This window comes from Marinomonas ushuaiensis DSM 15871 (assembly GCF_000521805.1).
Classification (GTDB): Bacteria; Pseudomonadota; Gammaproteobacteria; order Pseudomonadales; family Marinomonadaceae; genus Marinomonas; species Marinomonas ushuaiensis.
Genome location: NZ_JAMB01000001.1, coordinates 115,343 through 173,013, shown reverse-complemented (window position 1 = coordinate 173,013; position 57,671 = coordinate 115,343). Strand labels below are relative to the sequence as shown.

General features: G+C 41.7%; 51 protein-coding genes and 2 pseudogenes (2 of these 53 running past the window's edge). 28 read left to right on the top strand and 25 right to left on the bottom strand.

From position 1 onward, the window contains the following. Window positions 1–384, bottom strand: the start of a protein-coding gene (gene dnaN, locus MUS1_RS00740; protein ID WP_036157719.1) for a DNA polymerase III subunit beta. 714 nt of this gene lie to the left of the window's left edge; the window shows 384 of its 1,098 coding nt (coding positions 1–384); it begins with the start codon at window positions 382–384; its stop codon lies beyond the left edge, outside the window. Between the two features lie 32 nt (window positions 385–416). Continuing rightward, window positions 417–1,979, bottom strand: coding sequence for a chromosomal replication initiator protein DnaA (dnaA, locus tag MUS1_RS00735; protein WP_036159021.1), 1,563 nt, complete (start codon window positions 1,977–1,979; stop codon window positions 417–419). 511 nt (window positions 1,980–2,490) lie between these two features. On the opposite strand from dnaA, the gene rpmH reads away from it, so the two are divergent. From rpmH to mnmE, 4 genes are all read left to right on the top strand, one after another. Continuing rightward, entirely contained in the window at window positions 2,491–2,625 is a 135-nt protein-coding gene (rpmH, locus tag MUS1_RS15780; protein WP_084035504.1) for a 50S ribosomal protein L34, read from the top strand. Window positions 2,626–2,633: 8 nt separating this feature from the next. Further along, complete coding sequence (gene rnpA / locus MUS1_RS00730) at window positions 2,634–3,029, top strand: ribonuclease P protein component (RefSeq protein WP_036157716.1); 396 nt, start codon at window positions 2,634–2,636, stop codon at window positions 3,027–3,029. Between the two features lie 100 nt (window positions 3,030–3,129). Then, on the top strand, window positions 3,130–4,785 hold the full coding sequence (gene yidC / locus MUS1_RS00725; RefSeq protein ID WP_036157713.1) for a membrane protein insertase YidC: 1,656 nt from the start codon (window positions 3,130–3,132) through the stop codon (window positions 4,783–4,785). A 134-nt stretch (window positions 4,786–4,919) separates the two neighbouring features. Further along, a complete protein-coding gene (gene mnmE, locus MUS1_RS00720; RefSeq protein ID WP_036157710.1) occupies window positions 4,920–6,299 on the top strand; it encodes a tRNA uridine-5-carboxymethylaminomethyl(34) synthesis GTPase MnmE in 1,380 nt (459 codons plus the stop codon). A 33-nt stretch (window positions 6,300–6,332) separates the two neighbouring features. Here the strand turns inward: mnmE and MUS1_RS00715 are convergent, their stop codons facing one another. The 3 genes from MUS1_RS00715 to acuR all read right to left on the bottom strand — a co-directional run bounded on the left by MUS1_RS00715 (window position 6,333) and on the right by acuR (window position 9,265). Beyond that, window positions 6,333–7,490, bottom strand: a complete 1,158-nt coding sequence (locus tag MUS1_RS00715) for a glycerate kinase family protein (protein WP_036157707.1) — start codon at window positions 7,488–7,490, stop codon at window positions 6,333–6,335. A 43-nt stretch (window positions 7,491–7,533) separates the two neighbouring features. Then, window positions 7,534–8,520 (bottom strand): acrylyl-CoA reductase (NADPH), encoded by a 987-nt coding sequence (gene acuI, locus MUS1_RS00710; protein WP_036157705.1) that lies wholly within the window; start codon window positions 8,518–8,520, stop codon window positions 7,534–7,536. A 76-nt stretch (window positions 8,521–8,596) separates the two neighbouring features. Then, entirely contained in the window at window positions 8,597–9,265 is a 669-nt protein-coding gene (gene acuR, locus MUS1_RS00705) for an acrylate utilization transcriptional regulator AcuR (RefSeq protein WP_245595701.1), read from the bottom strand. Between the two features lie 138 nt (window positions 9,266–9,403). Here acuR and MUS1_RS00700 point away from each other — a divergent pair. The 14 genes and pseudogenes from MUS1_RS00700 to MUS1_RS00635 form a co-directional block, all read left to right on the top strand. Next, window positions 9,404–9,953: pseudogene (locus tag MUS1_RS00700) on the top strand (zinc-binding dehydrogenase); the annotation flags it as partial. A gap of 819 nt (window positions 9,954–10,772) precedes the next feature. Continuing rightward, window positions 10,773–12,662 (top strand): tRNA uridine-5-carboxymethylaminomethyl(34) synthesis enzyme MnmG, encoded by a 1,890-nt coding sequence (mnmG, locus tag MUS1_RS00695; RefSeq protein ID WP_036157703.1) that lies wholly within the window; start codon window positions 10,773–10,775, stop codon window positions 12,660–12,662. A gap of 53 nt (window positions 12,663–12,715) precedes the next feature. After that, window positions 12,716–13,342, top strand: a complete 627-nt coding sequence (gene rsmG, locus MUS1_RS00690) for a 16S rRNA (guanine(527)-N(7))-methyltransferase RsmG (protein WP_036157701.1) — start codon at window positions 12,716–12,718, stop codon at window positions 13,340–13,342. 3 nt (window positions 13,343–13,345) lie between these two features. Beyond that, window positions 13,346–14,113, top strand: a complete 768-nt coding sequence (locus MUS1_RS00685) for a ParA family protein (RefSeq protein ID WP_036157699.1) — start codon at window positions 13,346–13,348, stop codon at window positions 14,111–14,113. Window positions 14,114–14,155: 42 nt separating this feature from the next. After that, entirely contained in the window at window positions 14,156–15,037 is an 882-nt protein-coding gene (locus tag MUS1_RS00680; protein WP_036157697.1) for a ParB/RepB/Spo0J family partition protein, read from the top strand. 163 nt (window positions 15,038–15,200) lie between these two features. Further along, on the top strand, window positions 15,201–15,608 hold the full coding sequence (locus MUS1_RS00675; protein ID WP_051436020.1) for an ATP synthase subunit I: 408 nt from the start codon (window positions 15,201–15,203) through the stop codon (window positions 15,606–15,608). Between the two features lie 47 nt (window positions 15,609–15,655). After that, window positions 15,656–16,483: a F0F1 ATP synthase subunit A gene (gene atpB, locus MUS1_RS00670; RefSeq protein WP_036157691.1), complete on the top strand. Its 828-nt coding sequence runs from the start codon at window positions 15,656–15,658 to the stop codon at window positions 16,481–16,483. Between the two features lie 62 nt (window positions 16,484–16,545). Beyond that, the gene (gene atpE, locus MUS1_RS00665; protein WP_036157682.1) at window positions 16,546–16,803 is read left to right on the top strand and encodes a F0F1 ATP synthase subunit C; all 258 of its coding nucleotides are present in this window, start codon (window positions 16,546–16,548) and stop codon (window positions 16,801–16,803) included. Window positions 16,804–16,857: 54 nt separating this feature from the next. Then, on the top strand, window positions 16,858–17,328 hold the full coding sequence (locus MUS1_RS00660; RefSeq protein ID WP_036157681.1) for a F0F1 ATP synthase subunit B: 471 nt from the start codon (window positions 16,858–16,860) through the stop codon (window positions 17,326–17,328). An 11-nt stretch (window positions 17,329–17,339) separates the two neighbouring features. Further along, window positions 17,340–17,876, top strand: coding sequence for a F0F1 ATP synthase subunit delta (locus MUS1_RS00655; RefSeq protein ID WP_036157680.1), 537 nt, complete (start codon window positions 17,340–17,342; stop codon window positions 17,874–17,876). Window positions 17,877–17,914: 38 nt separating this feature from the next. Then, the gene (gene atpA / locus MUS1_RS00650) at window positions 17,915–19,459 is read left to right on the top strand and encodes a F0F1 ATP synthase subunit alpha (RefSeq protein WP_036157673.1); all 1,545 of its coding nucleotides are present in this window, start codon (window positions 17,915–17,917) and stop codon (window positions 19,457–19,459) included. Between the two features lie 86 nt (window positions 19,460–19,545). Beyond that, window positions 19,546–20,406, top strand: coding sequence for a F0F1 ATP synthase subunit gamma (atpG, locus tag MUS1_RS00645; protein WP_036157670.1), 861 nt, complete (start codon window positions 19,546–19,548; stop codon window positions 20,404–20,406). A 29-nt stretch (window positions 20,407–20,435) separates the two neighbouring features. Then, window positions 20,436–21,812 (top strand): F0F1 ATP synthase subunit beta, encoded by a 1,377-nt coding sequence (atpD, locus tag MUS1_RS00640; RefSeq protein ID WP_036157667.1) that lies wholly within the window; start codon window positions 20,436–20,438, stop codon window positions 21,810–21,812. Window positions 21,813–21,876: 64 nt separating this feature from the next. Further along, on the top strand, window positions 21,877–22,296 hold the full coding sequence (locus MUS1_RS00635) for a F0F1 ATP synthase subunit epsilon (RefSeq protein ID WP_036157663.1): 420 nt from the start codon (window positions 21,877–21,879) through the stop codon (window positions 22,294–22,296). Between the two features lie 119 nt (window positions 22,297–22,415). On the opposite strand, the gene MUS1_RS00630 is transcribed toward MUS1_RS00635, so the two are convergent. Further along, the gene (locus MUS1_RS00630; protein WP_036157660.1) at window positions 22,416–23,156 is read right to left on the bottom strand and encodes a TrmB family transcriptional regulator; all 741 of its coding nucleotides are present in this window, start codon (window positions 23,154–23,156) and stop codon (window positions 22,416–22,418) included. 114 nt (window positions 23,157–23,270) lie between these two features. Between MUS1_RS00630 and tcdA the strand changes: the two genes are divergently transcribed. After that, a complete protein-coding gene (tcdA, locus tag MUS1_RS00625) occupies window positions 23,271–24,050 on the top strand; it encodes a tRNA cyclic N6-threonylcarbamoyladenosine(37) synthase TcdA (RefSeq protein WP_036157657.1) in 780 nt (259 codons plus the stop codon). Window positions 24,051–24,087: 37 nt separating this feature from the next. On the opposite strand, the gene MUS1_RS00620 is transcribed toward tcdA, so the two are convergent. The 5 genes from MUS1_RS00620 to MUS1_RS00600 all read right to left on the bottom strand — a co-directional run bounded on the left by MUS1_RS00620 (window position 24,088) and on the right by MUS1_RS00600 (window position 31,196). After that, window positions 24,088–25,842 (bottom strand): M14 family metallopeptidase, encoded by a 1,755-nt coding sequence (locus tag MUS1_RS00620; protein ID WP_036157655.1) that lies wholly within the window; start codon window positions 25,840–25,842, stop codon window positions 24,088–24,090. Continuing rightward, window positions 25,839–26,690 carry an ABC transporter permease gene (locus tag MUS1_RS00615; protein ID WP_036157647.1) on the bottom strand — a complete coding sequence of 284 codons (852 nt, stop codon included), beginning with the start codon at window positions 26,688–26,690 and terminating at the stop codon, window positions 25,839–25,841. Before MUS1_RS00615 ends, MUS1_RS00620 begins: the two co-directional genes overlap by 4 nt. Before the next feature lie 4 nt (window positions 26,691–26,694). Continuing rightward, the gene (locus MUS1_RS00610) at window positions 26,695–27,618 is read right to left on the bottom strand and encodes an ABC transporter permease (RefSeq protein WP_036157644.1); all 924 of its coding nucleotides are present in this window, start codon (window positions 27,616–27,618) and stop codon (window positions 26,695–26,697) included. A 168-nt stretch (window positions 27,619–27,786) separates the two neighbouring features. After that, complete coding sequence (locus MUS1_RS00605; RefSeq protein WP_036157641.1) at window positions 27,787–29,316, bottom strand: ABC transporter substrate-binding protein; 1,530 nt, start codon at window positions 29,314–29,316, stop codon at window positions 27,787–27,789. 47 nt (window positions 29,317–29,363) lie between these two features. After that, window positions 29,364–31,196 (bottom strand): ABC transporter ATP-binding protein, encoded by a 1,833-nt coding sequence (locus tag MUS1_RS00600; protein ID WP_036157638.1) that lies wholly within the window; start codon window positions 31,194–31,196, stop codon window positions 29,364–29,366. Between the two features lie 207 nt (window positions 31,197–31,403). Between MUS1_RS00600 and MUS1_RS00595 the strand changes: the two genes are divergently transcribed. After that, window positions 31,404–32,315: a LysR family transcriptional regulator gene (locus tag MUS1_RS00595; RefSeq protein ID WP_036157635.1), complete on the top strand. Its 912-nt coding sequence runs from the start codon at window positions 31,404–31,406 to the stop codon at window positions 32,313–32,315. 21 nt (window positions 32,316–32,336) lie between these two features. Here MUS1_RS00595 and MUS1_RS00590 read toward each other — a convergent pair whose 3' ends face one another. Then, the gene (locus tag MUS1_RS00590; protein WP_036157633.1) at window positions 32,337–32,723 is read right to left on the bottom strand and encodes a SufE family protein; all 387 of its coding nucleotides are present in this window, start codon (window positions 32,721–32,723) and stop codon (window positions 32,337–32,339) included. Window positions 32,724–32,728: 5 nt separating this feature from the next. Then, window positions 32,729–33,946 (bottom strand): aminotransferase class V-fold PLP-dependent enzyme, encoded by a 1,218-nt coding sequence (locus MUS1_RS00585; RefSeq protein ID WP_036157631.1) that lies wholly within the window; start codon window positions 33,944–33,946, stop codon window positions 32,729–32,731. Between the two features lie 152 nt (window positions 33,947–34,098). Between MUS1_RS00585 and MUS1_RS00580 the strand changes: the two genes are divergently transcribed. Then, a complete protein-coding gene (locus MUS1_RS00580; RefSeq protein WP_036157628.1) occupies window positions 34,099–35,595 on the top strand; it encodes a GntR family transcriptional regulator in 1,497 nt (498 codons plus the stop codon). A 32-nt stretch (window positions 35,596–35,627) separates the two neighbouring features. Here the strand turns inward: MUS1_RS00580 and MUS1_RS00575 are convergent, their stop codons facing one another. From MUS1_RS00575 to MUS1_RS00565, 3 genes are all read right to left on the bottom strand, one after another. Continuing rightward, window positions 35,628–36,254: a DsbA family protein gene (locus MUS1_RS00575; protein WP_036157624.1), complete on the bottom strand. Its 627-nt coding sequence runs from the start codon at window positions 36,252–36,254 to the stop codon at window positions 35,628–35,630. Window positions 36,255–36,426: 172 nt separating this feature from the next. Continuing rightward, window positions 36,427–37,623, bottom strand: coding sequence for an amino acid aminotransferase (locus tag MUS1_RS00570; protein ID WP_036157621.1), 1,197 nt, complete (start codon window positions 37,621–37,623; stop codon window positions 36,427–36,429). 295 nt (window positions 37,624–37,918) lie between these two features. Continuing rightward, complete coding sequence (locus MUS1_RS00565) at window positions 37,919–38,113, bottom strand: PA3496 family putative envelope integrity protein (RefSeq protein WP_036157620.1); 195 nt, start codon at window positions 38,111–38,113, stop codon at window positions 37,919–37,921. Between the two features lie 186 nt (window positions 38,114–38,299). On the opposite strand from MUS1_RS00565, the gene uvrD reads away from it, so the two are divergent. After that, on the top strand, window positions 38,300–40,513 hold the full coding sequence (uvrD, locus tag MUS1_RS00560) for a DNA helicase II (protein ID WP_036157619.1): 2,214 nt from the start codon (window positions 38,300–38,302) through the stop codon (window positions 40,511–40,513). 123 nt (window positions 40,514–40,636) lie between these two features. Here the strand turns inward: uvrD and MUS1_RS00555 are convergent, their stop codons facing one another. After that, the gene (locus MUS1_RS00555) at window positions 40,637–40,834 is read right to left on the bottom strand and encodes a hypothetical protein (protein WP_051436018.1); all 198 of its coding nucleotides are present in this window, start codon (window positions 40,832–40,834) and stop codon (window positions 40,637–40,639) included. 118 nt (window positions 40,835–40,952) lie between these two features. Here MUS1_RS00555 and MUS1_RS00550 point away from each other — a divergent pair, with 118 nt between their 5' ends. The 5 genes from MUS1_RS00550 to MUS1_RS00530 all read left to right on the top strand — a co-directional run bounded on the left by MUS1_RS00550 (window position 40,953) and on the right by MUS1_RS00530 (window position 47,464). Further along, the gene (locus MUS1_RS00550) at window positions 40,953–42,029 is read left to right on the top strand and encodes a Gfo/Idh/MocA family oxidoreductase (RefSeq protein ID WP_245595700.1); all 1,077 of its coding nucleotides are present in this window, start codon (window positions 40,953–40,955) and stop codon (window positions 42,027–42,029) included. 212 nt (window positions 42,030–42,241) lie between these two features. After that, window positions 42,242–43,354 carry a TRAP transporter substrate-binding protein gene (locus tag MUS1_RS00545; protein WP_036159012.1) on the top strand — a complete coding sequence of 371 codons (1,113 nt, stop codon included), beginning with the start codon at window positions 42,242–42,244 and terminating at the stop codon, window positions 43,352–43,354. 113 nt (window positions 43,355–43,467) lie between these two features. Then, window positions 43,468–44,577: a TRAP transporter substrate-binding protein gene (locus MUS1_RS00540; RefSeq protein WP_036157618.1), complete on the top strand. Its 1,110-nt coding sequence runs from the start codon at window positions 43,468–43,470 to the stop codon at window positions 44,575–44,577. Between the two features lie 325 nt (window positions 44,578–44,902). Continuing rightward, a complete protein-coding gene (locus tag MUS1_RS00535) occupies window positions 44,903–46,015 on the top strand; it encodes a TRAP transporter substrate-binding protein (RefSeq protein WP_036157605.1) in 1,113 nt (370 codons plus the stop codon). A 336-nt stretch (window positions 46,016–46,351) separates the two neighbouring features. Further along, window positions 46,352–47,464, top strand: coding sequence for a TRAP transporter substrate-binding protein (locus MUS1_RS00530; RefSeq protein ID WP_036157602.1), 1,113 nt, complete (start codon window positions 46,352–46,354; stop codon window positions 47,462–47,464). A gap of 82 nt (window positions 47,465–47,546) precedes the next feature. On the opposite strand, the gene MUS1_RS00525 is transcribed toward MUS1_RS00530, so the two are convergent. Beyond that, a complete protein-coding gene (locus tag MUS1_RS00525) occupies window positions 47,547–48,230 on the bottom strand; it encodes a 1-pyrroline-5-carboxylate dehydrogenase (protein ID WP_036157599.1) in 684 nt (227 codons plus the stop codon). 14 nt (window positions 48,231–48,244) lie between these two features. Then, a complete protein-coding gene (gene putA, locus MUS1_RS00520; protein WP_036157596.1) occupies window positions 48,245–51,367 on the bottom strand; it encodes a bifunctional proline dehydrogenase/L-glutamate gamma-semialdehyde dehydrogenase PutA in 3,123 nt (1,040 codons plus the stop codon). Window positions 51,368–51,751: 384 nt separating this feature from the next. Between putA and MUS1_RS15775 the strand changes: the two are divergent. After that, a pseudogene (locus tag MUS1_RS15775) lies at window positions 51,752–52,520 on the top strand (IS5 family transposase); the annotation flags it as partial. A gap of 206 nt (window positions 52,521–52,726) precedes the next feature. On the opposite strand, the gene MUS1_RS00510 reads toward MUS1_RS15775, so the two are convergent. The 6 genes from MUS1_RS00510 to MUS1_RS00485 form a co-directional block, all read right to left on the bottom strand. Then, on the bottom strand, window positions 52,727–54,004 hold the full coding sequence (locus MUS1_RS00510) for a TRAP transporter large permease (RefSeq protein WP_245595723.1): 1,278 nt from the start codon (window positions 54,002–54,004) through the stop codon (window positions 52,727–52,729). Between the two features lie 20 nt (window positions 54,005–54,024). After that, window positions 54,025–54,573: a TRAP transporter small permease gene (locus tag MUS1_RS00505; protein ID WP_036157590.1), complete on the bottom strand. Its 549-nt coding sequence runs from the start codon at window positions 54,571–54,573 to the stop codon at window positions 54,025–54,027. Beyond that, window positions 54,563–55,585 (bottom strand): TRAP transporter substrate-binding protein, encoded by a 1,023-nt coding sequence (locus MUS1_RS00500; protein ID WP_036157587.1) that lies wholly within the window; start codon window positions 55,583–55,585, stop codon window positions 54,563–54,565. Before MUS1_RS00500 ends, MUS1_RS00505 begins: the two co-directional genes overlap by 11 nt. A gap of 140 nt (window positions 55,586–55,725) precedes the next feature. Then, window positions 55,726–57,054, bottom strand: coding sequence for a fumarylacetoacetase (gene fahA / locus MUS1_RS00495; protein WP_036157584.1), 1,329 nt, complete (start codon window positions 57,052–57,054; stop codon window positions 55,726–55,728). Window positions 57,055–57,120: 66 nt separating this feature from the next. Then, the gene (locus tag MUS1_RS00490) at window positions 57,121–57,456 is read right to left on the bottom strand and encodes a cupin domain-containing protein (RefSeq protein ID WP_211236401.1); all 336 of its coding nucleotides are present in this window, start codon (window positions 57,454–57,456) and stop codon (window positions 57,121–57,123) included. Between the two features lie 21 nt (window positions 57,457–57,477). Beyond that, window positions 57,478–57,671, bottom strand: the 3' portion of a protein-coding gene (locus tag MUS1_RS00485) for a 3-hydroxyacyl-CoA dehydrogenase family protein (protein ID WP_036157580.1). It continues 712 nt past the right edge of the window; 194 of the gene's 906 nt are visible here — the last part of the coding sequence; its start codon lies beyond the right edge, outside the window — the gene reads right to left on this strand; the stop codon is at window positions 57,478–57,480.

The following is a 57,671-nucleotide window of genomic DNA, read 5'->3' as shown; positions in this document are numbered from 1 at the left end:
CGCAACCGTTAAATCACCTTGCATATCTTGGATGTTTGGAAACTCATCCGCTGGCAATGTAGACAAACTGAAACGCGAACGTCCAGATCGAATAACGGCTTTTTGATCATCTAAAGTGAATTCAATCACAGCACTGTCTGGTAAGCTTTTGCAAATGTCCATTAGTTTACGAGCAGGCACGGTAATACGGCCTTCTTCGCATTCATCTAATGGAACATGACCAATTAACTCTACTTCTAGATCAGATCCAGTCAGAGTTAATAGTTGGTCTTTAACTTCTACCAAAACATTGGCTAAGACCGGCATTGTTTGTTTGCGCTCTACAACGCCTGCCACTAGCTGAAGTGGCTTAAGAAGTGTCTCGCGGACGACTGAAAATTTCATTACTTTCCTCGTAAGCTCAAAGTCTTAGACCATCAGGTGGTCAGAATTCGCATCAATTGTTTGTAGTCTTCACGGATATCTGAATCCGTGTCTTGCAGCTCTTTAATCTTGCGAATCGCGTGCAAGGCTGTCGTATGATCACGACCACCAAATGCATCGCCAATTTCAGGCAAGCTATGATTCGTGAGTTCTTTTGCTAACGACATCGCCACTTGGCGAGGACGGGCTACGGATCGGCTACGGCGTTTAGAAAGAAGATCACTGATCTTAATTTTATAATATTCCGCTACAATTCGTTGGATATTATCAATGTTCACTAACTTATCTTGCAAGGCCAAAAGGTCTTTTAACGATTCTCGCACAAAATCAGGCGTAATCGCTCGACCTGTGAAATGAGAGTTAGCAATCACTCGTTTTAATGCACCTTCTAATTCACGAACATTAGAACGAATTTTTTGTGCGATAAAGAAGGCTGAATCATAAGACAACTTCATGCCAATTTCATCTGCTTTACGCATTAAAATAGCCACTCGCGTTTCCAGCTCTGGTGGTTCAACAGCAACGGTTAACCCCCAACCAAAACGAGACTTGAGGCGATCTTCTAAGCCTTGAATTTCTTTTGGATAACGGTCACAAGTCAGAATCATTTGCTGACCACCTTCTAACAGCGCGTTAAAAGTATGAAAAAACTCTTCTTGGGTTCTATCTTTACCCGCAAAAAACTGAATATCATCAATTAATAACGCATCAACCGAACGATAATAACGTTTAAAGTCATTGATCGCATTCAATTGCAGCGCTTTCACCATGTCCGCGACGAAACGCTCTGAGTGCAAATACACCACTTTGGCGTTCGGATTACGACGCATTAACTCTGTACCAACCGCTTGCATTAAGTGAGTTTTACCCAGACCAACGCCACCATATATAAAGAGTGGGTTGTATGCACCGCCTGGATTTTCAGCGACTTGTAAAGCAGCCGCATGAGCAAGTTGATTCGATTTACCTTCGACAAAGTTATCAAACGTAAAAGAGTTATTCAGATTGGCACCGTGGTTAATACCACCTTCTACTTGCACCTTACGTTTAGGCGCCGCTAAAGGCAGCTGCCCTTGTTCATAAGGTTCTAGTTCTCCACTTAACCCTTTACCCGTGGGTGAAAGCGTTAGCGGTGCTTCAAATTCAAGCCCTGCTGGTGGTGTACTTTCCTCACCATCCATTAATCCAAACCCAGGACGATATCCCGACTCTCTTGCCACTTCGTTGTTTAAAGGGCTCTCAATTGGCGCACTAGGAATAGGTGATGGAGGCGGTGGTGAGGTTATTTGATTCGCTTGAGCAAAATTCTGGTTATTCACCACAATCTTTAAAGTAGGGGCAAGATCATCGCCTGCAAATTCAGACAACAATTCTTTTATGCGCGTTTGATATTTGTTACTCACCCAATCCAACACAAATCGGTTTGGTGCGCTTAGGCACAATTCCCCATTAGGCATCATTTCAGCCTGTAACGGACGAATCCAAGTGTTGAACTGAGATGTGGAAAACTCACCCTGCAAACGCTGCAGGCAAAGATCCCAATGCTCCAAAGACACTGTAGGCGTACTCCCTGGTTGAGTGACAGATAAGAAGCGGATTTTACCTTGGCTAACCAAAGTTATCCACATATAAATAGAATAAAAGGAAAAGCAGAGACAATCTAAAAAATGTTAATAACAGGCAAGGTTATACACAGCAGTAGATAAGGTTATTTTTTAATGTATAGAATCATAGGTTATACACAACTTAATTATGAATTATTTTTACCTTATTCACAAAAAAGAGAGTTAACAACACTTTGATTTTTATACATATAAAGTAACAAAAAACAGTCTCTGTGGATAACATATTTTATTGATAATCTTTTTATCCCCGTTTGCAGTAGAAGTCTGTGTGTAAGTGTTTAATTGATTGTGTGGTTATTTTTTTAACAATTAAACGATGTTAGCCATTGAATTTACTGAGGAAAGGCTCTAAAATCCGCGCCCTGATTTAACGATCAAATGTAGAGGCTTGGCGATCGCTAACCCTCAAAACTGAAACACTGCTTCAGTGAGAGATAGAACAATGAAAAGAACTTTCCAACCTAGCGTTTTAAAACGCAAACGTAACCACGGATTCCGTGCTCGTATGGCTACTAAAAGCGGACGTCAAATCGTCGCTCGCCGTCGTGCCCGCGGCCGCAAGGTATTAAGCGCATAAACACGCTTATGACCGATGATTATTGTTTTCCCCGGCATGTCAGACTTCTGAATGCCGGGGATTATCAATCAGTCTTTAACGACACCTCTTCTAAAGTCTTTGCAGGCGAATTCCTTTTATTGGCACAAAAAAGAGATGATAACCAAACACGGTTAGGTCTTATTGTGTCTAAAAAAACGGATAAACGTGCTGTAGGCCGAAATCGTATCAAACGTTTGGTACGTAACTCCTTTCGTCATCACAAAATAACGCTTGCAGGTCTTGATATTGTCTTCTTAGCTCGTCAAGGCATTAAAGAGTTAGATAATGAAATTTTGCACGATCGCATCGAAAAAGCATGGGGTCAATTGGCAAAAAAGGCATTAAAACCTTCTCAAAGTAAAAAACGCGTCACTTCTAAGTAAAAATAGGCTGAAAAAACTGCCAAAGGCTGGTTTAATACCCCGTGATTTTTATAAGGGTTCTCTGAACCTATTGTCCAACCAAACAAATTAGTTGAATACCATGGATTTCAGACGTTACTTTTTATGGGGTGCGCTTTTTATCAGTGGCTACCTGCTGTTTTTACAGTGGAACCAAGATTATGGTTCTCAGTCCACTCAAAGTGTAGCTCAAAGCTCTCAGGAACAATCTGAGACAAGCACTCAACATAGCAATGATTTGCCTTCGGCAACTCAAAGCACAAACGACGCCAATGCCATAATTCCTCAGGATGCGACACAAATCGCACCAGGGAAACTGATTGTAGTAACCACAGATACTTTGCGTGTTGCTATTAATCCAGTAGGCGGTGACCTTGTTGAAGCGGCTCTTCTTCAATACAAAAAAGAATTAGGCAAGCCTGATTCATTTGTGATCTTAGAAGATGGCGCAGAACGAACTTATGTCACTCAAAGTGGCTTGATTGGTCAAAACGGTCCTGATGCTTCTGCTGAAGGTCGTCCTGTTTACCAATCCGAGCAAACGTCATACACCTTAATGGATGGTGAAGACTCGCTTGATGTGAACCTTTATTACACGGATGCGAAAGGGGTGAAATACACCAAAACTTTCCGCTTCACTAAAGGTAAGTATCGTATCCGTCAATTGATTACGGTAGACAACACATCGCCGTCAATTTGGCGCGGTAACTTGTTTGCTCAAATCAAACGCGATAATACAGATGATCCAAGCCAAGCAACTAGCATGGGATTACAGCCTTACTTAGGTGGTGCAATCTCTGATGAAGAAAACAAGTACAACAAGGTTTCTTTCTCCGATATGGAAGATGAGCCTGTTAAAAAATCGACTACTCAAGGTTGGGTAGCGGTTTTACAACATTACTTTGTTTCTGCTTGGATTCCTGAACAAGGCCAAAAAGTTACCTTGCAAGCTCGTACTAACAATGGTTTTAACATCATTGGTTTTACTGGTTCTCCAGTTGAAATTGCACCAGGTAAACAAGGTACTTTAGCGTCGACGTTCTATGTTGGTCCAAAACTGCAAGATCAACTTGAAGAAACTGCTGAAAACCTAGACCTTACTGTCGATTACGGTTGGTTGTGGTGGTTGGCTAAACCTTTATTCTGGTTGCTAACAATCATTCAATCTGTGGTTATCAACTGGGGTGTCGCTATTATCCTGATCGTAGTCTGTGTGAAAGCGATCTTCTTTAAGCTTTCTGCAGCAAGCTACCGTTCTATGGCGAAAATGCGTAAATTCGGACCTGAAATTGCTAAGCTGAAAGAACAATATGGTGATGATCGTCAGAAGATGTCGCAAGAAATGATGTCTTTATATAAGAAAGAAAAAATTAACCCATTGGGTGGTTGTTTGCCAATTTTGGTACAGATGCCAGTTTTCCTTTCTTTGTACTGGGTATTAATGGAATCGGTTGAATTGCGTCATGCGCCATTCTTCTTATGGATTAATGACTTATCATCTATGGACCCTTACTTTGTACTGCCTATTTTGATGGGTGTGAGTATGTTTGGCCAACAGATGCTTAATCCAACACCTCCAGATCCAATGCAAGCTCGAATTATGAAGATCATGCCTATCGCATTTACGTTCTTCTTCTTATGGTTCCCTGCTGGTTTGGTTCTATACTGGGTATGTAACAACACCTTGTCTATTATACAGCAGTACATCATTACCAAACGTATCGAAAGGCAAGCTTAACACGCTAAGTGTGACCTTTAATTTCGATAGAAAAAGGCTTCCCATTGGGAGGCCTTTTTTACGTTTAGATTGCCATGACTTCCTTGCTAACGGACAATAGTAAATATTCTTGTTTCATCGTACAGAGTGTAATTATGACTGATTTCCAATACGCCACAGACCAAGACACAATTGCCGCGCAAGCCACTGCTCCAGGCCGAGGTGGCGTAGGGATAATTCGTTTATCAGGCCCGAAAAGCCTAGAAATCGCGAAACAAATTGTTGGTTTTGAACCCACACCTCGTTATGCCCATTATGTGCCATTTAAAGACGCCGCCAGTGAACAACTTGATATGGGGCTAGCCTTATATTTTCCTGGGCCAAATTCGTTTACCGGTGAAGATGTCTTTGAACTTCAAGGCCATGGCGGTCCGGTCATTATGGATATGCTATTGAGCCATTGTGTTGCTCTTGGCGCTCGATTAGCTCGACCAGGTGAATTCTCAGAAAGGGCTTTCATGAACGACAAAATGGACTTAACTCAAGCAGAAGCCATTGCCGATTTGATTGATAGTACCTCAGAGCAAGCCGCAAAATGTGCGTTACGTTCTTTGCAAGGTGCGTTTTCAAAACGTGTCGACGAATTGGTTGAAGCCTTAATTCATCTACGAATTTACGTAGAAGCCGCTATCGATTTCCCTGAAGAGGAAATCGACTTTATTGGCGATGGTAAAGTCGCCAATGAACTCGCTGGCATTCAGACTAAATTACAAATGGTTTTAAAAGAAGCGAATCAAGGTGCTTTGATTCGTGAAGGAATGAACGTCGTTATCGCTGGTCGTCCAAATGCGGGTAAATCCAGCTTGTTGAATGCTTTGTCAGGTAAAGAGTCTGCCATTGTCACCAACATTGAAGGCACAACTCGCGATGTATTACGTGAACACATTCATCTTGATGGAATGCCTTTACATATAATAGATACCGCCGGTTTACGGGACAGCCCAGATGAAGTGGAGCGTATTGGTATTCAGCGCGCATGGGACGAAATCAGCAAAGCCGATCGCATTTTAATGATGGTCGACAGCCAATCTATTAATAGTAAAGACCCAAGCGAAATCTGGCCTGAATTTATGGAGAAACTCGGTGATACCCGTCATTTAACGCTGGTGCGCAATAAAGTAGATTTGACCAAAGAAAGTACCGGTATAGAGACTATTCAAGGCGTCTCTGTGGTCTCTTTATCAGCAAAAACAGGAGAGGGTGTTTCTGATCTGACGGATCATTTAAAAGCCGTTATGGGCTTCGACAGCACAACAGAAGGTGGGTTTATCGCTCGTCGTCGACACATAGAAGCTCTTAATAAAGCAAAGCGCTTCCTTGATGCTGGTAATGAGCAATTACATGGCTTTGGCGCAGGGGAATTACTGGCTGAAGACCTAAAAGAAGCACAACAAGCGTTAAGTGAAATCACTGGCGCATTCACCAGTGATGACTTACTTGGCCGTATCTTTGGTTCATTCTGTATCGGGAAATAATTTGGAAAACCTCAGTTAATGGTCAAAGGTAAATTAACTGAGGTTTTGGCCTAACATAAGCATTGATGCGATATTTCGTGATGAACTAATCAGATTATTTTCGGCTTGAGCCAACACATTATCTAGACTGTCTAAAGCTGGAATAATGGGGAAAATAGCCAACATACCGTGAGCCAAAATAGCGTCTGCTTCTTTGCCTAAACTACCAGCAATCCCAATGGTCGCAACGCCTTTCATATTGGCCTGTTTTAAAACGCCCATTGGGGTTTTACCAAAAACCGTTTGCCCATCAATTCGCCCTTCACCTGTAATCACTAAATCCGCACCTTCCAATATATCAGCAAATCCAACGGTTTCCATGACGATTTCGATGCCAGGTTTTAATGTGGCATTCAAGAAGGTTTTTACACCTAATCCCATGCCGCCTGCGGCACCAGCACCAGGCTCTAAACGATGATCTTCAAAGCCAGATTGTGCAATGACATCAGCAAAATACGCCAAAGTATTATCTAGCGAAGTAACTATTTCAGGTGTTGCACCTTTTTGAGGGCCAAAAATAGCAGAAGCGCCACGCTCGCCACATAAAGGGTTATCTACATCACAAGCAACATCTATCTGACATAGGGAAAGTAAAGGATGAATTTGAGACGTATCAATGTTCTTAAGTTGCGCGAGAGCCTCACCGCCAAAAGCAAGTTCTTGCCCTTTATCATCTTTAAATTGAATACCGAGTGCTTGCGCCAATCCTGCACCAGCATCATTCGTTGCACTACCACCGAGCCCTAAAACGATGTGTTTAATCCCTCTATCTAAGGCATCTTTGATCAGTTCACCCGTACCAAAACTGGTCGTATAAAGCGGATTTCTTTGCTCTCTTGGTACCAAGTGCAGACCAGAAGCAGAAGCCATTTCAATCACGGCTGAGGTTGCTAATTCTCCTTCTTTGGCTCCCAAAATACCGTATTGCGCCATGACTTTATTACCCAATGGCCCAGTAACTTCAAGATCAACAAAGTGCCCTTGAGTGGCATCAACCATAGATTGAACGGTTCCTTCACCACCATCCGCCATCGGTACTTTAATGTATTCTCCATCCGGGAAAATATAGCGAAAACCGATTTCAATGGCCTTAGCAACTTGTAAAGCGGTTAGGCTTTCTTTAAAAGAGTCTGGCGCAATAATAATTTTCATATTCGTCCTTTTCTCGGCAATTAAAGAGAAGAGACCAAGTGTTTTATTGATTTTTAACCTTCACTAAAACTCGGCCACGTACCTTACCATCAAGCAATTTATAGGCCGTTTCTACGACATCGTCCAATCCGATCTCTGTACTAATAACATCATAATCTTGTGCGGTCAGTAATTCGCTTAATCTTTGCCATGCTTCAATGCGGTCTGCTTTTGGACGCATAACACTGTCGATACCAATTAAACGCACGCCTCGAAGAATAAAAGGCGCAACAGAAGCAGGGAAGTCCATTCCCTGTGCAAGTCCACAAGAGGTAACTACACCACCATATTTGGTGCTCGCACAAGCATTAGCAAGGGTATGACTGCCAACACAATCAATAACGCCAGCCCAGCGCTCTTTTTGTAACGGTTTACCCGGTTCAGATAACGTTGCTCGGTCGATGATTTCATTGGCTCCTAAAGACATCAGATAATCCGTTTGCTCCATTCGACCAGTTGAAGCGACAACGCGGTAACCTAGTGAATGCAATAAGCGAATCGCAAAACTCCCCACGCCGCCATTAGCACCCGTTACCAATATTTCGCCTGAATCAGGTGTAACGCCTTGTTTTTCAAGTGCTAAAACAGAAAGCATAGCAGTATAGCCTGCTGTACCTATTGTCATAGCTTGATTTGGGTCTATACCTTTGGGTAAAGGAATCAACCAATCACTTTTGAGTTTGGCTTTTTCAGCCAATCCGCCCCAATGAACTTCACCGACACCAAACCCATTTAACAAAACCCAATCACCTTGGTTAAAAGCAGTAGAATCGCAGTGATTAACCTGACCAACCAAATCAATACCAGGAACCATAGGAAAAGAGCGTACAACAGGCGCTTTACCTGTGATTGCCAAACCATCTTTATAATTTAATGTGCTGTAATGCACATCGACTAATACATCGCCTTCAGGTAATTGATCTTCATTTATATCAACGACTTGGGCTGATTGTTTTTTGTCTTTTTGAGTTATTAATAAGCCTTTAAACATAAAATCTCCAAATTTAGACCAATCGTCTATTTAATTAACAAAAAAAGCTAAGTGAAAACTTAGCTTCTAAAAAGAATTACTTAGTTAGCTGTACTGTTTGTAAGAAAAAACCTAAGAAAGCGGATAACGGCTGAGTACTTTTCACCAATCGAGCACGATGAACTGCGCCTTCCCAGCCAATCCAGAAAATTTGTGACATGTCTTCTACAGTCTGATCACTGGTTACTTCTTTTTGCTTTTGACCTTCAGCTAAGCAACTCGCTACACGGTTTTGCCAGCTAACATAGGTTTCCTGTAAACGCAGACGAAAAGTGTCCGACAATAAAATAGACTCTTGCTCTAAATTACCGACTAAGCACCCTCGCTTAAAATCATGGCGAATAATCCCAATTTCAGCGTCTTGAGCAAAATTTCGTAGTCGTTGCAAAGGCGTAAAAGCATCATCTAATAAAAACCTGTCTAATTTTTTTTCAAAGTAACGGCAATAACGTTCAAGAACAGCAAGACCGAAGGCTTCTTTACTAGAAAAGTAGTGGTAAAAAGAGCCTTTAGGAACACCAACCGATCTGAGTATCGGGTCAATACTACTACTTACAAAACCGGCTTCTGTGAGGACTTGCATGCCTGCACGCAATAAAGACTCACGAGTATCGAGTGTATCCATTGGTTGCTTTTTGGGGCGGCCACGACGAGGCTTATCCGATAAAGCACTTATTAAATGTTTTTCATCAACGAAATTAGACAAGGTTAATGACCTATTAAAATCAAGTATGAAAAACAATTTAGACCAATCGCCTATTAAAATCAAATTTAGATTAAATATTTATAATAACTGTGTAGGAAAAATTTAATTTTCTCTTTTTATAACAAAGGTTAAGCTAATTATCAGAACGTTAAAGCAGGTGATAAAGTCGGCGTTTTAGGTATGGGCGGTTTAGGCCATATAGGGGTGAAATTCGCTAAAGCATTGGGCGCTGAAGTAACTATTTTTACACGTTCTGAAAGCAAAATAGCAGAGGCAAAAAAACAAGGTGCTGATCATGTCATTGTTTCAACGGATGCAGATCAAATGAAAGCCGCAGCTACGACCTTTGACTATCTATTAGATACAATTCCTGTTCAACATAATTTGAATCCATACCTAAACTGCTTAAAGGTTGATGGAACCCACATTTTAGTCGGGTTAATTGAGCCAATAGAACCTACTATTCATTCTGCAAGCTTAGTATTGAAGCGTCGTGTTCTAACTGGATCTTTAATGGGTGGTATTGCAGAGACACAATAGGTTTTGAACTTCTGTGTTGAACACGATATAAAATCGTGATGCTGAAATGATTAATATCCAAGACATAAACCAAGCTTACCAACGAATGAAACAAGGTGATGTGAAGTATCGCTTCATCATTGATATGAAAAGCTTAAAGAATAGCTAATCTCACCGTTTAGTCGGTTGCTAATAAGCCACCAATGAAACCTTTGATCTTTTGCTTCATTTGCAGAAGGTTAGAGGTTTTTTTATACATTTGATACCTTGCATTCTTTCCCTAACTCGCTAAACCATCAATTCACACCTTTTTTATAGCCATTTTATAAAAAATGGCCTTACAAAATAAAAGTTACTCACAAGTTGAAATTCTAAAAAAAAATTATATGTTTTTATAATGCTTAAAAAGCTATATAGATCAGTACCTCTAAGTATTATCCACTTAATAAAAATAATTTTTTTTATCTAAAAAGAATTTTTATATTTTTTTCTTGTGGATTAATTTTTTATTTATTCTCCTCTGAGAAGCCCATAAAAAAATAAAATCGCTTAAAAAACAAATAGTTGAAATTAAAAAACATAAAAAATATAGCTGTTGATAAGTACGGTGATAGGTTGATAAGAAGTTTTGCACAGTTTTTAACAACTTAGAGGTTAATTTCAAGGAGTGTATAAGTGGTACTTTTATGCACAGGTTTAGGTTATCCACAACACAGGATAAAAGGGGTGGAATTAACAAGATGTTATCTATGTAATCTATTGATATATAAGAAAAATAGAAACTTATATACAGATTTTCTCTTACTATATAAACATAACAATAACAAAAGATCTTATATACTTACTTATATATATTAATATTGATGACCGGGGAAGGCGGGTTCGATCGCTTTCTTTTTGAAAATTAGCCTATATACTAAGCGGCCTAATCAAGCGTTGATCGTTTTTTATTCATTTATCCTGTTTATTTAGTAATACCGAGGTTCCCGTGGATTTCCCAAGTCGTTTTGATGTAATTGTGGTTGGTGGCGGACACGCTGGTACAGAAGCGGCTTTGGCTGCAGCACGTATGGGTGTCAAAACATTATTACTTTCTCACAACATTGAAACTTTAGGACAAATGTCCTGTAACCCAGCCATTGGTGGTATTGGGAAGTCACATCTTGTAAAAGAAATTGATGCTTTGGACGGTGCTATGGGTTTAGCAACCGATCAAGCCGGTATTCAATTTCGAACTTTGAACTCTCGAAAAGGCCCCGCTGTGCGAGCAACACGTGCTCAAGCTGACCGTATTTTATATAAAGCGGCCATTCGACATAAATTAGAGAATCAAGAAAACCTATGGCTTTTTCAACAATCTGCTGAAGATCTAATCGTTGAAGATGGTGAAGCTCGAGGTGTTATCACACAAACTGGTATACGTTTTAACAGCAAAACGGTTGTATTAACGGCCGGTACTTTTTTAGGTGGTGTTATACACATTGGATTACAAAATCACTCTGGTGGCCGAGCAGGTGATCCTCCATCCATTGGTTTGGCTGAAAAATTACGCGCTTTACCATTTCGAGTTGATCGCTTAAAAACTGGAACACCACCTCGAATTGATGCACGTTCTGTTGATTTTTCTCAGATGCAGGCACAACCTGGTGATGATATAACACCGGTTATGTCTTACATGGGGAATCGCGCTATGCATCCTCGTCAGATTGAATGTTTTATCACTCATACCAACGAACGCACTCATGACATTATTCGTTCTGGTATGGATCGTTCACCTATGTACACAGGTGTGATTGAAGGTGTTGGTCCACGTTACTGTCCTTCAATTGAAGATAAAATAGTTCGTTTTGCCGATAAAAATTCACATCAGATTTTCATCGAACCTGAAGGTTTAACCACACACGAGCTATACCCAAATGGTATTTCGACATCTTTGCCGTTTGATGTACAAATTGAATTAGTTCGTTCTATGAAAGGAATGGAAAACGCTCATATTATTCGTCCTGGTTATGCCATTGAATACGATTACTTCAATCCTCAAGATTTAAAATATTCTTTAGAAACCAAACATATGCCAGGGTTGTTCTTTGCTGGACAAATCAATGGTACAACCGGCTACGAAGAAGCTGGAGCTCAAGGTTTACTTGCTGGCTTGAACGCAGCATTGCTTGCTCAAGACAAAGAAGCTTGGACACCTCGACGTGATGAAGCGTACCTTGGCGTGCTGGTAGACGACTTGATAACCATGGGAACTAAAGAGCCTTATCGCATGTTTACCAGTCGAGCGGAATATCGATTGATTCTTCGTGAAGATAATGCAGATATGCGTTTGACAGAAAAAGGTCGAGAACTTGGTTTAGTTTCAGATGAGCGTTGGGCGGCTTTTTGTAAAAAACGTGAAGCCATAGAAGTTGAAACAGAACGTCTTAAGTCAACTTGGATTGTACCGAATTCACCAGAATCAGAAGTACTTAACCCAAAATTAGAAACGCCAATTACTCATGAGTACAGCTTACTAGAACTGCTTAAACGTCCTAATATTGTTTATTCTGATATCGCAAACTTAAAAAATATACCTGACGAATCTGTGGATGAGCAAGTTTCAGAGCAGGTTCAAATTGCTGTGAAATATTCTGGCTACATTACTCGTCAAGCAGAAGACATTGAGCGTTTACGTCGACAAGAAAACACACCATTACCTGATGATTTAGATTACAGTAACATGGAAGGCTTATCGAATGAGGTGAAGCAAAAGCTGACTGAAATTCGTCCTGCAACACTTGCGGCCGCTTCTCGGATTCAAGGTATCACACCTGCTGCGGTATCCTTGCTGCTTATTCATTTGAAAAAACGTGCCATTGCACGAAAAAGTGCCTAATATCATCGGCCGATAATTCTTTATTACTTTTTATTTATTGAAATGGATCGACTGTGACACATTTTGAAACCATTCAAAAAGGCGCCCAAGAAATGGGTGCCTCTTTATCTGATGAAACCATTCAGACACTTGTTAACTATTTAGGAATGCTTGAAAAGTGGAATAAGGCTTATAACCTGACTGCTATTCGAGATGTGGAACAGATGATTTCCTTGCATTTACTCGATAGTTTGGCGACGTTACCCTATATAACCGGTGAAAATATTATCGATGTTGGTACTGGCCCGGGTCTACCTGGTATGGTGCTTGCTATATGTTACCCTGAAAAACGTTTTACGCTTTTAGACAGTAATGGTAAGAAAACACGTTTTTTAACTCAGGTTAAGATGGATTTGCACATCGATAATGTCACTGTGGCGAATGAAAGAGTAGAGAAGCATCGTTATCAAGGTGATTATGATCATGTTATTTCACGTGCGTTTGCTTCTTTGCAAGATATGATCAATTGGACTTTACCTTTACCTAAAGAAACAGGTAATTTTTTAGCCATGAAAGGTGTGTACCCTAGTGACGAAATAGCAGCACTGCCAAAAGAAGTAGATGTCGTTTTAGTAGAGCCTCTTAATGTGCCAAATATTCAAGCGGAGCGTCACATGGTCGTGATGACGCGTAAAGGATAAATAATGGCTAGAACTATCGCGGTTACCAATCAAAAAGGTGGTGTTGGAAAGACTACCACCTGTGTCAACTTAGCCGCATCGCTTGCTGCAATGAAACGTCGAGTTTTACTTATTGATCTTGACCCTCAAGGTAACGCTACGACAGGAAGCGGCTTGATAAAAGGTGAGCTAGAAACCAGTGTTTATGATGTTCTTATTGGTTCTCACGGTGTTAAAGAGGTAATGAAAAAAAGTATGCCTGGTGAATACTGGGTATTGCCTGCTAATGGTGATTTGACTGGTGCTGAGGTGGCTTTGTTAGATTTACCAAGTAAAGAAACCCGACTTCGAGCGGGGCTTTATGAGGTCGATAATGATTTTGACTATATCTTGCTAGATTGTCCTCCATCTTTAAATATGCTCACCGTAAATGCGTTAGCAGCGTCTCAAGGCGTGCTTATTCCAGTGCAATGTGAATATTATGCCTTGGAAGGATTAACTGCTTTACTGCAAACTATAGAACGCATTACTCAAGTATTAAACCCATCACTTGAGGTCGAAGGCATCCTACGAACTATGTATGATCCTCGCCCTAGTTTGACACACGATGTTTCTGGTCAACTCCATAAATATTTTGGTGATAAAGTATATGACACGGTTATACCGAGAAATATTCGATTAGCTGAATCCCCAAGCTATGGATTACCTGTTTTACACTACGAAAAACAATCTCGTGGTGCTGTCGCTTATCTGGCTTTAGCGGGTGAGTTTATTCGTAAGAGTGTAGTGTAGACTGCTTAATAAAAAATACTTGTACAAATTAGGGTTGATCAAATGACGATAAAAAAAAGAGGTCTAGGTCGTGGCTTAGATGCATTATTAGCACCACAAACTGCAGTAAATAAAGAGCAGAGTGACTCTAATAATGATCAAATAAAAGGCTTAACCTATCTACCTGTTGAGTGGCTTTCTAAAGGAAAGTTTCAACCTCGTCGTGACATGAATCCTGCGCAACTAGAAGATTTGGCATCTTCTATTCGAACTCAAGGCATAATGCAGCCTATTGTTGTTCGACCTAATGGCCACAATCAATATGAAATCATCGCTGGAGAACGTCGTTGGCGTGCCGCTAAACTTGCTGATTTGACGCAAGTCCCTGTTATTATTCGCCATGTTGAAGATGCTGATGCTGTGGTATTAGCGCTTATTGAAAACATTCAACGTGAAGATTTAAACCCAGTAGAAGAAGCGCTTGCGTTACAGCGTCTAATTGAAGATTTTCATCTTACACAACAAGAAGTTGCAGATACCGTTGGTAAATCTAGATCAACTGTTGCCAATTTGTTGCGTCTATTGGGGTTAACACCAGAAGTTCGTCGTTTATTAGAACATGGTGATATTGAAATGGGTCATGCGAGAGCCCTTATTCCTTTAGAGCATGACAAACAAATACAAGCCGCTTCACAAGTAGTGACTAAATCTTTGTCTGTTCGTGAGACTGAGAGGTTGGTTAAAAACTTTCAAGTCGTTGACAAAATTGATGATAACAAACCTATCTTGCCTGATTTGAGTGCAGAAGCTGAGCGTATCAGTCAAAAGATTAACGCAGCCGTAAAAATTCAGCCATCTGCAAAAGGAAAAGGCAAACTTGTTATCGAGTATCGTAACCCAGAACACTTAGAACTCTTGATAAGTGAACTCCTTGAAGATAAATAAGTAACTTTTATAAGTTATTTATTTCTACCCAAGCAAGATAGCTAGAAAGTTATTTTGCTATTCGGTTTAAGTTGAATACAGCAGCTATTAACCATATAATGCCTCGAATTTTATAAAACATCACATTGATTGCACTTTTACAGTGCGCAATAGAGAGTGAGTAATGGAAGTAAATAAGCCGCTAAGTGCAAGCGCAATTGTTAGCGCGAAAAAGCGAGCTGTATTTCGTTTTGTCCTATTACAATTTTTACTCACTATTTTTATATCCTTGGGAATTTTTTACATTGTTGACGGTCTTAGTTCTTACTCTTTTTTATTAGGAGCCTGGTCAAGTATTTTGCCAAGTATTTATATGGCGTGGCGGGTTTTTGGGTATAAAGGTGTTCGGTCAGCAAAAGATGTCGTGAGATCATTTTATCGTGGAGAAGCCGGTAAGTTGGTGATGACAGCGGTTTTAGTGTCGCTGGTTTTTCTTTGGATAAAACCTTTGTCTGCAGAGGCTTTTTTTGCAGGTTTTGGTGTCGCAATTTTGAGCCATTGGCTCAGTCCTATCTTGCTAAAGAATAGTTAGTAATGAAGGAATACAGTTTTAATCATTAAGAGAGCGTGGATGTAAATATGGCAAGTGAAAATCCAAATGCTTCCGAATATATAAAGCATCACCTTCAGAATTTGACTTATGGTCAGCATCCTGATGGTAGCTGGGGTATTGCGGAAACAGCACAAGAAGCAGCTGATATGGGCTTTTGGGCGATTCATTTAGATACAATGGGTTTCTCAATTGGTCTTGGTATCTTATTTTTATGGTTGTTTAGAACGGCGGCAAAAAAAGCGTCAACGGACACCCCAAAAGGGCTTCAGAATTTTGTAGAGATAATGGTCAGCTTTGTCGATAACTCCGTCAAAGAAAGTTACCACGGTAAAAGTAAAGTCATTGCGCCGTTGGCCTTGACTATTTTTGTGTGGATCTTCTTGATGAACTTGATGGATTTGATTCCGGTTGATTTTATTCCAAGAATTGCGCATGACGTATTTGGGTTGAATTACTTTAAAATTGTACCGACAACAGATATGAATGCCACTATTGGTATGTCTTTGTCAGTATTTGCCCTCATTATATTTTACAGTATTAGTATTAAAGGCTTCGGAGGATTTGTTAAAGAGTTAACTTTGCAGCCTTTCAACACACCTATTATGATTCCATTTAATTTTATTTTGGAAATGGTTGGTTTGTTGGCTAAGCCAGTCTCATTAGCGTTACGTTTATTCGGTAACCTATATGCTGGTGAGTTGATCTTCATCTTGATTGCCGTGTTACCTTGGTTCGCACAATGGGCTTTGTCAGTACCATGGGCAATATTCCATATATTAATTATTACCTTGCAAGCATTTATTTTCATGATGCTGACCATTGTATATCTAAGTATGGCAAGCGAAGAGCATTAATGATTTTGTAATACCCTTGTTTTTTAAACCTTGTAAATTAAAACTTAAAGTTAGGAGTTAAAATGGAACTAGTAGTAAGTATGACGGCTATCGCAGTAGCAATGCTAATTGGCTTTGCTGCATTGGGTACGGCCATTGGTTTTGCCATCTTAGGTGGTAAATTTCTAGAAGCAAGCGCTCGTCAACCAGAGCTTGCACCTATGTTGCAAACTAAAATGTTTATCGTAGCTGGTCTTTTGGATGCAGTTTCTATGATCGGTGTTGGTATCGCTTTGTTCTTTACATTCGCGAATCCTTTTATTGCTCAGGTTGCTGGCTAAGATTTCAATTGAAATTGAAAGCTTTTTTAAACGACTTAGAGCGAGGATATTAGCGTGAATTTGAATCTCACACTTATAGGCCAAGCTATTTCGTTTGCCATTTTCGTCTGGTTCTGCATGAAATTTGTGTGGCCACCAGTCATTGCTGCGCTCGAAGAGCGTAGCAAGAAAATTGCAGACGGCTTAGAAGCAGCAAATCGTGCTTCACGTGATCTTGAATTGGCACAAGAACAAGCCAACCAATTACTACGTGAAAGCAAAGATAATGCGGCCGATATAATTGAACAAGCCAATAAACGTGCGAACCAAATGATTGAAGAGGCTAAAGAACAAGTGATTGCTGATGGCAAACGCTTGCGCAAAGCAGCTCAAGCAGAAATTGAACAAGATGTATTGCGTGCGAAAGAAGCATTGCGTGCTCAAGTTTCCGTTCTTGCATTTGCTGGTGCCGAAAAGATTTTGGGAACCACCATTGACGAAAAAGCACATAGCGAGATCGTTGAACAGCTCGCCAAAGAGCTTTAAGCGAGGGTCTAATGGCTGAATTAAAAACAGTCGCGCGACCGTATGCTAAAGCGGTTTTTGAAGTTGCTCGAGAGCAAGGTCAAGTTACAGAATGGGCTGATATGTTAAACATATTGGCTACTGTAACGCTTGAACCTAAGCTTAAGAAAGCGCTTGGAAATCCAGCTTTTAGTGCGGAAGAGAAGGCAAACGCTCTGGCTGATGTCTGTGCAGAAGCTACAACAGAACAAGGGAAAGCCTTTTTGCTTACCCTTGCTGAAAATAAGCGTTTATCGCTTATTCCAGCTATTTCTGAGTTGTTTTTACAGTTCAAACTGAAATTTGAAAAAGCCGTAAATGTTAACTTTACGTCAGCATTCGAATTATCAGCAGAACAAGCACAAGCATTAGCCGATTCATTGAGTAAAAAGTTAGATCGTAAGATTAACTTGATCAATGAAACTGACGCGAGCCTGATTGGTGGCGTGGTTATACGTACAGGTGACTTAATCATCGACGGTTCGGTACGCGGTAAATTAGCGAAACTGTCCGAGGCGATAAACTCCTAGAGTTTCGTTAAATCGAAACCAGGGTTGAGGAATTTAGCATGCAGCAACTGAATCCATCTGAGATCAGCGAGATTATTAAGAAGCGCATCGACAACCTCGATGTGACTTCTGATGCCCAAAATGAGGGTACAATTGTCAGCGTGGCAGACGGTATCGTTCTGATCCACGGTTTGGCAGATGTTATGTACGGGGAAATGATTGAATTCCCTGGTGGTGTTTACGGTATGGCCCTTAACCTAGAGCGTGACTCTGTTGGTGCGGTTGTATTGGGTCAATACCAAGACCTTGTAGAAGGTCAAAAAGTTAAATGTACAGGTCGTATTTTGGAAGTTCCAATTGGACCTGAATTGCTTGGTCGTGTTGTTGATGCATTGGGTAATCCAATCGACGGCAAAGGCGATATCAATGCAAAATTAACTGATAAAGTTGAGAAAGTGGCTCCGGGCGTTATCGAACGTCAGTCAGTAGATCAACCGATTCAAACTGGTTATAAAGCCATTGATGCCATGGTGCCAATTGGTCGTGGTCAACGTGAGTTGATCATCGGTGACCGTCAGATTGGTAAAACAGCATTAGCTATCGATACCATTATTGCTCAGAAAAACAGTGGCATTAAATGTGTTTATGTAGCGATTGGTCAGAAGCAATCTACTATTGCAAACGTAGTACGTAAGCTTGAAGAAGCTGGCGCGATGGAATACACCACTGTTGTTGCAGCGGGTGCATCTGATCCAGCGTCTATGCTTTTCCTAGCGCCATACACTGGCTGTACTATGGGTGAATATTTCCGCGATCGCGGTGAAGACGCTTTGATAGTTTATGATGATTTGACGAAACAAGCTTGGGCTTACCGTCAAATATCTTTGCTTCTTCGTCGTCCGCCAGGTCGTGAAGCTTACCCTGGTGATGTTTTCTACCTTCACTCTCGTCTTCTTGAGCGTGCGTCTCGTGTAAACGTTGACTATGTAGAAAAATTCACTAACGGTGAAGTGAAAGGTAAAACAGGTTCTTTGACTGCTTTGCCAATCATCGAAACCCAAGGTGGTGACGTATCTGCTTTCGTACCAACCAACGTTATCTCCATCACAGATGGTCAGATATTCTTGGAAACGAGCTCGTTTAATGCGGGTATTCGTCCAGCGATGAACGCCGGTATTTCGGTATCTCGTGTTGGTGGTGCCGCGCAAACTAAGATTGTCAAAAAACTTGGCGGTGGCGTTCGTCTTGCTTTGGCTCAGTATCGTGAATTGGCGGCTTTCGCTCAGTTTGCATCTGACCTAGACGAAGCGACTCGTAAGCAGCTAGAACACGGTAAACAGGTTACTGAACTGATGAAACAAAAGCAGTTCTCTCCTATGCCAGTAGCTGATATGGGCGTAGTTCTTTACGCTGCTAATGATGGCTTCCTTGAAGATGTTGAAACAAGCAAAATTGGTAGTTTTGAAGCTTCTTTGTTGGGTTATATGAACAGCGAACATGCTGATCTAATGGCTGACATTAACAAAACTGGTGATTTTAACGGCGAGATTGAAGCGACACTTAAAGCGGCAATCGAGAAGTTTAAAGCGACGCAAACTTGGTAATGACTTTGGTGACAAGCTAATTATTTTAGTTTGTCGCCATCTTCTTGCAGTTTGTGAAATAACATTCTCACAAGGGCAGTTCTATTATGGCAGTCGGAAAAGAGATACGTACTCAGATTTCGAGCATTAACAATACGCGTAAAATTACTCGTGCTATGGAAAAAGTAGCGGCAAGTAAAACGCGTAAAGCTCAGGATCGTATGGCCGCTTCTCGTCCGTATGCGGAACGAATTCGCCAAGTAGTTGGCCATTTGGCTAACGCGAATCCTGAGTATAAACACCGTTACCTTACCGAGCGTGAGGCGAAGCGTGTTGGTTATATCGTGATCTCTTCTGATCGTGGTTTATGTGGTGGTTTGAACGTTAATGTGTTCAAAGCAGCTATCAAAAATATGAAACAGTTTGCTGATTCAGGTGTTGAAATTGACATTTGTACAATTGGTTCTAAAGCCGTTTCATTTTTTCGTAACTACGGCGGAAATGTAACATCTGCTTTCACTGGTTTAGGCGATGCGCCTAAAGCTGACGATTTAGTTGGTAGTGTGAAAGTGATGCTAGATGCGTTTGATGAAGGTCGTATCGATCGTCTTTTTGTGGTTTCAAATGAGTTTGTGAACACCATGACTCAGAACCCAACGGTTGAACAACTTTTGCCATTAAAAGCAGAAGAGAATGCAAAATTAAAGCACCACTGGGATTACATTTATGAGCCAGAACCTGTTGAAATTTTAAACGAGTTGTTGGTTCGTTATATTGAATCTCAAGTATATCAATCAGTTGTTGAAAATATTGCGTGTGAACAAGCAGCTCGTATGCTTGCTATGAAAAACGCAACGGACAACGCTGGCGATATCATTGATGAATTACAGCTGGTGTACAACAAGGCTCGTCAAGCAGCAATTACTCAGGAAATTTCTGAGATAGTCAGCGGCGCGGCAGCGGTTTAAGGTATTTAGGTTTTTAAGAGGATCCGAACATGAGTAGCGGACAAATCGTACAAATTATAGGCGCTGTTATCGACGTGGAATTCCCACGTGATAGTGTGCCAAAAGTATATGATGCCCTGACTATTGAGGGAAAAGAGTTGGTGTTGGAAGTTCAACAACAACTAGGCGACGGTATCGTTCGTACCATCGCTATGGGTTCAACTGATGGTATGAAACGTGGTTTGGCTGTTGAAAACACAAATAAACCAGTTTCTGTACCTGTTGGTACAAAAACTTTAGGACGTATTATGGACGTTCTAGGGAATCCTATTGATGAGAAAGGCCCGATCGGAGAAGAAGAGCGTTGGTCAATTCACCGTTCAGCACCTTCATACTCTGAACAGTCTTCTAGTAACGAATTGCTAGAAACTGGTATCAAGGTAATCGACCTTGTTTGTCCTTTCGCAAAAGGTGGTAAAGTTGGTCTGTTTGGTGGTGCCGGTGTTGGTAAAACCGTAAACATGATGGAGCTTATCCGTAACATCGCAATCGAGCACAGTGGTTACTCTGTATTCGCTGGTGTTGGTGAGCGTACTCGTGAGGGTAACGACTTTTACCATGAGATGACAGATTCGAATGTAATCGATAAAGTATCTCTAGTATACGGTCAAATGAACGAGCCACCAGGTAACCGCTTACGGGTTGCTTTGACTGGTTTGACAATGGCAGAGAAATTCCGTGACGAAGGTCGTGACGTACTTTTCTTCGTAGATAACATCTACCGCTATACGCTTGCTGGTACAGAAGTATCTGCATTGCTAGGTCGTATGCCATCTGCAGTAGGTTACCAGCCTACACTTGCTGAAGAGATGGGTGTTCTTCAAGAACGTATCACCTCTACGAAGACTGGTTCTATCACATCTGTTCAAGCGGTATACGTACCTGCGGATGACTTGACTGACCCGTCTCCAGCAACGACGTTCTCTCACTTGGACGCAACCGTTGTATTGTCTCGTGATATCGCATCTTTGGGTATTTACCCAGCGATTGATCCTCTGGATAGTACTTCACGTCAGCTTGATCCTCTTGTAATTGGTCAAGAGCATTATGACGTAGCACGTGGCGTTCAAATGGTATTGCAACGTTACAAAGAATTGAAAGACATTATCGCAATCTTGGGTATGGACGAGTTATCTGAAGAAGATAAGCAAACGGTTAACCGTTCTCGTAAAATCCAGCGTTTCTTGTCTCAGCCTTTCTTCGTAGCAGAAGTATTCACAGGCGCTCCAGGCAAATATGTTTCTTTGAAAGACACTATTCGTGGCTTTAAAGGCATCTTAGATGGTGAGTTTGATGATCTTCCAGAACAAGCGTTCTACATGATTGGTAGCATCGACGAAGCCGTCGAGAAAGCTAAGAAACTTTAACCATCACGCGTAGTAAAGGCGCTGCAAAGTGCTTTTACTAAGTATGACTTAAGAGAGGCAACTTATGGCTATCACAGTACACTGCGATATCGTAAGCGCTGAACAAGAGATTTTTTCCGGTACGGTTCAATCTCTTGTGGCTGCAGGCAGCTATGGTGATCTAGGTATTTTTCCTGGTCACGCTCAGTTGTTAACAACTCTGCAACCAGGTCCTGTTCGTGTGGTTAAAGAAAATGGTGATGAAGAGCATATCTTCGTGTCAGGTGGCTTCTTAGAAGTTCAACCTCACCGGGTCACCGTCTTGGCTAATACCGCTATTCGTGCAAGAGATTTGGATGAAGAAGCAGCACTAGAAGCTCAAAAGCACGCTCTTGAACTTTTAGCAGAGCAGAAACCTGATGTCGACTACACTCGTGCGACAGCGGAATTAGTGGAAGCTATGGCCCGTTTGCGTACTATTCAGCAGTTCCGCAGTAATACCTAAGCGGTAAGACTGAGTTTGTAAGTCAAAAAAAGCAGCCTCTATCCCAAGAAGGCTGCTTTTTTATTGCCTGTATTTTAGAGTTCGATCTATTACTAAAGTGTTAATTCTTTCTCGAAGCGCTAAAGCATCTTCCACAGCGTATCAAAGATAATTTGCTGAGCTTTGGCGATGTCTTTTGATTCTAGAACCACCGCAGAAGGAAAATTGTTACTTGCCAATGAAATGATGGCACATTTTGGCGGATAGATAGCAATATAACTGGCATCGACAGAGCCCTCAGTTTTTATCCATTTACGTTCCGATAGCTCGGCCTCTTCACCACCGTCACCCAATGCTATTACCTTTACGTTGATCCCTAACTTCACTCGTTGCTTGGTATAGTTTGGAAAAGGGCGGTATAAGAATGGACGAATGGGTTTAGAAGAAAATACACAATATTCTTTATGGTCTTGTTGGGACACCACGTTTAGAATATCGCGCAAAACCCATTCAATGCCATCATCTCCCTCGTAATATCGTACGTTGGTTTGATGATAATCAGGCTGTTGTTGGTGCAGATTGGGAATAATCGAGGTTTTTAAGTTTTCAATTGTTTTATCTAAGCGATTACGCTTTTCTTCTGCAAGGTTAAGTAAAATATCTGGATTCTCAGCCGTAAAAAATCGCCGCTTTCCTTTGGGGAAATAACTAACAACACCTTTGCTTTGTAATTGTTTAAGCGATTCGTAAGCGGTCCCTCGATTAATGCCGCTGTGCTCAGCAATATCTCGTATAGAAGAAGGGCCAAGCTTTAGCAAGGTTTGATAAAGTTGAGCTTCTCTTGGTGTTAGACCGAGCTGTTCAAAAGCTTGTTGAATCATAGGGCTCACAGTGTGTAGTCATAATTTATAAAATATAATCCGTATTTATTATTCCAAAGAATACACGTATTGAAAGAAAAAAGTGCAAAACGATACACAGCAGAGGAGAGAAACGTGACAGATGAACAACGATTTGGTGGTATTCGTCGTTTATACGGAGATGCAGCTTATGAGGCCTTTTCTCAAGCTCATGTATGCGTTATTGGTATTGGTGGTGTTGGTTCTTGGGCCGCAGAAGCCTTGGTACGTTCAGGCATAGGGAAAATTACACTAATCGACATGGATGATGTTTGTATTACCAACACAAATCGTCAAATTCATGCATTGGAAGGAACAGTCGGCCAGTCTAAAGTTGATGTTATGGCTGAGCGGTTGGTTCTTATCAATCCTAACTGTCAAATAACCACAATCGAAGATTTTATTACCCCTGAAAACCTATCTGAGCTTCTTTCAGAGCCATTTAATTACATTATCGACTGCATTGATAGCATCAAACCAAAAGCAGCTCTTGTCGCCTGGTGTAAGCGTAATAAGCGAAAAATGATCACGATAGGTGGTGCTGGCGGACAAACAGACCCAACTAAAATACAAACGGGTGATTTATCCTTGACTGTAGGTGACCCATTAGCGGCTAAGTTGCGTAATTTTTTACGGCGTTATTATAACTTCAGCCGTAATACGAAACGCCGATTTAATATTGAGTGTGTTTATTCTGTCGAAGAATTGAAGTACCCACAGGGTGATGGAACGGTATCGAAAGATAGAGTGAAGGGGGATACAGAAACAAAAATGAATTGTGACACGGGTTTTGGCGCTAGTACTGCAGTTACTGCTTCTTTTGCCTTTGTGGCTGTTTCGAGAGTACTTGAAAGAATATCTAAAACAGTTAGTTAAGCGAGGAGTGCGATTCCCCTCACTTAACGATTCATTATTATCGTTTTGATGACAATAATTGATGTACTTCATAAGCGGCAAGTACCGTTGCTGTTTGTACATCATGGCCTGTAACGAAGTCTTCGCCGTAAAGCGTCTCATCAGGATATTCGGTGATAAGCTGCATTGGAATGTCTTCTGGTTTGCTTTGGGAAATTAAACAAGGAAAGCCATTTATTATGCGGAAGTTTGTTTCGCCTGCGTGTTTTTTATAAAGCTTAATTTGCTCGTTGTTAAAATCAAGCACACCTGGGATTTTAATCAGCTTTAACGTCACTAGATGAGTAAACTCTTCTGCGTAGGCCGACCATTTCTCTTCTGGGTTGTGTCTAATAATGAGAAAAAAACCTTTAGGTATAGTCCACATGTCAAAACCACGAGGGACATAGCCCGAAAGAGGTCGTGTCCATTCATGAGACGGGTAACCATGAAGGTTTATATGTAACTGAGCATGACTAATCTTTCTTGCTTTATGACGAATTTCTTTTTCATATAGATGCCCTTTATTACGATATTCTAAATCGTCACCTAATGCCGTATATCGAGAAGCATGATGCATATGGAAAGGGTTATCTGTAATTAATCTTTGGTGTAAAGCATAGCCATCTGGGTTTTCTTGTGGCGAAATAGTAAAGTGGCTACCTTCTTGTTTATTCAATACTTTTGCTGCTCGCAACGTCCCAATTACGCCAGTAGTTTCATTTGCATGCTGGCCTCCACTTATCATCACAGGGAAGTCTGATCCTTTGTGATAGCGAGCATTGATTATTCTTCCTGTTATGGATTCTGCTGTAAAATTAGACCCTATGATGGTTTCTAATTCTGTTTGTACTTGCTCCATACTAATCGGAGCATTAGCACAATCTAACGTTTGCTGACCTGTCGTGCTTTGAGCATCATAAGGCCGAGTTTCTATACAAAGACTAAGGCTATCTTCATTCCTATAATGTATTTCGGGTACGATTTGTCCTGGTTGGCCTTCTCTGTCATTAGGCTGGTATCCAACCTTTACTTTGAACCATTCCTGTATTGAAAAGTAAAAGTCTTCATGCAAGGCTTCACTGAGACTGATTACCTCATGTTTATAGGGAAGTGGCTGGTCTTTCCAAGGCAAAAAAACTTTTATATTAAGTTCTTCAAAATACGGTTCTGAATCTTTCCATGTATATTCAGAAATCGCCTCCATGCCTTCAGAAAAAAGGCGCTCATAATCTGTTACGAGACGTTCGTTTAAAGTGATAACACCCTCTGAGTTGGTTATTCTTAACCAACCACTTGGGGACAAATTCGTTTGCTTAATACAATCTTGATGAAGATGATTGGGAGCAAAAACAGTGAATTTAGACTGAACGCCTGCATCAGAATGCAAAATAATCTGGTAAGCATCCGTCATTTTTTCATTAGCAACGAAATGAACAGGTGATTTTTTTATCAGCGCAGACAGAGGGTAAGTCTCTAATAAAAAACGTTTTTCTGATGCGGCTTTATGTAAAGGATAGTGAACTTCTATATTCTTAATATTGCTTGATAATACATCTATCTCTTCCAAAAAAAAGTGCAATAGTGGTTTATATGCACTGCGTAACTTAGCATTAACGCCGTGTTTCGAAAGCTCTTTTTCAGCCCGCTGTCGATGGCTTTTATCGCCAAATACCCATGCCTCTATAAGTTGATCTTGATACTCAATTTTTCCAAATTTTTCGATTAATTGATTAATTGTAGATTCGATAGTGGTTGAATAAATACAGTTCATCGAGACGTCTTACCTGTTGGGTCAAGGCTGTCACGAAGCCAATCACCTAATAAATTTAAGCCTAAAACAGTTAATAAAGTAGCCAATCCAGGAAACACACTGACCCACCAAGCGTTTTGAATATAAGTACGCCCATCCGCTAACATACCGCCCCAACTTGGAGTAAGAGGATCTACGCCAAGACCGAGGAACGTTAAGCTACTTTCTAAGAGAATGTTATTAGCAACATTAAGAGTGGTTAGAACAATGACTGGGCCTATTAAATTAGGTAAAAGATGACGGAATAAAATATTAAAATGACTTACACCAATGGCTTCAGCAGATTGAATAAATTCCCTATCGCGCAATGAAAGAACGGATCCTCTTACTAATCTTGCGTATTGAACCCATTGAGAAATAATCAATAGAAAGATCATGTTACCTAGACCACCACCGACAATAGCAATAAAGGTAATGGCTAATAAAATAAATGGCATGGCTAGCTGAACGTCAGCAAAACGCATCACAATAACATCCCAAAAACCGCGGTAATAGCCGGAGATTAGCCCCATAATCACACCTAATACAACTGCTCCGGCAACCGATAAAAAGCCGACTTGTAAGGACACTTTTCCGCCGGCAACCACTCGACTCATAATGTCTCGCCCTAGAGGGTCTGTACCAAAAAAATGCTCAGCATGGGTAAAGGGTTCTAATAAACGAGCAGATAAATTTATTTTATCGGCGTCTGGAAATAATAAATCCGAAAAGAGAACTAAGAAGCAAATACCGCCTGTTAGCAGAACCCCTAGAATAAACTCTAAACTTTTATAATTAGATAAAGTTGTACTAAAACGTTTCGTTGACATCTTATTACTCCGTACGAATACGTGGATCGATCAAGCCATAGGCAATATCAACCAACAGGTTAACGCTAACAATAAGCATTGATAGAATGGTGATAACGGCTTGTAGTACGGGATAATCTCGACCACTTACTGCGTCAAAAGCGAGTGTGCCAAGACCAGGCCAATTAAAAACTCGTTCAATAATGACGATACCGCCTAATAAGCCTCCAAATTGCAGACCAAAATAGGTAATAAGAGGGATCGCACAGTTACGTAAAGCATGCTTATAAAGTACGGTGTTTTCACTCAAACCCTTTGCTCTGGCAACCATAATGTACTGGGCTTGTAACGTTTCCAGCATAGAAGACCGTACTAATCGAACATTGGTCGCCGTCAGAATAATAGCCATAGTAAAAGCTGGCATTAAAAAGCTGATGAAGCCATCCATACCGCTCGGCGGAAGCCACTGTAGCCAAATAGAAAATACTAAAACCAACATTAGAGCTAGCCAAAAATTTGGGAAAGATAAGCCAACTAAAGAAACAATTCTTATGACCTGATCGGCCCATTTACCTTTAGAAACAGCCGCTTTGATGCCTAATGGAATAGAAATAATAATCGAGATAAACATAACGGATGCTGCCAACATTAAGGTGGCAGGCAATGACTTACTTATAAGGTAAGAAACGGATGTTCCTCCCATAAAGCTACGTCCAAAATCAAAGCTAAATATGCCTTTGATAAAATCGAAGTACTGAGCAAAAAATGGTTTATTGATTCCCAACGCTTCGCGAATCATCATGAGATCCGCTTCTGTCACACTACCAGCTTCTTGGGTCAGCATAAGGGCTGGATCACCGGTTAAACGTATTGCAAAAGCAACGATTAAGGTAACGGCTATCAGCACAAATATCGCTTGTAGAAACCGTTTCATTAAAAAGCTCGCCATGACTTTTCCTTTAAATAAGAGAGACGATTTAAAACGTCATCTTTCAAAACAGTGGGCACAGCTCAGCTATTTCAAAACCAATAACTGAACTGTTCTGTTCTGTTGATCACTTTTCTGTAACCTGCCTACAGATAAAATCAGACAGGTTGTAAGTATAAAAAAGAGTGTCTAATCAACAGTTACATCGGATAAACGTAAACGGCTATCAGGTACAGGAGTAAAGTTTTTAACTCTTGTAGAAACGCCGAAGATAGCGTTTAAGCTGTACAAAGGCATTTCTAAGGCACGATTTGCTGTGTAGTTAGCAATAGACTTAAGAATTTCTTCACGTTTGGCGCGATCGGTAATGGAACGTTGAGACTCCAATAATGCATCTAACTCAAGATCACTGTCATATGGGTTCCATTTTTCACCAGTGTGATACATGAAGTAAGCGGTATTATCATAGTCGAGGGTCCAGCCTCCCCAAGATTGTTGGAACATTTCACCAGTCTTACCTGCAGGAACAATGTCATTTAGTAACACACTTGTTTCGTAAGGTTTGATGGTTGCGTTTAATCCAATAACCTGTAAATAACTGGCAACGGCCTGAGAAACCTCATTAAAGGTTGCATTATTACCACGGATATCGATTTGAATTTTAGCGCCCGGTTTGATTCCAGCCGCTTTTAAAAGTTGCATTGCTTTGTTTGGGTCATAAGGCAATGGTTTCATTGTTGGATCTTCACCAAATGAAATTGCACTTTGGAAGCTAGAGATAGCCGATGCTTGACCATCTAAAATAGAATCTATAATGGCTTGACGATCTACTCCGTAAATCAAAGCTTTACGAACTCGTTCGTCTTTTGTAATGCCATTTTTGGTATTAAAACGCAAAGCATACACAGTTGGACTAACGGTTGTGACAACCTTTAGTTTAGGATCTTTTTCAATTGTAGAGATCATGCCAATTGGTATCGTTGGTGGAATGACCAAATCAACACGACCTGATTGTAGTTCTGCAACAGCAGTAGAAGGCTCACTAATAAAGCGGTAATTGAGGTTTGTTAGTTTTGGTGCTCCACCCCAATGTTTTTCAAAGGCTTCTAGCTTAATGCCTACTTTCGGTTCGTAAGAGGCAAACTTAAAAGGTCCGGTTCCCATTGGGTGAGTATTAAAGAAGTCTTCCCCTTTTTCTTTAATATAGGCTGGTGGCACTATCATGGCACCATAGCCGGCAAGTTTCGTGAGTAATACAGGGTCAGCCGCTTTCAAATGGAAGTCGACCGTATAGTCATCAATAATTTCGACTGAATCGATTGCTGCGTAATTGGAGCGTTGAGGGCCTTTTCTGCCTTCATCACCCATTAATCGGTCAAAGGTGAATTTGACCGTATTTGAGTTAAATGCTTCACCATTATGGAATGTGACACCTTGACGTAATATAAAGCGAATACGAGTGCCGTTATCCAACTGCTCCCATGATGTTGCCAAACCTGGTTGTAATTTCAAATCGGGACTACGGTAGGTCAAACCATCGTACATATTGGTTGCAACAGAAGCCCAATTAACCAAAAAGGTATCAATAGGGTCCCAGCTACCTGGATCTTGTGGGGAAGAAACTGTTAACGTACCAGCAAAACCGAATGTTGCCATGGTTAAGCTGCTTGTCACCGCGATGGCTTTAAATGCCTTCGTTAGAGCGCTTTGTTTATTCATTTTTTAACTCCGTTCTTTTGTGATAAGGGTGGATGTTATTATTATTTTCATAATGTGCCAGCGACGAAATGCCCTGGGGCGATTTCTCGATGAGGAACAATAGTGGGCTCGTTTCCTACTTGACGTACAGGACTTGGGATTTCTCCACTAAGACGACCTGAACTGCGGACAATGGTTGGATCCGCAACAGGAACAGCACTAAGTAAGCGTTGGGTGTAAGGATGGGTTGGTGTCTCAAGGACTTGTTGACGAGAGCCTAATTCAGCGACTTGGCCAAGGTATAAGACAGCAACGCGGTGACTCATTTTTTCGACGACAGCCATATCGTGACTGATGAACAAGTAAGCGATGCCATGCTCTTCTTGCAACTCCATAAAGAGGTTAATAATTTGCGCTTGAATAGAGACATCAAGAGCCGATAACGCTTCATCAGCAATGATGAGTTTAGGGTTGGACGCTAATGCTCTAGCAATACAAATACGTTGTCGTTGCCCACCCGAAAACTGATGTGGGTAGCGTTCAGCGTGTTCTTTAGTTAAACCGACGCGTTCTAATAACTCATGCACCCTTTGTTGAATTTTTTGTTCACCACGAATCAAGTTATGCGTTTTAATTGGCTCTGCAATGGAAAAACCGATGGTTTTTCTTGGATCAAGGGAGGCCAAAGGATCTTGGAAAATGTATTGTATTTCTTGACGTAAGCGTTGCTTTTCTGCCTTGCTCATTGCAGAAAAAGGGTTACCTTCAAAACTGATATCGCCGCTGGTCGCTTGCTGCAGTTGTTGAATGGTTCGGCCTATAGTGGATTTACCTGAACCAGACTCTCCAACGAGAGCAAGCGTTTCACCATGAAAGATATCAAAGCTGACTTCTTCTACCGCATGAACTCGATGGGTTACGCGACCAAAAAACCTTTTTTTACTATCAAATCGAGTGACAAGATTTCGTACTGATAACAAAGGTTGTTTATCATAACGAGCGGTCTCTTGTGTTTTTTCTTCACCCACTAAACGAATACCGTCTCCATCCATGACAGTAATAGGAAAACGCTTTGGAAAGCGTTCACCTGTCATACTTCCAAGCTTTGGAACCGCGGCTAATAACGCTTTTGTATAAGGGTGTTGAGGGTTAGCAAAGAGTTCTTTTACTGGGCCTTGTTCTACTTTTTTACCTTTCCACATGACAACCACGTCATCGGCGATTTCGGCAACAACGCCCATATCGTGTGTGATAAAAATCACCGCCATATTCAGTTCTTTTTGTAGGTCATTTAGGATGGTTAAAATTTGCGCTTGAATAGTAACGTCTAAAGCCGTGGTAGGTTCGTCTGCAATAAGAACCTTTGGGCGACACGCTAACGCCATCGCTATCATGACTCTTTGTCTCATGCCTCCTGATAACTGATGAGGATAGCGTTTTAGCATATCTTCAGCATCCGGTAGGCGAACCATTTTTAAGAGTTTGACACTCTCTTTAAGAGCTTCCGTTTTACTGAGTTTTTTATGCAAAGAAAGAGATTCTGAAATCTGATCGCCTACGGTAAAAACAGGGTTAAGCGATGTCATTGGCTCTTGGAAAATCATGGCTATGTCTTTACCACGAATAGAGCGCATTTCTTCTTGTGACTGAGATAAAAGGTCAATTTCTCCATTTTCTGTAGAGAATAGAATACGTCCAGATGGGTAACTAGCCCCGGTACTTTCTGCGAGACGCATAATCGATTGTGATGTGACCGATTTTCCTGATCCTGACTCTCCGACAATGGCGAGTGTACGGCCTGCCATAACAGAAAAATTAAGGCCATCAATAACGCGCGTATGACCAAACTCTACGGATAGATTCTCTACGGTCAATATTGGAGAAAATGAAGTGTCTGTCACTAAATAATCCTTATTATCAAGGTGAATTGGATAGCAGGTACTTTCGTGTCATGGAGACCTGTTTAAACGGTGTTTATTTCGAGTTATAACGCTTCTTTAGACATTCATATTTTTTACTTACTTTTATAATGTGAATTTAACGACATCACTTCCACTTATATTAATGTATGGTTGATAACTAAATATTATGGATAGGTGTTTTTTAGTATGAAATTTAGGCAAATTGAAGCCTTTCGCTACATTATGTTGCGGGGTACAACGGCTGCTGCCGCAGCAGAAATGCATGTTTCTCAGCCCGCAGTAAGCCGCCTATTGAGTGATCTAGAGTATTCCTTAGGTTTTTCTCTCTTTGACCGCCGAAAAGGTCGCTTATACCCAACTCAGGAAGCAACTGATTTTTTTCGCTCTGTTGAAGAAAGCTTCTTGGGAATGGAAAAATTAGAGTCTGTCGCATCAAAGATTCGCACCCGTACTCCAAACGAGCTAAAAATCACAAGCACATCCGCTATCGCGAGTACTTTATTACCTCTCGCTTTAGAAGAGCATAAAAAATTCTTTCCTGACGAACGCGTAACGATTCATACTGACGCTATATCTGCGTTAATTATAAAGTTACAAGCTGGTTCTGTTGATTTAGCGATTGGTTTGGAGCTGCCTCAGCTTATTGGTATTGAGCGTGAATTTATTGGTAATGCACGTTTTGTTTTTGCTGCGAGATCAGACCATCCACTCGCTAAAAAAAGTGTGATTACAGCACAAGATTTGATTGGTGAGTCTGTATTAACGGTTGTGGACGATTCCCCTGTTTATTGGAGCGAATTGGGAGGTGCACTTAACTCCGTTAAATCACAACTTAAACAAAATATTATGATAGACACCTCACATACTGGTTATTCGATGATAGCTGCAGGTCTTGCTGTTGGGGTGCTTGAGCCTTTTGCGGCAAGAGTTTGGGAAGGGAGAGGTGTTGTCATTCGTCCTTTTGAACCTGCCATTTATTACCCTTATGGACTGGCTTATCCAACCAATGCTCGACACCATAAATCTTTATATAGTTTTACCCAATCTATTCTAAAAGTAGCTCAAGGTATGAGAGAGTTTGGTTCTGGCTCTAATTAATATAAAAAGCTCATAACAGATTTAGCATGAGGTGAGTTTTTTAATAATAGACAATACGCCATTGGTTCGTGAGCTGGTGAGGTAACTGGATAGATTCAGTTCAGTTAGTTCTGCTTTTAAGTCCATTGCTTGGATTTCAGCAATGGTTTTTCCTTCAACTAAGCTCAATAAGGCAACCAAAACACCGCGCATCAGTTTGGCGTCGCTGTCGGCTTTGAAGTGGCGTTTTCCGTCCATCGTTGCCTCTATTAACCAAACTGCGCTTTCGCAGCCTTTTACTTTATTTTCGTCGGTTTTCTCTTCCTCAGAAAGACGAGGTAAGTTTTTGCTTAAGGTAACTAATGCTTTGAATGTTTCTTCTTTACTACGGCAAGCTTGGAGGTGCTCTTTTATATTAAAGTTAGTCATGTTTATTACTCATCACCTAATATATCAATAGCTTCTATTAATACGTCGCAGAAGCGATTGGCTTCTTCTATTGTGTTGTAACACGCAAAAGAGGCACGTAATGTTCCCTCGATACCCAGTTCCGTCATTAAGGGTTGGGCACAGTGAGAACCAGATCTAACGCCTATGCCTTGGCTGTCTAAATAAGCATTTAAATCCATCGTGTGAATATTGGATACAGATAAAGATACCAAGGTTGTATTGGTTTCAGGGGAATAAAGTATGATGCTTTTTTCCGATTTTAGACGTTTGTAGGTATATGTCGCTAAGGATTGTTCCCAAGCGAGTAAAGCGGGTCTGTCTTGTTCCGTTAAGAAGTTACAAGCCGCCGCTAAACCAATCGCGCCTTCTATATTGGGCGTTCCAGCTTCTAATCGATAAGGTAAATCATTGAATTCTGTCGCTTGATACGACACTTTACGCACCATTTCTCCGCCGGTTTGATACGGTGTTAATGCCTCTAGTGCAGGTATTTTTCCATACAAAACACCAATGCCAGTTGGGCCATACATCTTGTGGCCTGAGAAGACATAAAAATCACAATCTAAAGTTTCTACATCAACAGGATAATGCGCCACCACTTGTGCGCCATCGACTAATGTCATCGCGCCTTGTTCTTTGGCTAGGCTCAACATGGTTTGTAATGGCGTGCTGACACCAATGGCGTTGGAAACTTGTGTTGCAGCAAAGATTCGTGTTTTTTGCGTAAAGTAGGATTCACATTCTGCTTTCCACTGACCATTAGCTTCCAGCGGTAAAATACGTAAAACAGCACCAGTTCGACTTGCCAATTGTTGCCAAGGAACCAGATTAGCATGATGTTCTAAACTGGTAATGAGGATTTCATCGTTTTTTTCTAAAAGATGCTCTAAGCCATAAGTCACCATATTAATGGCTTCGGTGGTGCCTTTTGTCCAAATGACATGACTCTGTGTTGGCGCATTAATAAAGCGAGCGATTGTGTCGCGAGCCCCTTCAAACTGGTTCGTTGCCCTGACACTTAGAAAGTGCGCACCACGGTGTACGTTGGCATTGGTATTACGGTAATAGTCTTGAATGGCATCTAAAACGCATAAAGGTTTTTGAGTGGTCGCGGCATTGTCTAGGTACGCAAGTGAATGGCCATGAGCCATTTGGTTCAAAATTGGAAAAGAAGAGCGAATAGATAAGGGATCAAAGGTCATGTTCGTTGCGTATCTCACTGGTAAAACGCAGTGGATTGTATATTAACTTCCATCAAAATCGGGAAATATTGGCCTTTTACTTGCGTTTTTTTTATACAGATATAATGATTGATAACAGATACTAGATGACAAACCAGAAAAGGTACAAAGTAGTGGCAGAATTTTTATACAAGGGTGTTGTGGATTGGTTTTTAGATCAGATGTCACAAGAGTCAATTGTGCCTGGTGATCGTATGCCATCTCTACGGGTCTTATCAAAAGAGCTAGGCTTGAGTTTAAATACCGTTATACATGGTTATGAGTTACTAAGCAGTGATGGTTGGATTGAGTCTCGCCCCAAATCTGGTTACTTTGTTTGTCATCGAAGTCATACTAAACCTGCTTTGTTGTTGGCAGGTGAAACACTCCAAAAACTCTCCAACGAAGGCGTAAAGCCCGCTTGGTCTTGCCTTACGCATCGTAGTGCTTTGGTTGATCAAAGTAATGCGGTTTTGGCTCCGATTACTCGTCAGGAAGAAGAGAGCTTACCTATTTTAGGCAAAGGACATTTAATCGTTCGTGAATCTGTTAGTGAATACCTCAAAGGGTTAGGTATTAAGTCTCATGCTTCTCAGCTTTGGCTTAGCCACTCCTCTTTAGCCATTTTTACTCAGAGCGTTCAAAGCTTAACCAAGCGAGACGACACCGTACTTGTATTGGAGCCTTGTGATCCAAGACTGACAACGACATTGCAGAGTCTTGGAAGGCAGGTTATTACAATAAGCGCTGGTGAGCGTGGTGTTGATTTAGACCTAGTAATCCACTGTCTACGAGACGAGTCCATTAGTTTAATTGTATTACCTGGTCAGTTTTCTTTTCCTGCAGGGCAATTAATAAGTAACTTAAGTTTGCGTCGCTGGCTTGCCATAATTGAAGAAATGAAATTGCCTGTGATTGAATGGGATTTATGTTCACATCTCGCTTATCGTGCAGGTCCTATTTTGACCTACAAATCTTTAGATCAATCGGATCAGATTATTTATATCGGTGGAGTGGAATCAAAAGGCGTCGGCCGCTCTGCTGGCTGGTGCTTACCTGGTAGATATCAAAGCTTGTTAGAAGGTGCATTCCTAGGCGCGGATATGGCGCTTAGTGATACCCAACAAACAGTATTAAGTGAGGCTTTGCAGTCTAATAGTAAACGCTCATTAACACGTCGAGCAAGAGACGTTTGGGCGAACTCTGAGCGAGTGAAAGCACACTTAGAAACGCGTTTAGGTAATCATGTTAGTTTTGCCACAAGTAAAGGCGGTATGTCACTCTGGATGCATTTATTAGAGCCTTTAGGTGTCGCCAGTATAACTTCTTTATTAGCCAGCTTCAGGCACGCCATTGTTCCGGGAACTTTAGTCAGTCATGAATCGGATGCGAATCATTGGTTAGCTGTGAATGTGACTTTAGATGATGTAGAACCATTAGCAAAAGCCTTAGCTGAACATTTATCTATTGATAATGAATTGGTTGCTGAAGAAATATTGGTTCAAGAAACAATAGAGAGTAAATCTGCTGAAGAGCTTACTTTAAAAGAAAGCGATAAAAAGTCACGCAACGCAACCACTGAACCTCTTTATAACCCCATGCTTGATCTAATCAATCATGATTTTGGATAGGTTAGTAAAATAAAAGAAGAATAAAAAAGGCGCTAAGAAAGCGCCTTTTTTATTGTCTCCAACATGCTGGTGTGGTTTTTGTAATCCAATGGAATAGGGGTGAGCCTATTTCCAATCAGCAGTGCTAATGAAGGGAAAGAGTTTAAACCAAGGTGTCTTGCTTGTTCGATTTCTTCTTCAATGAGTTTTTCGTTTTTAACGTGCGACATGGCTTTCTGGAAGCTGTCTGCTTTTAGGCCAATTAGCTCGGCACATTCCGTTAAGGTATCAAGATCTGATGGATTCTTGGCATTTAGGTAATAGGCCTTTTGAATTGCGTGGTACATATCTTCCTCAGATCCCATATCTCTTGCCACATAACATGCTCGACAAGCAGGATAGGTTGAACGACGAGGGGAAGCGGTACGCCAAAAATCAAAGTTAAACTCTGTTCCTAACGTTATTTGGATATTCTTCCACGTACTTTCTAGCTTGTACTTCATGTCTTCTGGCATAGGAATATCTGAGTCAATCGCTAAGCCTCCTAGCATTGGCTGGATAGTCAATTGGTCTGAATCAATTAACCCTTGCAGGGATTGCTGTAGCTTTGTCCAAGTAGGACTAAATCCCCAACACCAACTACACATTGGGTCATAGCAATAAATCAGTGTGGCAGTCATTGACGGCTCCATTATTGAATTCATATAAAAACAGTTTCATAAGGTAACAGTGTCTTTGACTAGAAAACAACTGACGAACACCTTAGATCTAAAAAAAGCGTATAAAAAAACGACTTTTACCGAGAAGGGAAAAGTCGTTTTATGATGCTAAACAAAGATGCATTACTGAAAGTTAATCTTTTAGGATCTCAGCAATAGCATTACAAAGCGGTTCCATGTTGTCGTGAGTCAACCCCGCCACACTGATACGCCCAGAACCCACAATGTAAATACTGTAGTCTTTACGAAGCTGAGCGACTTGGTCTGGAGTAAGACCGGAAAAAGAGAACATACCTTGTTGCTGTGAAATAAACGAGAAGTCTTGGCTCACGCCTTTTGCTCGTAGTGTATTTACAAACAAACTGCGCATTTCATGAATGCGTATACGCATGTCTTTTAATTCGCTTTCCCATAGGGCATAGAGATCGGCATCGTTTAAAATTTCAGCGACGATAGCTGAGCCATGGGAAGGAGGGTTTGAGTAATTTGTACGGATGCAGCGTTTTACTTGAGTAAAAGCGGTTTCAGCTTGCTCAGCCGTGTCACATACAATTGTCAGTGCACCAACACGTTCATTGTATAGACCAAAATTCTTTGAAAAAGAACTCGCTATTAGCATTTCAGGAACATGCTCTAAAAAGGTACGTAACCCTTGAGCATCGTCTGTCAGGTTCTGGCCAAAGCCTTGGTAAGCAAAATCAAATAAAGGTAAGAAACCTTGTTTACTACAAAGCTTAGCCAGCTGATACCACTGTTCTGGTGTTGGATCAACGCCAGTTGGGTTGTGGCAGCAACCATGGAATAACACCACATCGCCTTCCGGAATTTGAGATAAGCTTGCAAGCAGGGCCTCAAAATCCAAAGACTTATTTTTGGCATCGTAATAGGCATAGCTACCGACTTCTAAACCAACAGATTGAAAAACAGACTGATGGTTTGCCCAAGTTGGGTTACTGACCCAAATAGTGGCTTCTGGTAAATGCTTTTTAATGAATTCTGCTGCAACGCGTAAGGCGCCGGTACCGCCAGGTGTATGAGCGGTTTGAGCCAGCTGTTTGGTAATAATGTTGTGATCACTACCAAATAAAAGCTTTTGTACAGCAGTTCGGTAGGCTGGTGCGCCTTCCATACTAAGGTAACTTTTCGTTTTTTCTTTGACTAACAAACGTTCTTCAGCTTGTTTAACCGCTTTTAAAATAGGTGTGTTGCCTTGCTCATCTTTATAAACGCCAACACCCAAATTAATTTTATTTGGATTGGTGTCATTTTTATAAGCGTCGTTAAGACCTAGAATTGGGTCTGCAGGAGCAGCTTGGATATGTTCAAACATGGTAACTCCATGAAGGTTATGTGTTTTTTATTATGAATTAAAATACATAAGAAATAGTGTGCAGTATGGTACTCCAAGACGCCAGTAACCGCCATAAATTGTAGGGAAAGCGTGTGTAATCGGAGTAGAAAATGGCGTTTTTTTAATATAAGTGGAATTTTTATAGAGTAAAAAAGACCCCGCTCACAATATAAATAGAGTGAGATGTACTTTTTTGATCAATAATAAGTATAGGTTTAACCGATTGATCAAACCTATACTTTCATAGTAATCGTAATTTTTAGGTCAAATGAATTTAATCGTCCCAACCGCTCGATATATTATGATGCAGACGTTTTTCTTCTAAATGTTGTTCGATCGCACGTCGTGCTCTGAGCATGCGATAAGCATCATCTTTTTGATTTTGTTCTTTTTTTTCATTATCTAAGCTGATAGCTGCATGAATAATATCAGTTTTTACTTCGGTTAAAGCTTCGTAAAAATCACTCATCGTAATACCCTTTTGGCTTTGCAATGACAGATGAAATGCACAGATCACTGTCATCGGCAGTTGAAAAAAGTCAAAATAGACAGACAACACATTTTCAAGTTAATAAAAAACGGAAATCGATCAAAAATCAATCTCTTTTTACGTGTTTTTTATGACAAAAAGATTAATTAACCATGGCGGAATGTAATGGACGTTTCTTTTATCCTCGACTCATTGAATGACAAGCAACGAGAAGCCGTCGCGGCGCCGTTGCAAAATAGCCTTGTTTTGGCGGGTGCTGGGTCAGGAAAAACCCGCGTATTAGTACATAGAATTGCATGGCTAATGCATGCTTACGAATTATCACCTTACAGTTTAATGGCCGTAACCTTTACCAATAAAGCAGCTCGCGAGATGCAGGGGCGTATAGAAGAATTGGTTGGTGTTCCGCCACAAGGTATGTGGGTAGGGACCTTCCACGGCTTGGCTCATCGTTTATTACGGGCCCATTGGCGTGATGCAGGTTTAAAAGAAAATTTCCAAATCATGGACAGTGACGACCAGCTTCGTCTTATTAAACGTATTATGCGTAGCTTAGGCATCGATGATACGCGCTGGCCGCCAAAACAAGTGTCTTGGTTTATCAACGGTCAAAAAGACGAAGGTCGTCGTGCAGCGCATGTGCCAGACAGCCACGATCCTTTCTCTAAAGGCATGAAAGAGATCTACTACCATTATGAAGAAGCGTGTGAGCGCGGTGGCTTATTAGACTTTGGTGAGTTACTACTGCGCGCGCATGAACTTATGCTTAGCACGCCAGCCTTGTTACGCCATTATCAAGAGCGCTTCCAACATGTACTGGTGGACGAGTTTCAAGACACCAATACGATTCAATACGCTTGGTTGCGCATCATGGTTGGCAATGAAGGCACAATTACTGCCGTGGGTGATGATGACCAGTCGATTTACGGCTGGCGTGGTGCGAAAATTGAAAACATCCAAAGCTTCACGAAAGATTTCAAAGATGTCGGTACGATTAAACTAGAGCAAAATTACCGCTCAACAGGTCATATTCTAAACGCAGCCAACGGCTTGATTCAGCACAACGATGATCGTCTTGGTAAAGAGCTTTGGACAGAAAGTGGCGAAGGCGATCCAATTTCGCTTTATTCTGGCTTTAACGAACAAGATGAAGCGCGCTTCATTACGGGCATCATCAAGCAATGGAGCGACAAAGGCACCGCATTAAGTGATATGGCGATTTTGTACCGTTCTAACGCGCAATCTCGCGTTATCGAGGAATGCCTTGTTAGGGAACAGATTGCTTACCGTATTTATGGTGGGCATAGATTCTACGACCGTTTGGAAATTAAAAACGCCTTAGCTTACGCGCGTTTAGCAATGGATCCGAACGACGATGGCGCCATGGAGCGTATTGTTAATGTTCCGCCTCGTGGTATTGGTGAACGCAGTATTGGCACCTTGCGAGAGTTTGCTCGTGACCACGGTTGTTCAATGTGGAAGGCCGCTCAAGAAATTGTGAGTCAATCTCTTATGACGGCCAGAGCAACGAATGCCATCCAAGCTTTCTTACACCTTATTGAAGGATTGAGCCGAACAGTTCAACAACCCGATTTGAACCTAAACGACATCTTCGAGCAAATCATCGAAGAAGCGGGTTTGATTCCTTTTCATGAAAAAGAAAAGGGCGAAAAAGGCGAAGCGCGTATCGAAAACTTGAAAGAGTTGGTGGGTGCTGCTGGTAGTTTCAGCTGGAACGATGAAGAAGAAGAGTTTAGCACACCATTAATGGCGTTCTTAGACAAAGCCGTTTTGGATGCAGGTGATGCACAAGCAGACGAACATCAAGAAGCCGTGCAATTAATGACGCTTCACTCTGCCAAAGGCTTGGAGTTTCCGTTGGTGTTTTTAACTGGCGTGGAAGAAAATCTCTTTCCAAGCAAGATGTCGTTTGAAGAACCGGGTCGACTCGCAGAAGAGCGTCGCCTTTGTTATGTGGGCATTACTCGTGCTATGGAGAAACTCTATATTACCTACGCAGAATCTCGTCGTTTGTTTGGTAGTGAATCGTTCAATAGTCCATCGCGTTTTATCAAAGAGCTACCGCCGGAATGTTTGGAAGAAGTGCGCCTACGGTCTCAAGTTAGTCGACCTGTTTCTATGCAACGCCCAGATTATCAATTCGAGAAAAACAAACTGCAAAACAGCAGCGTCTTGAACAGCTACAAAGCACCAGAAGTCACCGTTAACATGGGTGATCGAGTGAATCACCCCGTGTTTGGTGAAGGTTTGGTGATCAACTACGAAGGCCAAGGCCCACAAGCGCGGGTTCAAGTGAACTTCGATGATGAAGGCTCTAAGTGGCTAGTGTTGTCGTTTGCTAAGCTAGAAGTTTTGTAGGCTTTTTTGGTTGTTATATCTCGTTGTCTGATTTGCTTGCGCCTGCTTCGCAAGCTCAGCGCGTCAGCGCAAATCAGACAACGAGATAATATCTAAAGAGGGTGATGAACCTTTGTGCCAGCTTCACAAGTTCAGTAGATCTATGTAAATTTTCCACTCAGTTTCGCATTTTACTATTGGTGGGTTTAACTCTGCTTCTGTTCCCCAACTATTTAACCATTCATGTACTTTGTCTGCTTCGATGACTCTCCCTTGGCGAGCGGATTCGATTGCGTCTAAGGTTTTTTGCCAGTCTATTCTATGTGGTTTTTTCGTATTCATTTTACCTACTCGTTTGCTACGCAGGTTTAATATAATTTAGTTTCTTTTCTCTCATAAAAGCAAATTCTATTTTTAGTCTGTAGACTGTTTTTAAATACAAAAATAATAGGAGTGTGGCATGGCGATGGTTCGAGTTGGTTTGATCGGTTTTGGTTTGTCTGGTCGCATTTTTCATGCGCCGTTTGTGATGAATGATGCAGAGATGGATTTGGTGTGTGTTTGCACGAGCCAAGCGGAAGACGTGACGGCATTTGCACCTGAGGCGCGTGTTGTGTCTACAGCGGAAGCGGTGTTTCAAGCAGACGATATTGATTTAGTGGTGATTACCACGCCGAATGTGTTGCATTTTGATCAAGCAAAGCAGGCACTGGAAAACGGGAAACATGTTTTATTAGAAAAACCCTCTGTAACCAGTGTGAATGAAATAGAGACTCTTTGTACCCTAGCCAAACAAAAAGGCTTGGTGTTTTGTGTGTATCAAAACCGTCGCTTTGATGGTGATTTCCTGCGTTTGAAGGCATTAATAGCTGGTGGTGAGTTAGGTGAGTTGAAGCAGTTGGATTCTCGTTTTGATCGTTTCCGTCCTTTACCTCAAGTGAGATGGCGTGAAGAGCCAGGTGTTGGTGCGGGAATTTTTTGGGATCTTGGCCCTCATTTATTGGATCAAATGTTGTGTTTGTTTGGAAAGCCGGATTGGGTTCAAGCAAGTATTGATACGCTGCGAGAGGGCGGTCAAACAGCGGATACATTTGAAGTTGAGTTGGGGTATGGCGATAAACGTATTCGCCTTGGTCACAGTTCATTTGAGGCCAGTGGTACACGTCGATTCAATGCTCGGTTTACAAAAGGGAGTTGGCAATGTGTTGGTTTAGATCCACAAGAAGAAGCATTAAGAGCAGGGCAAATGCCTTGGGAAAAAACGTTTCCTTCCAGAGCGGCTGAGCAGTCTAATAAACGATTCGTTTTACAAAATTCAGGTGCGGTTGAAATGACTCAAGAAGAGCCAACGCAAGGCAGTTATATTGAGTTTTATAAGCAGTTACGTGATGCCATTCTTTGTGAAAAAACAGTTCATAAAAAACAAGCGCCTGTATCAATGTCGGATGTTTGTCAGTTGGTTTATGGCTTGTGTCTAGCCGAAGAGTCTGCAAAAAGCGGGCAGAGATTGCCTTGGAATTACGTCGCTAATATTTAAGTTTTTGCTCGTGATATTGATAAAAAAGAAATTATTTAATAAATAAGAACTTTTTTCCTTGAAAAGGGTTGAGCAAAATTACTGCACTTCTTATTATCTCTGCCCCTTTGCTGTTCTATCGATCAAAGGGGGGGAGGTTGTCTGCCCATTTTGATGATTTGGCAACGTCTATTTATTCGAAGAACAATAAATTAGCTCTTAGAGGGAAAAACATGCGTAATCTTATTAAGTTCAGCAAGTTGGCTGCGGCTGGTTTGTTGGCTGTCACTTTGGCTGCTTGTGGCGGCTCAGAAGAAACAGATACAAGTAAAGCGGCAAGTGTCGAACAAAAAACTTACGACTGGAAGATGGTGACGTCTTGGCCAAAAAACTTCCCTGGTCTGGGCACGAGTGCAGAAGCGCTTGCGAAAAACATATCTAAGTTATCTGATGGCCGTCTAAATATTAAAGTCTATGCTGCTGGTGAGCTTGTCCCAGCATTAGAAGTTTTTGATACGGTATCTCGTGGTACGGCTGAATTGGGTCATAGCACAGCGTATTACTGGAAAGGTAAAGTGCCAGCGGCGCAGTTTTTCTCCTCTGTACCTTATGGTATGACGGCACAAGAGTTTAATGCTTGGTTGGAATTTGGTGGTGGTATTGAGTTATGGGAAGAGGTGTACGCACCGTTTAATATCATTCCTTTGGCTGCAGGTAATACCGGCCCACAAATGGCAGGTTGGTTTAATAAAGAAATTAATTCTTTAGAAGATTTCCAAGGCTTAAAAATGCGTATGCCAGGTTTAGGTGGTGAAGTTTTGAATCGTGTTGGCGCAACCGCGGTTAATTTGCCAGGCAGTGAAATTTTTACGGCATTGCAAACGGGTACGCTTGATGCAACTGAGTGGGTTGGTCCTTACAATGACTTAGCGTTTGGCTTGTATCGTGCTGCGAAATACTACTACTACCCTGGTTGGCAAGAGTCTGGTTCAGCGGTTGAGCTTTTAGTGAATAAAGACGCAATGGCTACCTTACCAGAAGACTTACAAGAGATTGTTCGTACTGCAACACAGGAAGCGAATTTGTCTATGCTAAGTGAATTCACAGCACGTAATGATGCTGCTTTGGTGACATTGGTTAATGAGCATAAGGTCCAGTTGAAAAAACTTCCTGATGACCTTTTAGCTGCGCTAAAAGTAGCGTCGAAAGAGGTGCTTGAAGATGCGGCTGCAAATGACCCAATGAGTCAAAAGGTTTATGACTCATTCGCAGAGTTTCTTGGGTCTGTTAGTCAATGGCATGATATTTCAGAGCGTGCATTTATTAATGCTCGTGCAGCAGATTAGTATTATTGGCTGCATGCCAAATATCTAAATAATGCAATGAATGAGCCCTCGCTATCGAAAGACCGCAGGGCTTTTTCTTCTCAATTACCTTGTCTTCTAAGGGGTGAAGTCAGATGAATAAAATAAAAATATGGTTAAAGGTCGCCTTGCTTGCTTTAACAGCAACAGTCTTGGTTGCCTGCGGTGAAGCTGAAGAAAAAGTAACAGCGCAAGCAGAACAGAAAGCAGAAGTTATTCATTGGAAAATGGTTACGACTTGGCCAAAAAATGCACCAGGTGTTGGTACTGGAGCGGAAAATCTGGCTAAAAATATCAAAGAAATGTCCAATGGAAGATTGGATATTAAGGTTTATGGGGCTGGTGAATTAGTACCTGCATTGGAAGCATTTGATGCTGTTTCCCGTGGTACGGCTGAAATGGGTCATGGCGCATCTTATTACTGGAAAGGAAAAGTATTTGCTTCGCAGTTTTTTACTACGGTTCCATTTGGCTTGAACGCTCAAGAGTTTAATGCTTGGATTTCTTATGGTGGCGGTTTGGCGCTATGGGAAGAAATTTATGCGCCTTTTAACGTGATTCCTATGGTAGCTGGTAACGCTGGCGTACAAATGGGCGGTTGGTTTAATAAAGAAATCAATTCGTTAGAAGACTTTAAAGGTTTAAAAATGCGTATGCCAGGTTTAGGTGGAGAGGTGCTGAAAAAAGTAGGTGCATCTCCTATTAATTTACCTGCTAGCGAAGTTTTCACAGCGCTTCAAACTGGGGCTATTGATGCTACAGAATGGGTTGGGCCTTACAACGACCTTGCGTTTGGTTTGTACAAAGCTGCGAAATATTACTATTACCCAGGTTGGCATGAGCCGGGCTCCGCTGTTGAAGCTATCTTTAATAAAGATGCTTTTGAAGTCTTGCCAAAAGATTTAAAAGCCATTGTGCGTTCTGCGGTTCAGCAAGCGAATTTAGATATGCTGAATGAGTTTACAGCACGCAATAATGCCGCGTTGCAAACCTTAGTTAATGAACACAAGGTTATTCTTAAACCTTTCCCTGAGGATTTACTTGTTGCATTGAAAAAAGCTTCTTTTGAGACATTAGAAGAAACGGCAGCGAATGATCCAGAAAGCAAAAAGGTATTTGATTCACTGAAAGCGTTTATGGGTTCCGTCAGTGAATGGCATGATGTGTCCGAGCGGGCTTTTATCAACGCTAGATCAAATGATTAAGTGTTAATGATGAGCTGATACTTTGATAAAAGTCAGCAATTTGATCGTTTAAAAAAAGCTTCGTTATCTCAGATAGCGAAGCTTTTTTGTTTTTTGCTTCATCTAATCTAAATACTATCGACGATAAAAAAACAAGAAATCGCTTGAGAGCTGAAGCGTCAATCCATACTATCTCATTAACTTAGTGCATAAAATGTGTCTAAAAAGTCGATTTTTGTCCTTATTTCAAGAGTTCGACTGATACGATTAGGGTCGTATTAACATCGTAGAGCGTTAAGTGCGGAACAATAAAAATAATGAAAACTAGTCTCTTGAGGGATAAACGATGAAAACAATGAAAACATGGAGCAAACTGGCGTTGGTCGGTTTAGCAACAGCGACTTTGGTGGCATGTGGTGGTTCTGATAAAGCAGAAGACACCGCCAAGGTGGATACAAAAGCCGAAGTCATTAATTGGAAAATGGTGACAACTTGGCCAAAGAACTTCCCAGGTTTAGGTACGGGCGCTGAGAATCTAGCTAAGAATATTAGTGAGATGTCTAATGGTCGTTTAAATATAAAAGTGTATGCGGCAGGCGAGCTAGTTCCACCGCTTGAAGTCTTCGATGCCGTTTCTCGTGGTACCGCAGAAATGGGCCATGGCGCAGCGTATTACTGGAAAGGTAAAGCACCAGCCGCTCAATTCTTTACCGCGGTTCCTTTTGGTTTCACTGCACAAGAAATTAATTCTTGGATTCATCATGGTGGCGGTTTAAAACTATGGGAAGAAATCTACGCACCATTTAACTTGATCCCAATGGTTGCAGGTAATACTGGCGTGCAAATGGGCGGTTGGTTCAACAAAGAAATCAATTCTCTAGAAGACTTCCAAGGTCTGAAAATGCGTATTCCAGGTCTTGGTGGGGAAGTCCTGAGAAAAGTTGGCGGTACGCCAATCAACCTGCCTGGCGGTGAAATCTTTACGTCTTTGCAGACTGGCGCAATTGATGCAACAGAGTGGGTAGGTCCTTACAATGATTTAGCCTTTGGCTTACACAAAGTAGCTAAGTTCTACTATTACCCAGGTTGGCACGAGCCAGGCTCCAGTATGGAAGCCATTTTCAACAAAGAAGCATTTGAAGCGTTGCCAAAAGATCTACAAATGATTGTTCGTTCTGCGGCTCGCCAAGCGAATGCGGAAATGTTGGATGAGTTCACGGCGTTGAATAACTCTGCATTACAAACATTGGTAAATGAGCACAACGTTGACTTGAGACCTTTCCCTACTGATGTATTGTCTGCATTGAAAAAAGCATCAGAAGAAACATTGGAAGAAGTCGCGGCAAAAGACCCAATGAGCCAGAAAGTCTATGACTCATTTAAAGACTTCGGCAGTAAAGTTCGCGCATGGCATGAAGTATCTGAGCGTGCTTACATCAATGCTCGAGAAGTTGAATAATTAGCTTTTCTGGCTTAAATCACACGGCCCAGCTTGCTGAGTGAGATAAGCCATTTAGACAGCTTAAAAGCTTCGTTATCCTAGATAGCGGAGCTTTTTTGTTTAACGAGTTAGAATATAAGATAAAAGAAATAAAAAAGGACTTGAGAGAGGGCGCCGCAGTTAATATTATGAATTTACTTAGTGTTAAATATATCTAAAACGCCTTTTTTGTTTTTACCCCAGACATTGGCTTGATGCGATTACCGTTGTGTTAACTGATTTTTTAGAAAGCTAAGATTTGTATCCTTTAACTATTATAAAAATAACGATAACTAGCTTCCTGAGGGAAAAAAAATGAAAACAATAAAAACGTGGAGTAAGCTCGCATTAGTCGGTTTGACGGCGGCAAGCTTGGTGGCTTGTGGCGGATCTGAAAAAGCGGAAGAGGTTGCTAAGGTAGATGCCAAAGCGGAAGTTATTAATTGGAAAATGGTGACAACCTGGCCGAAAAACTTCCCAGGTCTAGGTACTGGCGCTGAAGGGCTTGCACAAAGCATCACAGAAATGTCTGGTGGTCGTTTGAATGTCAAAGTGTACGCTGCTGGTGAGCTGGTTCCTGCACTCGAAGTTTTTGATGCTGTTTCACGTGGTACAGCTGAAATGGGGCACAGTGGCGCCTTTTATTGGAAAGGCAAAGCGCCTGCAGCGCAGTTTTTCTCTGCGGTACCATTTGGCTTTACTGCACAAGAAATGAACTCTTGGCTGCACAATGGTGGCGGTTTGGAATTATGGGAAGAAGTTTACGCACCATTTAATGTGATTCCTATGGCGGCGGGTAATACTGGCGTACAAATGGGCGGTTGGTTCAACAAAGAAATTAATTCCCTAGAAGATTTTCAAGGGCTCAAAATGCGTCTTCCAGGCCTTGGTGGAGAAGTGCTTAGGAAAGTCGGCGGCACGCCAGTTAACTTACCTGGTGGCGAAATCTTTACGGCTCTACAAACGGGCACCATTGATGCCACAGAATGGGTTGGACCATACAATGACCTAGCCTTTGGTTTGTATAAAGCGGCCGAATATTACTACTCTCCAGGTTGGCATGAGCCAGGTTCAACCATGGAAGCGATCTTTAATAAAGACGCTTTTGAGGCCTTACCAAAAGACCTTCAATTGATCGTGCGTGCGGCTGCTCGTCAAGCTAATGCTGTGATGTTGGATGAGTTTACAGCGCGTAATAACGCTGCGTTAGAAAGCTTAGTGAACGAGCACAATGTGGTATTGAAAACTTTCCCTAACGAAGTGCTGGTGGCTTTGAAAGCAGCGGCAGAAGAAACTCTAGAAGAAGTGGCGTCAGCTGATCCAATGAGTCGCAAAGTGTACGACTCGTTTAAAGACTTCAACAGCAAGGTACGTGCGTGGCATGAAGTGTCTGAACGTGCGTTTATTAATGCTCGAGAAGTGGAATAAGCAATAAAACACGGACATAAAAAAGCCCCTTGAATGACTCGTTTTATAATGAGTCGCTCAAGGGGCTTTCTTGTTTCTGAGCTTAGTCGTCCATGCTGCCTAGTTCAAGCAAGGTAGCATTACCACCAATGGCAGTAGTGTTGTTCGACACAGTGCGTTCCGTTACGAAGCGCAATAAATTATGTGGCTTCGCAATGGTGCTTAGCTGCTCACTGTCGGTTTCTTCGATCAATTGACAGATTAATCCGCCTTTTGCTGCAAGTCGTTGGCTTAGCTGCTGTGCTTGCGTGTCATCACACAATGTAGCAACACCGGCAAGGTGATCGGCTTCAATCAAAGAATCCAACGCTGAATCAGCGATGTTTTGAATCACGCCTTCTGCAACATATGGCATGATTTTATCCATGATGTCTTGGCCTACTTGCCCGACTGTAATCACAGGGTTACCCGCGATTAATGCTGTAAAAACCTGACCGACCAAACCGACGTTAGCCTTGTCACTTTCGACCAATGATATGCAAAGAAATGGCCCACGGCCTTGGCTAGAAAGTTCGTTGCGTTCGCCGGTTGGTCCTGGCATAACACGCGTTTCTGCAATTTCACGCTTGGCGTTATCGATTTGCCATTGCGCCATGTTGCGTTGCTCATCAGAAAAAGCAACAAGGGCTTTTTCCAATTTTTCTGCACGGCCAGTTACACCAATTTTGTCCCATGCTTCGAAGACAGCTTGAGCGACCTGAATTTGGATAGGTTGTACGATTGTCATAATGTTGTCTCCCCTTAAAGGTCTTGCTCAATGGCGAAGCGTTGTAAGTAATGCGGACCGCCAGCTTTTGGCCCTGTACCAGACAAACCTTGACCACCAAAAGGTTGTACGCCAACAACAGCACCGACTTGGTCACGGTTGATGTACAAGTTACCCACGCGAGCTCGGCTTGCGATATTGGCGCAGGTTGTTTCGTTACGACTATGAACACCCAGCGTTAAGCCGAAGCCTGAATTGTTGATAGTGTCGATGATCTTGTTTAGATCACGAGCCTTGTAGCGAACCACATGAAGAATTGGGCCGAATTTTTCGTCCGTTAATTGATCGATGCTGTCGATTTCAAAAGCAGTTGGCGCAACATAAGTGCCTTTGTCTGCAAATTCAGGCAAAGCCGTTTGAGCAATCAATTTGCCTGCTGTCTTCATGTATTCAATATGATCAAGCAGCATTTTTTGTGCTTTCTTATCGATCACAGGGCCAACATCCGTGCTGTGCAAATAAGGTAAACCAACGGCTTGTTCTTGCATTGCGCCTTTGATCATTGGGATGACTCGGTCTGCAATATCTTCTTGTATAAACAAAACACGCAAAGCGGAACAGCGCTGACCTGCTGACGCAAACGCAGAGCGAACTGCATCACGGACGACTTGTTCTGGTAAAGACGTTGAATCCACCAACATGGCATTTTGGCCACCAGTTTCAGCAATCACAGGAACGGGAGCGACGCCTCGTACGGCCAAAGTGCGATTGATCAATTGTGCTGTTCCCGTTGAACCGGTAAACGCCAAACCTGCGATACGTTTGTCGCTGGTTAACGGCGCGCCAACCGTTGCGCCATCACCTGGAAGAAGGTGAAGTACATCTGTTGGAATGCCTGCTTGATGAAGTAATTCAATAGCACGAAAGGCAATCAAACTGGTTTGTTCTGCTGGTTTCGCAACAACGGTATTACCGACGACTAGTGCGGCAACCACTTGGCCTGCAAAAATGGCCAATGGGAAGTTCCAAGGGCTGATGCAAGTGAAAACGCCTCGGCCTTTAAGTTGTGCTTGTTTGCCCTGACCTAAGAAATCAATGTAAGAGGTTGGCGTTGCAAAGTGGCTGCGGGCTTGTTGTGCATAATAGCGACAGAAATCCACCGCTTCTCGTACTTCGTCAATACTGTCTTGAATGGTTTTCCCTGCTTCACGATGGCAAAGTGCCATAAGTTCCGCGTAGTTTTCTTCCATCAAGTCTGCCGCGCGATCCAAACAATCCGCTCGTTCTGTTGCCGGACGTGCTGACCAAGCAGGAAACGCAGCTTCCGCAAGGTCAATTGCTTTACTAACTGTTTCTGTATCGGCCCAGTCAATTTGTCCTGCCGCTTGGCTGTGATCGTAAGGGCTCAATATTGAGTGAGTGTGACCCGTTGCCACTTTTTCACCGCCAACAATAGGGAAGGCGCGCCATTGCGTGTCTTGCTCCATGAAAGCGTCTATTTTTGCTTTGAATGGCGTCCACTCAGAAGCTATTTCAATGTTTGGACCGAATGAGTTCTTACGATCATCAAACAAGTTCGCTGGCAAATTGATGTGCGGATTCGCCAATGATTTTCGGCTTTCTAGTGTTGTTACTGGGTGGTCTATCAAATCAGCGATTGGGTAGCTGGCATCAATTAAGCGATGTACAAAAGAACTGTTAGCGCCGTTTTCTAGAAGGCGACGTACCAAGTAAGGAAGTAGGTCTTTATGGCTGCCAACAGGAGCATAAATACGAACACAGATATCATTTTCTTTTATTAAATGGTTATAAAGCGCATCGCCCATACCGTGTAAACGTTGGAATTCGAACTCTTCTGATGTGGCTCCAAGCTGTTTTGCTAAACAATGTATTGTCGCGATGGTATGCGCGTTATGGCTGGCAAACTGCGGAAAAATATTCGCGCGGGTATGCTCGCTCAAAAGAAAGTTGGCACAGGCAAGGTAAGAAACATCAGTGGATTCTTTACGGGTATAAACAGGATAACCATTGATGCCTCGTTGCTGGCAAAGCTTGATTTCAGAATCCCAGTAAGCACCTTTTACAAGGCGAATAGGAATACGATCACCTTGTTCTTTCGCCAAGGCAGCAAGCCATGCTAAAACTGGTAGAGCACGTTTAGAGTAAGCCTGAACAACGAGACCGAATAATCCCCAGCCGCGAGTTGCTTCATCACGGTAAAGCTTTTCAAACAAGTTTAAAGAAAGCTCTAGACGATCGGCTTCTTCTGCATCGATGGTGATGCCGACATTCAATTCGCGTGCTTTGGTGATTAAGCCTTTTACACTCTCGGAAAGCTCTGTCATGACGCGCTCTTCACAACCAATTTCATAGCGTGGGTGAAGTGCAGAAAGTTTGATAGAAATCGTAGGGCGATGTTTTTGGTTGTAGGTGTCTTTACCAACGGATTCAACTGCTTGTTCGTAAGAGTGCAAATATTTGTCTGCGTCTTCAGCAGTAAGAGCCGCTTCACCTAACATGTCAAAAGAATAGGTGTAACCTTTGTCACGATAGCCTTTGCCACGCGATAAGGCTTCTTTGATATCACGACCTAATACAAATTGATGCCCCATGATTTTCATGGCTTGGTTCATCGCTTTGCGAATCACAGGCTCAGATACACGGTTTACCATGCGGTTTACAAGGTTGGCTGGTGTGCCATCTTGGTTTTCGTCCATGGTGACAATCTTGCCTGTTAACAATAATCCCCATGTTGAGGCGTTAACGAAGAAAGAGTCTGAATTTTTAGCGTGAGAAGCCCAATCGGCAACGCTTAAGCGATCTTTGATAAAAGCATCGGCGGTTTCTTTGTCTGGCACGCGCATCAAGGCTTCAGCAAGGCACATTAATAAAATGCCTTCTTTTGTGTCCAAACTGTATTCCAGCAAAAGCGCATCGATCATCGACATGTTGTCGTCGTCTTTACGTACTTTCGCAATCAAATCAGAGGCTGCGTTAGTGTGATCTGCAAGTTGTTGCTCTGTCGGCTTCGCAAGAGGCAAAAGCTCTTTTAACCAGCTTTCTTCATCCGCTTTATAAAGAGGGGAAATAAGAGTCCATAATTCATTGAGTGGTTTTTGAATAAATTCTGGCTGTAACACATCAATCGCTTTAAACATGATTGGATTCTCCCGAGCTGCATAAAAAGCGGATTTAGCTTTTTACCAAGGTCGCATATTGTTATAGAGCATTACACATTTCTTTGACCACTTTTTAAGCAACAAAAGTGAAAAAATGCATGTCCGGATAATGCTGACACTTTAGTGACAGAGGGGATTCATTGTCTTTCGAAAAAATCGTGTATTTTTATAAGAAAGTCCGGCTGGAGAGGAAAAAAATCAAGCGTGTTTTATTGTTGTGCAAAAAACCGTTTTAAAAGCGGGAAACGCTTACAAATTGGGCGTTTTGATAGAATTTTAAAAGACTAACAATTACCGAATTGTTTTTGGTATTTGAGTGGTGTGATGTCAAGTGCTTGTGAGAAAAGTGTGGCCATAGCACATTGGTCCAACATGAGTGATCCAGCAATGGAAGATGCCTTGTATGAGATCACGTCCATACGCTTTTTTGCTGACTTATCGTTAGATAAACTGATTCTCGATCACACCACCATCATGAATTTCAGACACTTATTAGAAAAACACAAGCTCTCGCGCCAGCTTTTTAAAGAAGTGAATAAATGGCTGTCTGAAGCAGGCATTTACCTCAAAGAAGGCACTATTGTTGACGCGACTATTATTGAAGCGGCCAGCTCAACGAAGAATAAAGCCAAAGAAAGAGATCCTGCGATGCATCAAAAACAAAAAGGTAAGCTGTGGTTCTGGCTTTTAAAGCCCATATTGGCGTTGAGGCTAGAACGGGGTTAACTCAAAGTGTGAGTACAACGACGGCCAACGTTTATGACATCACGAAAACAGCGAACCTTCTTCATGGCGAAGCATATTTTGTCTCGCGGATTCTGGCTATCGTGGTGCTCAAAAGCGAGAAGAGTTAAAAGATGTCAAAGTAGATTGGTTGATTGCAGATATTCCGAGCAAAGTAAGAACCTTAAAAAAGTACCCTAGAAAAAATAAGCAGCCCATCAAAACGGAATATATCAAAGCGAGTATCCGAGTAAAAGTCGAACCCCCCTTTAGAATCATCAAGTGTCAGTTTGGTTTTAGAAAAGCTATTTATCATGGGTTAGCTAAAAATGGCAGCAAGCTCACCATGCTGTTTGCTCTTGCCAACGTATTTCGAGTTGACCAGATGATCGAAGCTGCAAAAGGTTAATTCGTTTAAAAAACCACTAAACAAGGTTTAATTATCTTGTTTAGTGGTAGAAAAATGACAAACTAGCCACATTGCTGGCTGCCATTATTTTTTCAGAATACTAAGGCGCGCAGTTCGACTTGATCGCATGTTCCTTAGATGCTCTAAGTCGACCTCATAATTATTTTTCTGTGAACTCCATGTTTATCTAATAGAATATGCATATATTAACTTAGTGAAGGTAGATATAGCGTTAGGGCTGGTATAAAAATTAACAAGGCCAATCGAACAGTGTCAGCAAGAATAAATGGAATTATACCTCGCATTACAGTGCTTGCAGGCAAATCATCTACAACACCCTGAACGACAAAAAGGTTCATACCTATAGGCGGCGTGATGAGACCTAGCTCTGCGACAGTAACCACGATGATACCAAACCAAATAGGATCAAAGCCAAGAGAAACAATGAGCGGATACACAAATGGGGTTGTCAAAAGGATCATGGACATAGCATCCATAAAACAGCCAAGCACAAGATAAAATACGATTATCGCTAGTAATGCATAAGATGGAGGCAATCCGTTAGCTTCTACCGTTGAAACGAGAAGTTGTGGTAGACCGGAAGTTTCCATAAAGAAATTAAAGAAAGAAGCTCCGATGATGATAAAGAAAATCATCCCCGTCAATCCCACCGTTTCACGCATGGCAGACATTAGAGATTCTCGGTTAAGAGAGCGTCGTGCTATAGCAAGCGCAACCGCGCCGAATGCACCTATTCCAGCAGCCTCTGTTGGAGAAAATAAACCAAACTGAATGCCTCCGATAACAACAGTAAACATAGCAAACATGGGCCATGCTTTACGAAGTATTCTCCATTCAAAATCGGGTGAACTTACTTGTTTATTCTTCAGAAGGTCTGGTTTAATCCGTACAGAAATAGCAACACATATAACATAAAGAGCGGTTGCTAGCAGTCCAGGTATTATGGCTGCAAGAAATAGCTTGCCTATTGATTGCTCAGTTAATAATCCGTAAATGATCAACAATACGCTAGGAGGTATCATTACCCCCAACGTGCCGCCCGCCGCGATACTTGCAGCGGAAAGTTCGTCAGAGTAACCAGCTTTACGCATTTCAGGTAGTGCAACACGGCCTATTGTCGCTACTGTTGCTAATGATGAACCGCATATAGCACCAAAGCCGGCACATGCACCTATTGTTGCCATTGCAAGCCCACCCTTTAGTCGACCGAGGAGCATATTGGCAGCTTGGAATAAGTCCGCAGATAGACCGCACCGTGCAGAAAAAACCCCCATCATTAAAAAGAGGGGGATAACTGATAAGGAATAGGGGAATATTGCTTCAAACGGTGCTGATCCTGCGACAAATAACACACCAGAAAATCCGTTAATGTAGGCATAACCAGTGATGCCTACAAGCCCTAAAGAGAGTGCAACCGGAACGCTGAGTGATATAAGGAATAAGGATAGCAAGAAGCCGAACATACCAATCATAGGGTCAGACATCAGTGTTTACCTCCATTAGGTTTACGTTCAAATAGTGGATATAAAAACGACGATATACAAACAACTAATGAAATCGTTAATCCAGCGATCAGAGGCATCCAATACCATGTTAGCGGTAGACTTAGTGTTGCTGAACTGGATGGAAAGACAAATTGACCATTGAGTTCTTTAGAAGCACTCCATAGGCAAATGCCGAGTACAGCAATTCCAGTCATCGCTGTCAGAGATCGAGAAAAACAGCAGAAGCGTTTTCCCAAAAAATCGAGGGCGATATCGACTCTGATATGACGATTGTTTAGGAAGTTGACACCTATACCGAGTGGAACGGCTACCATAATGGCTAGCTGCATTAGATCTACTACACCGATGATCCCCCAGCGAGGCCGGATATTGGTAAAAACTTCAATGATGGTTGAACTTAGACGCAAACCAACATCTACTACCGTTAATAACATGGCGAGAGCTATACCAATAAAAGACAGCACAGTGACTAGATCCGACACTAATTGCTTTCCAGAGCGAGGAGTGTCGTTATGTTTAGTTTGCATTTGAGATCTCTTTCATTTTTGTGTAAATCTCACGGGCATTGCTGATTCCTTTATTTTCTAGATTAGCAAGGTAGTTATCAATCATTGGTTGAAGTTTCTCTAGCCAATTGGCGCGCTGCTCATCACTTAGTACTGTTATTTCATGTCCAGCACTGTTAGCTAGATCATATCCAGCTTTATCCCATTTATTCCACCAATTTCCGAATTTCGCGACAAGTACATCACCAGTTGATTGATCTATACAAGCTTTGACATTTTCTGGCATTTTGTCATAACTTGCTTGGTTAATACCGAACCAAAATGTAGCCACATAGGTTTTTGCATCTAGGTGATATTTCATTACTTCAGCAAGATTGAATGAATCCATGGTATCCCAGGTAAATACTGCACCATCAATCACTCCTTTTTCGGCATTTTCGTAAACATTTCCTGGTGGCAAACCCACTGGGTCTCCTCCCAAGGCCTTAATCATAGAGGCTGTAGCTGCAGTAGGAAAACGCAAACGTAATCCACTCATATCATTGATATTGGTGACAGATTTTTTTGTCGTGTGCACTTGACCTGGGTTGCTCGAATATAGCGCCAACATCTTTACGCCAGGATATTCGTCTTGCAAATAATCCGGAAACAGCTTCCATAGGCTGCGAGAGGCTTCATCAGCATTTTTGAAAACGAAAGGTAGCTCAGCAATACGTGATCGTTCAAAGCGTCCACCAGGCATACCACTTAATCCGTTAGCAATATCGACGGCACCTGAACGTACTGCATCGTACAGTTTTGTTGGATTTCCAAGCTGTGTACCGCCTGGAAATATCTCAACTTCGACGGTACCACTACTGCAGGACTCGAGCTCTCGAGCCCATGGTTCCATGAAGTCTGAATGCAGTCCATTACCTGTCGGTAGGAAATGGGCGAGTTTTAATTTCAAAGGACTTTGGGCTGAGACCTGAGAGCTCAGAGCTAGTAACGAAGCTATTACCGTTATGAATATTTTTATTTTTATTATGTTCATTTTTGTCTCCTAGGCGGTTCGAACTAATTAAGAATTTACTTAATTAAAGAGTCTCTCTCGCCATTGATTATGTTCATGGGTAGACCTAGAAGATAGGTCTGTTTATTTTTCAGTTTAACGTATATTTGTCGATCTAATATTCAACCGAAGTAATCGAGTTTAGCTGGTAAAATCGTACTACTAAGTTCACCTAATCCAATGCGTCTCAGGCCTGTTTTTTCACACCAGGCGCGCATTATAATACGATCACCATCCTCTAAATAAGTACGACTCTCGCCATTACCTAAATCCACCGGCTCTATACCACCTTTCGTTAACTCTATGAGAGCTCCCTCGCTTCCTTTGTGCGGACCAGACATAGTGCCACTACCAAAAAAGTCTCCTGCCCTCAGATTACAACCATTGACTGAGTGGTGCGTTACCATTTGAGCTACAGTCCAATAGGAGTAATTAAAGTTAGTTAAACAAAGCTGAACTGGTGGTGTAAGGTTTTTACGCATTTTTGTTGTTTCTAATAAGACCTCTAGCTGTAGGTCAACACCACCGTATTCACGATTATTTTCTGATTCTAAATAGTGTAGGGGCTGCGGATCCGCTTCATCTCTTATCCAATTAGTACGATAAGGAGCCAAGGATTCCATTGTTACAATCCATGGAGAAATAGTGGAAGCAAAACTTTTAGATAAAAAAGGGCCAAGTGGTTGGTATTCCCAAGTCTGAATATCTCTCGCTGACCAGTCGTTAAGCACACATAATCCAAACACGTTCGACTCTGCCTCATCTATGAGAATACGCTCTCCCTGCTCATTACCTTTACCAATGAAAATCCCTACTTCCAATTCATAATCTAAGCGCTTGCAAGGGCCATAAGTTGGAGTCTCAGCATTAGATTCTATTGTTTGTGAAGAAGGGCGAAAAAAGTCCACACCTGACACATTGATGGAAGAACTTCGGCCGTGATAGCCAATAGGTATCCATTTGTAATTAGGTAATAGAGGGTTATCTGGACGAAATAAACGACCTACGTTTGTTGCATGGTAAATAGATGCATAAAAATCTGTGTAGTCACCAATAGTCGCAGGTATGGCATATTCAGCATCCACTTGAGCGATGAGGTAATTTGAAATTGTGGTTTTATCTTTTGAGCCTTCACGTAGTGAGCGTGATAATTCAAGGCGTAATGCTGACCAATAGACCTCACCCATTGCCATGAAAATATTCAAACTAGATTCAGAGGTAGCAGCTAAGGCTTTAGCTGCTACACCTACATAAATACCCGCCGCATTGAGTGCTGCTAAATCTATTATTTGATCGCCAATCGCAACGCCTCCACGGAAAAGTTCTTTTGACTCCCGTTTACGAAATATCGAAAAAGGCAAATTTTGAATCGGGAAATCAGTACTTGGTAAGTTGGCTGATTCTAGCCAGCTTACCAAACTTGGATCGTGTGTTTCGTTTAATATAACCATTTGTCTTGACTCCAATCTAGCAAATCTTCAAGAAATCTGGGTTTCCTTTTTAAAACATGCCCATTTTTAGTTGGGCGATATCACAAGCATTTGTACTGGATTGTTGGTTTTATTTTCGATTGAGCGTTCAGTGTTCGGTGGCAGATAGCAGCTGTCATATTGACCTAAAATGACTTCGCCATCACTGCTCGTTACGGTCATTTCACCCTTTAAAACTACATATACTTTCCCTGTTGGTGCTGACGCTTTATCCGCTCCACCACCCGGTAAAAAAGTAGAAAAACCAACCCAGTAATCTTCAAGGTTAGTCACGCCTTTTCCTTGTAAACGCATTGCACTCATATTAAAGTGCCCTTTTGCATCATATGGTTCTGCTGAATCGAAACGCTTAACTTCAATCATTGTCAGTTCCTATATTTTTAATCATTCTTTTGCTTGTTCTAAAAGAAAGCTATTAAACTTATCGCGTAAGGCTTTCGCCTCCTCTGGTGTCCATTTTCTGAAACCTTCACCCGTTGACATACCTAGGTGACCTTTGGCTATGCGATCCTCAAGATAAGGGTGTGGCTTATTGGTTCGATCAATATCAGGCATCAAAGTCTCATGAATTTGGTGTG

What these genes read in the sequence shown, in the direction of transcription:
- rpmH (WP_084035504.1), top strand. Translation starts at nt 2,491, where the DNA reads ATGAAAAGAACTTTCCAACCTAGCGTTTTAAAACGCAAACGTAACCAC.
- rnpA (WP_036157716.1), top strand. Translation starts at nt 2,634, where the DNA reads ATGACCGATGATTATTGTTTTCCCCGGCATGTCAGACTTCTGAATGCC.
- yidC (WP_036157713.1), top strand. Translation starts at nt 3,130, where the DNA reads ATGGATTTCAGACGTTACTTTTTATGGGGTGCGCTTTTTATCAGTGGC.
- mnmE (WP_036157710.1), top strand. Translation starts at nt 4,920, where the DNA reads ATGACTGATTTCCAATACGCCACAGACCAAGACACAATTGCCGCGCAA.
- MUS1_RS00715 (WP_036157707.1), bottom strand. Translation starts at nt 7,490, where the DNA reads ATGAAAATTATTATTGCGCCAGACTCTTTTAAAGAAAGCCTAACCGCT.
- acuI (WP_036157705.1), bottom strand. Translation starts at nt 8,520, where the DNA reads ATGTTTAAAGGCTTATTAATAACTCAAAAAGACAAAAAACAATCAGCC.
- MUS1_RS00685 (WP_036157699.1), top strand. Translation starts at nt 13,346, where the DNA reads ATGGCTAGAACTATCGCGGTTACCAATCAAAAAGGTGGTGTTGGAAAG.
- MUS1_RS00680 (WP_036157697.1), top strand. Translation starts at nt 14,156, where the DNA reads ATGACGATAAAAAAAAGAGGTCTAGGTCGTGGCTTAGATGCATTATTA.
- MUS1_RS00675 (WP_051436020.1), top strand. Translation starts at nt 15,201, where the DNA reads ATGGAAGTAAATAAGCCGCTAAGTGCAAGCGCAATTGTTAGCGCGAAA.
- atpB (WP_036157691.1), top strand. Translation starts at nt 15,656, where the DNA reads ATGGCAAGTGAAAATCCAAATGCTTCCGAATATATAAAGCATCACCTT.
- atpE (WP_036157682.1), top strand. Translation starts at nt 16,546, where the DNA reads ATGGAACTAGTAGTAAGTATGACGGCTATCGCAGTAGCAATGCTAATT.
- MUS1_RS00655 (WP_036157680.1), top strand. Translation starts at nt 17,340, where the DNA reads ATGGCTGAATTAAAAACAGTCGCGCGACCGTATGCTAAAGCGGTTTTT.
- atpA (WP_036157673.1), top strand. Translation starts at nt 17,915, where the DNA reads ATGCAGCAACTGAATCCATCTGAGATCAGCGAGATTATTAAGAAGCGC.
- atpG (WP_036157670.1), top strand. Translation starts at nt 19,546, where the DNA reads ATGGCAGTCGGAAAAGAGATACGTACTCAGATTTCGAGCATTAACAAT.
- atpD (WP_036157667.1), top strand. Translation starts at nt 20,436, where the DNA reads ATGAGTAGCGGACAAATCGTACAAATTATAGGCGCTGTTATCGACGTG.
- MUS1_RS00635 (WP_036157663.1), top strand. Translation starts at nt 21,877, where the DNA reads ATGGCTATCACAGTACACTGCGATATCGTAAGCGCTGAACAAGAGATT.
- MUS1_RS00630 (WP_036157660.1), bottom strand. Translation starts at nt 23,156, where the DNA reads ATGATTCAACAAGCTTTTGAACAGCTCGGTCTAACACCAAGAGAAGCT.
- MUS1_RS00620 (WP_036157655.1), bottom strand. Translation starts at nt 25,842, where the DNA reads ATGAACTGTATTTATTCAACCACTATCGAATCTACAATTAATCAATTA.
- MUS1_RS00615 (WP_036157647.1), bottom strand. Translation starts at nt 26,690, where the DNA reads ATGTCAACGAAACGTTTTAGTACAACTTTATCTAATTATAAAAGTTTA.
- MUS1_RS00610 (WP_036157644.1), bottom strand. Translation starts at nt 27,618, where the DNA reads ATGGCGAGCTTTTTAATGAAACGGTTTCTACAAGCGATATTTGTGCTG.
- MUS1_RS00605 (WP_036157641.1), bottom strand. Translation starts at nt 29,316, where the DNA reads ATGAATAAACAAAGCGCTCTAACGAAGGCATTTAAAGCCATCGCGGTG.
- MUS1_RS00595 (WP_036157635.1), top strand. Translation starts at nt 31,404, where the DNA reads ATGAAATTTAGGCAAATTGAAGCCTTTCGCTACATTATGTTGCGGGGT.
- MUS1_RS00590 (WP_036157633.1), bottom strand. Translation starts at nt 32,723, where the DNA reads ATGACTAACTTTAATATAAAAGAGCACCTCCAAGCTTGCCGTAGTAAA.
- MUS1_RS00585 (WP_036157631.1), bottom strand. Translation starts at nt 33,946, where the DNA reads ATGACCTTTGATCCCTTATCTATTCGCTCTTCTTTTCCAATTTTGAAC.
- MUS1_RS00575 (WP_036157624.1), bottom strand. Translation starts at nt 36,254, where the DNA reads ATGACTGCCACACTGATTTATTGCTATGACCCAATGTGTAGTTGGTGT.
- MUS1_RS00570 (WP_036157621.1), bottom strand. Translation starts at nt 37,623, where the DNA reads ATGTTTGAACATATCCAAGCTGCTCCTGCAGACCCAATTCTAGGTCTT.
- MUS1_RS00565 (WP_036157620.1), bottom strand. Translation starts at nt 38,113, where the DNA reads ATGAGTGATTTTTACGAAGCTTTAACCGAAGTAAAAACTGATATTATT.
- uvrD (WP_036157619.1), top strand. Translation starts at nt 38,300, where the DNA reads ATGGACGTTTCTTTTATCCTCGACTCATTGAATGACAAGCAACGAGAA.
- MUS1_RS00555 (WP_051436018.1), bottom strand. Translation starts at nt 40,834, where the DNA reads ATGAATACGAAAAAACCACATAGAATAGACTGGCAAAAAACCTTAGAC.
- MUS1_RS00550 (WP_245595700.1), top strand. Translation starts at nt 40,953, where the DNA reads ATGGCGATGGTTCGAGTTGGTTTGATCGGTTTTGGTTTGTCTGGTCGC.
- MUS1_RS00545 (WP_036159012.1), top strand. Translation starts at nt 42,242, where the DNA reads ATGCGTAATCTTATTAAGTTCAGCAAGTTGGCTGCGGCTGGTTTGTTG.
- MUS1_RS00540 (WP_036157618.1), top strand. Translation starts at nt 43,468, where the DNA reads ATGAATAAAATAAAAATATGGTTAAAGGTCGCCTTGCTTGCTTTAACA.
- MUS1_RS00535 (WP_036157605.1), top strand. Translation starts at nt 44,903, where the DNA reads ATGAAAACAATGAAAACATGGAGCAAACTGGCGTTGGTCGGTTTAGCA.
- MUS1_RS00530 (WP_036157602.1), top strand. Translation starts at nt 46,352, where the DNA reads ATGAAAACAATAAAAACGTGGAGTAAGCTCGCATTAGTCGGTTTGACG.
- MUS1_RS00525 (WP_036157599.1), bottom strand. Translation starts at nt 48,230, where the DNA reads ATGACAATCGTACAACCTATCCAAATTCAGGTCGCTCAAGCTGTCTTC.
- putA (WP_036157596.1), bottom strand. Translation starts at nt 51,367, where the DNA reads ATGTTTAAAGCGATTGATGTGTTACAGCCAGAATTTATTCAAAAACCA.
- MUS1_RS00510 (WP_245595723.1), bottom strand. Translation starts at nt 54,004, where the DNA reads ATGTTCGGCTTCTTGCTATCCTTATTCCTTATATCACTCAGCGTTCCG.
- MUS1_RS00505 (WP_036157590.1), bottom strand. Translation starts at nt 54,573, where the DNA reads ATGCAAACTAAACATAACGACACTCCTCGCTCTGGAAAGCAATTAGTG.
- MUS1_RS00500 (WP_036157587.1), bottom strand. Translation starts at nt 55,585, where the DNA reads ATGAACATAATAAAAATAAAAATATTCATAACGGTAATAGCTTCGTTA.
- fahA (WP_036157584.1), bottom strand. Translation starts at nt 57,054, where the DNA reads ATGGTTATATTAAACGAAACACACGATCCAAGTTTGGTAAGCTGGCTA.
- MUS1_RS00490 (WP_211236401.1), bottom strand. Translation starts at nt 57,456, where the DNA reads ATGATTGAAGTTAAGCGTTTCGATTCAGCAGAACCATATGATGCAAAA.